At 35.6% G+C, this 56,030-nt stretch carries 66 protein-coding genes, 4 tRNA genes and 3 pseudogenes (1 of these 73 running past the window's edge); 47 read left to right on the plus strand and 26 right to left on the minus strand.

The features are described from left to right. Positions 1–205: 205 nt before the first annotated feature. The 4 genes from CG11_RS01985 to CG11_RS02005 all read right to left on the minus strand — a co-directional run bounded on the left by CG11_RS01985 (position 206) and on the right by CG11_RS02005 (position 5,980). Positions 206–922: a head GIN domain-containing protein gene (locus CG11_RS01985; RefSeq protein ID WP_052592593.1), complete on the minus strand. Its 717-nt coding sequence runs from the start codon at positions 920–922 to the stop codon at positions 206–208. Between the two features lie 1,613 nt (positions 923–2,535). Continuing rightward, positions 2,536–3,201, minus strand: coding sequence for an ABC transporter ATP-binding protein (locus tag CG11_RS01995; protein WP_052592596.1), 666 nt, complete (start codon positions 3,199–3,201; stop codon positions 2,536–2,538). 363 nt (positions 3,202–3,564) lie between these two features. After that, entirely contained in the window at positions 3,565–4,500 is a 936-nt protein-coding gene (locus tag CG11_RS02000) for a hydrogen peroxide-inducible genes activator (protein ID WP_052592598.1), read from the minus strand. Positions 4,501–5,470: 970 nt separating this feature from the next. Then, complete coding sequence (locus CG11_RS02005; protein WP_052592601.1) at positions 5,471–5,980, minus strand: TlpA disulfide reductase family protein; 510 nt, start codon at positions 5,978–5,980, stop codon at positions 5,471–5,473. A gap of 594 nt (positions 5,981–6,574) precedes the next feature. Here CG11_RS02005 and CG11_RS02015 point away from each other — a divergent pair. Together CG11_RS02015 and CG11_RS02020 are read left to right on the plus strand one after the other, a co-directional pair. Beyond that, entirely contained in the window at positions 6,575–8,242 is a 1,668-nt protein-coding gene (locus CG11_RS02015; RefSeq protein ID WP_063832995.1) for a DUF6029 family protein, read from the plus strand. A gap of 279 nt (positions 8,243–8,521) precedes the next feature. Then, positions 8,522–9,802: a cellulase family glycosylhydrolase gene (locus CG11_RS02020; protein ID WP_063832994.1), complete on the plus strand. Its 1,281-nt coding sequence runs from the start codon at positions 8,522–8,524 to the stop codon at positions 9,800–9,802. Positions 9,803–9,922: 120 nt separating this feature from the next. Here the strand turns inward: CG11_RS02020 and CG11_RS02025 are convergent, their stop codons facing one another. Next, the gene (locus CG11_RS02025; RefSeq protein ID WP_052592609.1) at positions 9,923–11,098 is read right to left on the minus strand and encodes a M20 family metallopeptidase; all 1,176 of its coding nucleotides are present in this window, start codon (positions 11,096–11,098) and stop codon (positions 9,923–9,925) included. A gap of 140 nt (positions 11,099–11,238) precedes the next feature. On the opposite strand from CG11_RS02025, the gene CG11_RS02030 reads away from it, so the two are divergent. The 5 genes from CG11_RS02030 (at position 11,239) to CG11_RS02050 (ending at position 15,256) form a co-directional block, all read left to right on the plus strand. After that, positions 11,239–11,330: transfer RNA gene (locus CG11_RS02030), tRNA-Ser, on the plus strand. Positions 11,331–11,371: 41 nt separating this feature from the next. Next, positions 11,372–11,446: transfer RNA gene (locus CG11_RS02035), tRNA-Pro, on the plus strand. A gap of 106 nt (positions 11,447–11,552) precedes the next feature. Further along, positions 11,553–11,627: transfer RNA gene (locus CG11_RS02040), tRNA-Pro, on the plus strand. 371 nt (positions 11,628–11,998) lie between these two features. Continuing rightward, the gene (locus CG11_RS02045; protein ID WP_052592612.1) at positions 11,999–13,366 is read left to right on the plus strand and encodes a lysophospholipid acyltransferase family protein; all 1,368 of its coding nucleotides are present in this window, start codon (positions 11,999–12,001) and stop codon (positions 13,364–13,366) included. Positions 13,367–13,522: 156 nt separating this feature from the next. Then, positions 13,523–15,256 carry an SWIM zinc finger domain-containing protein gene (locus CG11_RS02050; protein ID WP_197043763.1) on the plus strand — a complete coding sequence of 578 codons (1,734 nt, stop codon included), beginning with the start codon at positions 13,523–13,525 and terminating at the stop codon, positions 15,254–15,256. A 73-nt stretch (positions 15,257–15,329) separates the two neighbouring features. Here CG11_RS02050 and CG11_RS02055 read toward each other — a convergent pair whose 3' ends face one another. Then, positions 15,330–15,563, minus strand: a complete 234-nt coding sequence (locus tag CG11_RS02055) for a hypothetical protein (protein WP_052592616.1) — start codon at positions 15,561–15,563, stop codon at positions 15,330–15,332. A gap of 299 nt (positions 15,564–15,862) precedes the next feature. On the opposite strand from CG11_RS02055, the gene CG11_RS02060 reads away from it, so the two are divergent. Further along, positions 15,863–16,930: a leucine-rich repeat domain-containing protein gene (locus tag CG11_RS02060; RefSeq protein WP_052592618.1), complete on the plus strand. Its 1,068-nt coding sequence runs from the start codon at positions 15,863–15,865 to the stop codon at positions 16,928–16,930. A gap of 106 nt (positions 16,931–17,036) precedes the next feature. Then, positions 17,037–17,255, plus strand: a pseudogene (locus CG11_RS02065) (type I restriction-modification system subunit M N-terminal domain-containing protein); the annotation flags it as partial. A gap of 52 nt (positions 17,256–17,307) precedes the next feature. Here the strand turns inward: CG11_RS02065 and CG11_RS30795 are convergent. Continuing rightward, a pseudogene (locus CG11_RS30795) lies at positions 17,308–18,360 on the minus strand (IS256 family transposase); the annotation flags it as partial. On the opposite strand from CG11_RS30795, the pseudogene CG11_RS02080 reads away from it, so the two are divergent. Both CG11_RS02080 and CG11_RS02085 read left to right on the plus strand, forming a co-directional pair. Then, positions 18,360–18,644, plus strand: a pseudogene (locus tag CG11_RS02080) (integrase core domain-containing protein); the annotation flags it as partial. The pseudogenes CG11_RS30795 and CG11_RS02080 overlap by 1 nt on opposite strands. Before the next feature lie 148 nt (positions 18,645–18,792). Further along, on the plus strand, positions 18,793–19,239 hold the full coding sequence (locus CG11_RS02085; protein WP_052592627.1) for a hypothetical protein: 447 nt from the start codon (positions 18,793–18,795) through the stop codon (positions 19,237–19,239). 132 nt (positions 19,240–19,371) lie between these two features. Here the strand turns inward: CG11_RS02085 and CG11_RS30035 are convergent, their stop codons facing one another. The 5 genes from CG11_RS30035 to CG11_RS02105 form a co-directional block, all read right to left on the minus strand. Further along, positions 19,372–19,542 (minus strand): hypothetical protein, encoded by a 171-nt coding sequence (locus tag CG11_RS30035; protein WP_156039623.1) that lies wholly within the window; start codon positions 19,540–19,542, stop codon positions 19,372–19,374. 100 nt (positions 19,543–19,642) lie between these two features. Then, positions 19,643–20,425: a hypothetical protein gene (locus tag CG11_RS02090; RefSeq protein ID WP_052592629.1), complete on the minus strand. Its 783-nt coding sequence runs from the start codon at positions 20,423–20,425 to the stop codon at positions 19,643–19,645. A 193-nt stretch (positions 20,426–20,618) separates the two neighbouring features. Continuing rightward, positions 20,619–21,530, minus strand: coding sequence for a site-specific integrase (locus tag CG11_RS02095; protein ID WP_306385109.1), 912 nt, complete (start codon positions 21,528–21,530; stop codon positions 20,619–20,621). Positions 21,531–22,397: 867 nt separating this feature from the next. Beyond that, positions 22,398–22,661: a hypothetical protein gene (locus tag CG11_RS02100; RefSeq protein ID WP_052592632.1), complete on the minus strand. Its 264-nt coding sequence runs from the start codon at positions 22,659–22,661 to the stop codon at positions 22,398–22,400. Positions 22,662–22,722: 61 nt separating this feature from the next. Then, positions 22,723–23,097, minus strand: a complete 375-nt coding sequence (locus CG11_RS02105) for a hypothetical protein (protein WP_052592634.1) — start codon at positions 23,095–23,097, stop codon at positions 22,723–22,725. Positions 23,098–23,497: 400 nt separating this feature from the next. On the opposite strand from CG11_RS02105, the gene CG11_RS30345 reads away from it, so the two are divergent. From CG11_RS30345 to CG11_RS30040, 8 genes are all read left to right on the plus strand, one after another. Continuing rightward, the gene (locus tag CG11_RS30345; RefSeq protein ID WP_197043764.1) at positions 23,498–23,863 is read left to right on the plus strand and encodes a hypothetical protein; all 366 of its coding nucleotides are present in this window, start codon (positions 23,498–23,500) and stop codon (positions 23,861–23,863) included. A 92-nt stretch (positions 23,864–23,955) separates the two neighbouring features. Continuing rightward, a complete protein-coding gene (locus CG11_RS02115) occupies positions 23,956–24,291 on the plus strand; it encodes a hypothetical protein (protein ID WP_052592636.1) in 336 nt (111 codons plus the stop codon). Positions 24,292–24,409: 118 nt separating this feature from the next. After that, positions 24,410–25,372 (plus strand): hypothetical protein, encoded by a 963-nt coding sequence (locus tag CG11_RS02120; RefSeq protein WP_052592638.1) that lies wholly within the window; start codon positions 24,410–24,412, stop codon positions 25,370–25,372. A 112-nt stretch (positions 25,373–25,484) separates the two neighbouring features. Then, positions 25,485–25,805 carry a hypothetical protein gene (locus CG11_RS02125; RefSeq protein ID WP_052592640.1) on the plus strand — a complete coding sequence of 107 codons (321 nt, stop codon included), beginning with the start codon at positions 25,485–25,487 and terminating at the stop codon, positions 25,803–25,805. A 20-nt stretch (positions 25,806–25,825) separates the two neighbouring features. Beyond that, a complete protein-coding gene (locus tag CG11_RS02130) occupies positions 25,826–26,518 on the plus strand; it encodes a hypothetical protein (protein ID WP_052592642.1) in 693 nt (230 codons plus the stop codon). Positions 26,519–26,603: 85 nt separating this feature from the next. Next, complete coding sequence (locus tag CG11_RS02135; protein ID WP_052592644.1) at positions 26,604–27,365, plus strand: hypothetical protein; 762 nt, start codon at positions 26,604–26,606, stop codon at positions 27,363–27,365. A gap of 11 nt (positions 27,366–27,376) precedes the next feature. Continuing rightward, the gene (locus tag CG11_RS02140) at positions 27,377–29,995 is read left to right on the plus strand and encodes a primase-helicase family protein (protein ID WP_052592645.1); all 2,619 of its coding nucleotides are present in this window, start codon (positions 27,377–27,379) and stop codon (positions 29,993–29,995) included. Beyond that, positions 29,985–30,122, plus strand: a complete 138-nt coding sequence (locus CG11_RS30040; protein WP_156039624.1) for a hypothetical protein — start codon at positions 29,985–29,987, stop codon at positions 30,120–30,122. The genes CG11_RS02140 and CG11_RS30040 overlap by 11 nt, the downstream gene beginning before the upstream one ends. Positions 30,123–30,176: 54 nt before the next feature. Here the strand turns inward: CG11_RS30040 and CG11_RS02145 are convergent, their stop codons facing one another. The 4 genes from CG11_RS02145 to CG11_RS02160 are packed head-to-tail and all read right to left on the minus strand — an operon-like array spanning position 30,177 to position 31,973. Continuing rightward, complete coding sequence (locus tag CG11_RS02145) at positions 30,177–30,581, minus strand: hypothetical protein (RefSeq protein WP_052592646.1); 405 nt, start codon at positions 30,579–30,581, stop codon at positions 30,177–30,179. Between the two features lie 55 nt (positions 30,582–30,636). After that, entirely contained in the window at positions 30,637–31,074 is a 438-nt protein-coding gene (locus CG11_RS02150; protein ID WP_052592647.1) for a hypothetical protein, read from the minus strand. Positions 31,075–31,087: 13 nt separating this feature from the next. After that, a complete protein-coding gene (locus tag CG11_RS02155) occupies positions 31,088–31,687 on the minus strand; it encodes a hypothetical protein (protein WP_052592654.1) in 600 nt (199 codons plus the stop codon). Continuing rightward, positions 31,677–31,973, minus strand: coding sequence for a hypothetical protein (locus tag CG11_RS02160; RefSeq protein WP_052592657.1), 297 nt, complete (start codon positions 31,971–31,973; stop codon positions 31,677–31,679). Before CG11_RS02160 ends, CG11_RS02155 begins: the two co-directional genes overlap by 11 nt. Positions 31,974–32,104: 131 nt before the next feature. On the opposite strand from CG11_RS02160, the gene CG11_RS02165 reads away from it, so the two are divergent. The 26 genes from CG11_RS02165 to CG11_RS30065 all read left to right on the plus strand — a co-directional run bounded on the left by CG11_RS02165 (position 32,105) and on the right by CG11_RS30065 (position 43,133). Further along, the gene (locus tag CG11_RS02165; protein ID WP_156039625.1) at positions 32,105–32,383 is read left to right on the plus strand and encodes a hypothetical protein; all 279 of its coding nucleotides are present in this window, start codon (positions 32,105–32,107) and stop codon (positions 32,381–32,383) included. Continuing rightward, positions 32,380–32,757 (plus strand): hypothetical protein, encoded by a 378-nt coding sequence (locus CG11_RS02170; protein WP_052592661.1) that lies wholly within the window; start codon positions 32,380–32,382, stop codon positions 32,755–32,757. Before CG11_RS02165 ends, CG11_RS02170 begins: the two co-directional genes overlap by 4 nt. A gap of 2 nt (positions 32,758–32,759) precedes the next feature. Continuing rightward, positions 32,760–33,350: a hypothetical protein gene (locus tag CG11_RS02175; RefSeq protein ID WP_052592662.1), complete on the plus strand. Its 591-nt coding sequence runs from the start codon at positions 32,760–32,762 to the stop codon at positions 33,348–33,350. Between the two features lies 1 nt (position 33,351). Continuing rightward, positions 33,352–34,005: a zonular occludens toxin domain-containing protein gene (locus CG11_RS02180; RefSeq protein WP_052592664.1), complete on the plus strand. Its 654-nt coding sequence runs from the start codon at positions 33,352–33,354 to the stop codon at positions 34,003–34,005. Positions 34,006–34,008: 3 nt separating this feature from the next. Beyond that, positions 34,009–34,491 (plus strand): GIY-YIG nuclease family protein, encoded by a 483-nt coding sequence (locus CG11_RS02185; protein WP_052592666.1) that lies wholly within the window; start codon positions 34,009–34,011, stop codon positions 34,489–34,491. Positions 34,492–34,633: 142 nt separating this feature from the next. Further along, complete coding sequence (locus CG11_RS30350; protein WP_052592668.1) at positions 34,634–35,269, plus strand: hypothetical protein; 636 nt, start codon at positions 34,634–34,636, stop codon at positions 35,267–35,269. Positions 35,270–35,481: 212 nt separating this feature from the next. Beyond that, positions 35,482–35,706 (plus strand): hypothetical protein, encoded by a 225-nt coding sequence (locus CG11_RS02195; RefSeq protein WP_052592670.1) that lies wholly within the window; start codon positions 35,482–35,484, stop codon positions 35,704–35,706. 185 nt (positions 35,707–35,891) lie between these two features. Continuing rightward, entirely contained in the window at positions 35,892–36,443 is a 552-nt protein-coding gene (locus CG11_RS02200) for a hypothetical protein (RefSeq protein ID WP_052592672.1), read from the plus strand. A gap of 64 nt (positions 36,444–36,507) precedes the next feature. Then, complete coding sequence (locus CG11_RS02205) at positions 36,508–36,843, plus strand: hypothetical protein (RefSeq protein WP_052592675.1); 336 nt, start codon at positions 36,508–36,510, stop codon at positions 36,841–36,843. Positions 36,844–36,943: 100 nt separating this feature from the next. Then, positions 36,944–37,171 carry a hypothetical protein gene (locus CG11_RS02210; RefSeq protein ID WP_156039626.1) on the plus strand — a complete coding sequence of 76 codons (228 nt, stop codon included), beginning with the start codon at positions 36,944–36,946 and terminating at the stop codon, positions 37,169–37,171. Positions 37,172–37,180: 9 nt separating this feature from the next. Next, the gene (locus CG11_RS02215) at positions 37,181–37,471 is read left to right on the plus strand and encodes a hypothetical protein (protein ID WP_052592679.1); all 291 of its coding nucleotides are present in this window, start codon (positions 37,181–37,183) and stop codon (positions 37,469–37,471) included. Between the two features lie 113 nt (positions 37,472–37,584). Then, entirely contained in the window at positions 37,585–38,061 is a 477-nt protein-coding gene (locus CG11_RS02220; RefSeq protein ID WP_052592681.1) for a hypothetical protein, read from the plus strand. Positions 38,062–38,076: 15 nt separating this feature from the next. Next, positions 38,077–38,250, plus strand: a complete 174-nt coding sequence (locus CG11_RS30045) for a hypothetical protein (protein ID WP_156039627.1) — start codon at positions 38,077–38,079, stop codon at positions 38,248–38,250. A gap of 12 nt (positions 38,251–38,262) precedes the next feature. Further along, positions 38,263–38,415 (plus strand): hypothetical protein, encoded by a 153-nt coding sequence (locus CG11_RS30050; protein ID WP_156039628.1) that lies wholly within the window; start codon positions 38,263–38,265, stop codon positions 38,413–38,415. A 43-nt stretch (positions 38,416–38,458) separates the two neighbouring features. Beyond that, the gene (locus CG11_RS02225) at positions 38,459–38,896 is read left to right on the plus strand and encodes a hypothetical protein (RefSeq protein ID WP_052592683.1); all 438 of its coding nucleotides are present in this window, start codon (positions 38,459–38,461) and stop codon (positions 38,894–38,896) included. A gap of 101 nt (positions 38,897–38,997) precedes the next feature. Continuing rightward, on the plus strand, positions 38,998–39,228 hold the full coding sequence (locus tag CG11_RS02230) for a hypothetical protein (RefSeq protein WP_052592685.1): 231 nt from the start codon (positions 38,998–39,000) through the stop codon (positions 39,226–39,228). An 11-nt stretch (positions 39,229–39,239) separates the two neighbouring features. Then, complete coding sequence (locus tag CG11_RS02235) at positions 39,240–39,629, plus strand: hypothetical protein (RefSeq protein ID WP_052592687.1); 390 nt, start codon at positions 39,240–39,242, stop codon at positions 39,627–39,629. Next, a complete protein-coding gene (locus CG11_RS02240; protein ID WP_052592689.1) occupies positions 39,629–39,901 on the plus strand; it encodes a hypothetical protein in 273 nt (90 codons plus the stop codon). The genes CG11_RS02235 and CG11_RS02240 overlap by 1 nt, the downstream gene beginning before the upstream one ends. 4 nt (positions 39,902–39,905) lie before the next feature. Continuing rightward, a complete protein-coding gene (locus CG11_RS02245) occupies positions 39,906–40,322 on the plus strand; it encodes a hypothetical protein (RefSeq protein ID WP_052592691.1) in 417 nt (138 codons plus the stop codon). A gap of 2 nt (positions 40,323–40,324) precedes the next feature. Further along, positions 40,325–40,486: a hypothetical protein gene (locus CG11_RS30055; protein ID WP_156039629.1), complete on the plus strand. Its 162-nt coding sequence runs from the start codon at positions 40,325–40,327 to the stop codon at positions 40,484–40,486. Further along, the gene (locus CG11_RS02250) at positions 40,487–40,732 is read left to right on the plus strand and encodes a hypothetical protein (protein ID WP_052592693.1); all 246 of its coding nucleotides are present in this window, start codon (positions 40,487–40,489) and stop codon (positions 40,730–40,732) included. 2 nt (positions 40,733–40,734) lie between these two features. After that, positions 40,735–41,310 (plus strand): peptidoglycan recognition family protein, encoded by a 576-nt coding sequence (locus CG11_RS02255; protein WP_052592695.1) that lies wholly within the window; start codon positions 40,735–40,737, stop codon positions 41,308–41,310. Between the two features lie 3 nt (positions 41,311–41,313). Then, positions 41,314–42,420, plus strand: coding sequence for a hypothetical protein (locus CG11_RS02260; protein ID WP_052592697.1), 1,107 nt, complete (start codon positions 41,314–41,316; stop codon positions 42,418–42,420). Next, positions 42,417–42,698, plus strand: coding sequence for a hypothetical protein (locus CG11_RS02265; RefSeq protein ID WP_052592698.1), 282 nt, complete (start codon positions 42,417–42,419; stop codon positions 42,696–42,698). The genes CG11_RS02260 and CG11_RS02265 overlap by 4 nt, the downstream gene beginning before the upstream one ends. After that, positions 42,682–42,819 (plus strand): hypothetical protein, encoded by a 138-nt coding sequence (locus CG11_RS30060; RefSeq protein WP_156039630.1) that lies wholly within the window; start codon positions 42,682–42,684, stop codon positions 42,817–42,819. The genes CG11_RS02265 and CG11_RS30060 overlap by 17 nt, the downstream gene beginning before the upstream one ends. A 170-nt stretch (positions 42,820–42,989) precedes the next feature. Continuing rightward, complete coding sequence (locus CG11_RS30065; protein WP_156039631.1) at positions 42,990–43,133, plus strand: hypothetical protein; 144 nt, start codon at positions 42,990–42,992, stop codon at positions 43,131–43,133. Positions 43,134–43,222: 89 nt separating this feature from the next. Here the strand turns inward: CG11_RS30065 and CG11_RS02270 are convergent, their stop codons facing one another. After that, positions 43,223–44,281 (minus strand): site-specific integrase, encoded by a 1,059-nt coding sequence (locus CG11_RS02270; protein WP_052592700.1) that lies wholly within the window; start codon positions 44,279–44,281, stop codon positions 43,223–43,225. Positions 44,282–44,464: 183 nt separating this feature from the next. After that, positions 44,465–44,538, minus strand: a tRNA-Ala gene (locus CG11_RS02275). Between the two features lie 173 nt (positions 44,539–44,711). Between CG11_RS02275 and rimO the strand changes: the two genes are divergently transcribed. Together rimO and accD are read left to right on the plus strand one after the other, a co-directional pair. Next, positions 44,712–46,028 carry a 30S ribosomal protein S12 methylthiotransferase RimO gene (gene rimO, locus CG11_RS02280; protein WP_052592701.1) on the plus strand — a complete coding sequence of 439 codons (1,317 nt, stop codon included), beginning with the start codon at positions 44,712–44,714 and terminating at the stop codon, positions 46,026–46,028. A gap of 178 nt (positions 46,029–46,206) precedes the next feature. Continuing rightward, a complete protein-coding gene (gene accD / locus CG11_RS02285) occupies positions 46,207–47,055 on the plus strand; it encodes an acetyl-CoA carboxylase, carboxyltransferase subunit beta (RefSeq protein WP_052592703.1) in 849 nt (282 codons plus the stop codon). A gap of 98 nt (positions 47,056–47,153) precedes the next feature. Here accD and CG11_RS02290 read toward each other — a convergent pair whose 3' ends face one another. The 8 genes from CG11_RS02290 to CG11_RS02325 all read right to left on the minus strand — a co-directional run. Beyond that, a complete protein-coding gene (locus CG11_RS02290) occupies positions 47,154–47,768 on the minus strand; it encodes a hypothetical protein (protein WP_052592705.1) in 615 nt (204 codons plus the stop codon). 436 nt (positions 47,769–48,204) lie between these two features. Continuing rightward, positions 48,205–50,628, minus strand: coding sequence for an aminotransferase class I/II-fold pyridoxal phosphate-dependent enzyme (locus CG11_RS02295; RefSeq protein WP_052592707.1), 2,424 nt, complete (start codon positions 50,626–50,628; stop codon positions 48,205–48,207). Between the two features lie 105 nt (positions 50,629–50,733). After that, positions 50,734–51,528 (minus strand): SDR family oxidoreductase, encoded by a 795-nt coding sequence (locus tag CG11_RS02300; protein ID WP_052592709.1) that lies wholly within the window; start codon positions 51,526–51,528, stop codon positions 50,734–50,736. A gap of 209 nt (positions 51,529–51,737) precedes the next feature. Then, on the minus strand, positions 51,738–53,300 hold the full coding sequence (locus CG11_RS02305) for a C1 family peptidase (RefSeq protein ID WP_052592710.1): 1,563 nt from the start codon (positions 53,298–53,300) through the stop codon (positions 51,738–51,740). Positions 53,301–53,548: 248 nt separating this feature from the next. Beyond that, positions 53,549–54,157 carry a TIGR04282 family arsenosugar biosynthesis glycosyltransferase gene (locus CG11_RS02310; protein ID WP_052592713.1) on the minus strand — a complete coding sequence of 203 codons (609 nt, stop codon included), beginning with the start codon at positions 54,155–54,157 and terminating at the stop codon, positions 53,549–53,551. 168 nt (positions 54,158–54,325) lie between these two features. Beyond that, positions 54,326–54,841 (minus strand): rhodanese-like domain-containing protein, encoded by a 516-nt coding sequence (locus CG11_RS02315; RefSeq protein ID WP_052592715.1) that lies wholly within the window; start codon positions 54,839–54,841, stop codon positions 54,326–54,328. 123 nt (positions 54,842–54,964) lie between these two features. Beyond that, the gene (locus CG11_RS02320) at positions 54,965–55,540 is read right to left on the minus strand and encodes a phosphatase PAP2 family protein (protein WP_052592716.1); all 576 of its coding nucleotides are present in this window, start codon (positions 55,538–55,540) and stop codon (positions 54,965–54,967) included. Further along, on the minus strand, positions 55,534–56,030 hold the 3' portion of the coding sequence (locus CG11_RS02325; protein WP_231512751.1) for a bifunctional 2-polyprenyl-6-hydroxyphenol methylase/3-demethylubiquinol 3-O-methyltransferase UbiG. Its footprint extends 235 nt past the window's final position; the window shows 497 of its 732 coding nt (coding positions 236–732); its start codon lies off the right edge, out of view; the stop codon is at positions 55,534–55,536. Before CG11_RS02325 ends, CG11_RS02320 begins: the two co-directional genes overlap by 7 nt.

Below are 56,030 nucleotides of genomic sequence, written 5' to 3' on the forward strand. Positions count from 1 at the left end.
CCTTTTGATAACCAGTATTATTTAAAATTTAATGTAAATTAATCACTTTTTTGTTTGCATATATACACAGTTCATCACGAATTAATTTGTACGGCTAAAAAATAGCATTTTCCAATTTCTCATAAAACCAATTCGTGATAATGTCTATTGTAAAAGCTATTTTTGCTGTTAGAACTTATCTAACAGCAAAAAATAGGCTGTTTGTCTAAGAATAAGACTTAAGTTTGCCAGATCCTGTAATACTTTGTTGAATAGAGGGGGCACCTTTATAGTACAAACTACCACTTCCAGATAAATGTACTTCGATTTTTTTTGTGGCATTAACTTTAGCACTTCCAGAACCCGTAATTTGTGTGCTGTTCGTGTTTGTTTTTAATTGAGAGAGTTGGCATTTGCCAGATCCTGTTAGATAAATATTAGAATGTGCAGCACTACCGATGACTTTGATGTCTCCACTACCTACAATTCTTGCTTCCAAATCATTTTTGATATAGACTTCTTGAGACGTTTTAATATCTCCTGAGCCACTGATTTGTAATTTTAAGTTCTCAAGGTTCGAAAAGCTAGAAATGGTTAAATCTCCAGAGCCAACTACTTCTCCAAACTTTAGTTGCGGAATGATAATTTTTGCTTTAAGGTTTAACTTAGGGTAATTACCTTTTTTCATTCCTAAAAATAGAACTCCTTTTTTGACGGTAACCTCTAGATTTTTAAAGAACTCTTCAGAACCAGTTATGGTCACCTTTTGTTGTTGACCATATTCAACAGAAACATCAAAAGAGCTTTTTAAAGAGATGCCATGGAAGGAGGCTAAATCGAAGTCTTTACTTATTTGAGGCCCCAACTCTTCATTAGAAGTATTGCCATTGCTCGTAAAGAATGATAATAAACAAATAGAAAACATAAAGAATCCCTTTTTCATAATAATTGGAAATTTAAAAACTCTATTTTAAAGTCTAACAGTCTTTTTGTCTTGATTGTTGCTAGACAGCTACTTAACTATTATAAACAGTTTCAAGTTTTAGTTGAGAATGATGATTTAAAGTAGAAAAATCGAGTTCTAAATGGTTAATATAATAATTGGATAAATGATTTAAAAGTTTTTGCTTAGTTGCAATATTAGAAAGTTGGCGAATGTGAGGAACAAACATTTCTAATATACAAAATTGTAATAAATTACTTTGACGATCTAAGTAGGGGAGTAATGCTTTTACTTCTTTAAAAAAGGAGGTAGTATCTTTTTCGACCCAATATTTTAAAGCTTGTATAGCTTGTTGATAGCCTAATAGGGGACAAGTAGACTAGTTAGTTGCCAAAGAGGAGAAAACATTAAGGTGATAACTTTTTCTATATATAGTTGTTCAGATCTCACAATAGTTAGCTGCGCTGCTACTACGTGGTCGTTGGAAAACTTTATTAGTTTAGCTGCGCTGCTACTTCGTGGTACTTCATGAGTGCTGCGCAGTTGATAATCAGCAAGTTGTGCCTTTGTTGCGTTTTGTGTTAAAATTTTGATTATCAAATTAATATAAATTTGCTTTTTTGTCTTTTTGGTAAAAAAGTAAAAAAGCAACGGACTACTAATCTCAATAAACGTAATGAAACGTCAGATGTTGCATAACTAACAAAGTCAATCTTTCCTTTAGGTAATATATCTGGAGAAATACTTTCTAATAAACCTTTACTTAGGTGTTCGATGAGCAACTGTTTCGATCTCTAGGATATAGAATTAAAGCAATTTCCTTTAGTTTGCCCCTTGTCCAATTATGTTTGAATATAGAATTAATTGAATAAGTTAACTGGTGAATGTACTTTTGCAGGTTTTCTCAAAAAATAAGCAAAAGTGCAACATAAAAGCCCTGAAAATTGTATATTATATCAAGTTGGATAAGTATATCAACCTATATAAAAGAGTTTTTCATGAGCCAATATAATGGTTATTTTCTTACTACCAACGAATTGAGAGCAAGTGCAATACTTATAGCAGTAAGTATTGTTACTTGCTTTTTTTATTTGTTTTCTGAAAACCAAGAGTTGTTTTTGGCGCCCTAAAGCTCCAATTGATACAGTTAGTCACGGAATTTAATAATTATAATTAAACAAGAATTAATAGAAGGAGAAGGATGTTATAAGGCATAAAAAAAGATACCTAACATCCCTGAGATGAATTATCGGTATCTCTATATTTTTTGAGTTTTGTGGTGTATTAACAAGAAAGCTAATAAATAATTTTTGTACTATTTTTATCATTCGTCAACTTATTGACTGCATCACATTCACAAAGTATGATTGTAGCTAATAAGTTAGGTTATTATGTTATTATACTTAATGTTAATTTTTAGAAAAGGTTACACTATTGATGAGAGCAATTTTTGATAGGTAACCCTTTCTTCTAATAAATATAGAAGATCTTTTAGAATAGAACAACAACAAAAAAATACATTTATCAGATAAAAAGCATAGTTTTGTTGTTTTTAAAGTGTTGTTTTGTAGGGTTTTAAGTATTTTTTTTCTCAAAAAAAAGAGACCTATTAATTATTGGCTAATAATTAAACCATCTTTGAGACGAATGGTGCGTTTGGTTTTTGCTGCAATATCTTCTTCATGGGTAACCAATAGTAAAGTTTTACCTTCATCATTGAAGGTTTTGAATAAATCCATGACGTCATAAGAGGTTGTTGTATCTAAGGCTCCTGTTGGTTCATCGGCTAAAATAATTTTGGGTTTAGAAATCAAAGCTCGCGCGATAGCAACACGTTGTTTTTGTCCTCCAGACATTTCATTAGGATGATGGTCTGCCCATTCTTTTAAACCAACTTTATCTAAAAATTCAATAGCTTTTTTATGGCGTTCTTTTCGAGGAACTTTTTGATAGTAAAGCGGCAAGGCAACGTTTTCGGCAGCTGTCTTAAACGGCAATAAATTAAATGATTGAAAGACAAAACCAATAAGTTGGTTTCTATACAAAGCTGCCTGTTTTTGAGAAAGATTTTTTATTAAAATACCATCTAAATGGTATTCTCCAATTGTATAATCATCTAAAATACCCATTATGTTTAACAACGTAGATTTGCCAGAACCCGAAGACCCCATGATAGAGACAAATTCACCTTGATCAATAAATAAATCAATTCCTTTGAGAACCTCAATAGAGTTTTGACCAATGGTATACGATTTACGGATATTTTTTAATGAAAGCATTCGATAAGATTACAGATAAAACTACTTCGTTTGTTTTAATAATAAAAAAGATCTTTTGGTTTGATTATTAGAGTTTTGTGTATTGTGAAATAAGGCTTGCCGCTCTATTGATAATCCAACAAATAGAATTATTTAACGAAGTAATGGAAATAAATGAGATAGTTTGAATTTGTTGCAGCAATTTCAATACCAATTTGAAGGACAAATATACTATACGAAATTTAGAATTCGCAATTCAAAGAATAGAATAAATTGTGAAACTTATTTTAAAATATGCTTAAGCGTACGATTCGACTTTTAAGAAATATTTGGAGTGTTTTTATTTCGTTGTTTAATTTGTGCTGAATAGATTGTGTATTAGCTTTATTTCCAGTCGATTATTTGACCTCTGTTTTTTGATAACATATGGGTTGGAATGGTTGCAATAATTTGTTGTTCCAAAAGTTCTAAGAGCTTTATCTTAGCATAATTACGAATGTAAACCAAGCTAACTTCTCTAAGAGGAACAGGGGCTTGAAGCGATCGCACATTTTGACCACTGTTAAGAGTGGCGAGTTCAGGCAAAAGTGTAAAGCCGCCTTCTTTATCAACCAAGCGTTGCAGAGCTTCTAAAGAACCACCTTCGTACTGAAAAGGTAAGTTGTTATTAAAACCTCCTTGTTGTTGCAACGCACACAAATTGACAACTTGATTCCTAAAACAATGCCCTTGGCTGAGCATCCACATATTTCCTTTGTTTAATAGGCTAGGAGCGATGCGTCCATTTTTAGAAAAATGATGTTCTGGATGAACATACAACTGAATTTCTTCATAAAATAGTGGTCGTTCTTTGATCGCATCTTCTTTGAGTGGCGTAATCATTAGACCAACATCCAATAAATCATTTTGCAAGTCTTCTATAATCTGTTTACTTGTTCGTTCTTTTATTAATAAGTTGATCTTGGGATATTTTCTAGTAAAATTTCCAACAAAAAAGGGGAGTAAATAAGGAGCAATCGTAGGCAATACACCAATACGTAATTGTCCCGAAATGTCATTTTGAAAATCAGCAATAATTTGCTCTAGTCGCTGATGTTCTCTTAGTACAACTCGTGCTTGTTGAATAATTTTTTCTCCAATATCGGTAGGAAGGATGGGTTGTTTACTACGGTCAAATATTAAAACCCCCAATAATTCTTCAGCCTTTTTTATTTGGGCACTTAAGGTAGGTTGTGTAACGAAACATTTTTTCGCAGCAAGCCCAAAGTGGCGCTCTCGGTCAACCGCAACAATATATTCTAGCTGTGTTATCGTAGGCATTGTATCGTTCTTATTTGCACTTGTTTAAATTAATATAAGTAAGTGGACAGAAAAAAGTATAGTTAAAAATGTAATTGTTTTTAGTGCTGTTCAAAGAAAAAAATTGAAGTTTTAGCGGGCTAAAACGAGATTTTTTGATGAAGAACAGTGCAAAAAGAATTCTATTTTGCCTATAAATTTTTATGAACGATTACTTAGTTTCAATAGTTTGTTAGTCATTTTATGAACACTTATTTTTTGTATTGCTCTAAAGGTGTATTGGAAATCCAAAAAGTTATCAATCAATCAGATTTAGTACACTTGCAATAGATGAAATTGCCCAAAGAATATCTTTAAAGCATGATAAGTGCCATCGACGGATAGTGAGCAAACTATTATTGTTTCACAGTCTTTAGATTTTCAAAAATCGCTGTTTCTAAACAAAAAATTTTAAGTAAAGAAGAACAAATAAGATATCGAAAATGGCAGTAAAATTTTTGAATTCCTTTTGGACTAAAGTCATGAAGCTAATCAACGAACAATAGCGACGCCCCTCCCCAAAAACTAGGCTAAGCAAGGAAAAAACAATTTGGCAAATTTTCTAAACAACTGTTAATATTATTTTAACCGTAGATCTAATTTCCTGTTCAATGATTATGGAAATAAATTGAAAAAAAGTACAAAAAGATGAGAATGAGGACCTATACTAGGTTCAAATAATCTTATTTTTTCAAAATGGTAAAGAAGGGATAGTAAGTGCTGAGAGGGAAAAAACAAAAAACCATTAAGAAATCATTTGTTTCTTAATGGTTTAAACTATCATTACTGCGTTGAAATCACGAAGTACCAGTGAACCGAGCTATGCGAGCTCACGACCGTAGGGAGTAACAAAGCTAACTAAAAGCACAGCGCTCACGAAGTACCACGCAGTAGCAGCGAAGCTAATCAACGGAGTATTAAACTATAAAATAACTGCTTAAAAAAGCAAGGGTTATTCTGCTATTTTGGCAATTTGCTCTTCTAACTCTTCTTCATCGCCAGGCTTGTATCCTGTGTGCATGTATACAATATGTCCATTTTCGTCCAATAATAACGTATAAGGACAAGAATTGAATCCTAGAGCTTGATAAGCGCTGTTATCAGGATTACAAAGAATATCATATTCCCAACCTTTAGTATCTACAACACCTTTTACTTTAGGCTTAGTACGTGAGTTGTCCATACTTACAGCAATAAATTCAATATCATAATCATCTTTCCAAGCTTCCAAATAGTCATTATTAATATTATCTAATTCTTCTTTACAAGGCTTGCACCATGTAGCCCAGAAATTAACGACTGTAATCTTTCCTTTTTTAGCAACATAATCTTTTAATTTAACTTTCTGACCACTCATAGTTTCCATCGTTAAAGATGCAGGCAAACTTTTTTGAGCAAAGGTAGAAGTTGAAGCAACTAATAACAATAGTAAGCTAGCTAGTAAGAATTTTGAAAATTTCATAATTTAAGATATTGTTTGTAGTAAGAGTATTTATGAATTAATAACAGTAGCTCTTAATTCAATTGCTGTGCCAAGTTAAGAAATAAAATTAAATTCTTTGTTCTTTAGTTATTGAAGAATGAAAATATCTTCATATTTTGAATTGCACAAGTTTTATTTTTAAGTATGTAATTTTTAGAAAAGCTTGATTCCTTATGCCTATTTTTGCAAAAGAGATAAGAAAATCACTTACCTTGTATCTCGCTAGATGGAAATCTATCATCCATATTATCTTTTTAAATTTTGGACTAAAAAAAATACCATGTTGTCTACATAACATATCGAGAAGCCAAGAACCACTCCACAATAATCCATCAAAAAAATATCAGATGCTTCGTTGTGTTTATCAAAATTGTCATTAGTACAATTAAAGGACTACTAAGTTTTGAGAAATAGTTTTAAAATCCAATTGACAAAGAAATAATGGATTTTGTAAAATGAAAAATAACCTAATAACAACCAATATTAACCGTATTATCCTTTACCAAACTAATCTCTTGGTGCCAACACTGGTATCTGAAGAGGTATAGTACCAAAATGCAAAAATTTCAAATTATGAGGCTTAGAATGATTCAAATGGGGCTATTAATGCTTTGTTTTTTTATAAACAAGGTTAATGCTCAAAATGATGGTAATCAAAATAAATTTGGAACACTAACAGGTGATTTTGAAACTCAGAACAGTTTTTTTATAAGAGATTCTATTATTGGTGCAGCCAATACACCACAATATGATCGACAAAAATTCGGAACCAATAACTGGCTTACATTAAATTATAATGTTATGGGGTTTGATATTGGAATTCGATTTGATGCTTACTATAATTCTAACCTAATCGATCCACTGGATTCGTATTCTGCGTTGGGTTTGGGGCGTTGGCATATTCGAAAAGAAATCTTTGGTTTGGACATTACAGCAGGGTATTTTTATGACCAAATTGGTAATGGAACCATCTTTAGAGCTTACAACGAGCGTTATTTGCCGATTGACAACGCCTTGGTAGGTGCCCGTTTGATCTATAAAATTAATGATAATTGGCAAGCCAAGGCATTTGTTGGGCAGCAAAAGAAAGTAGAAAAACAACTTAACTTATTTGAGAATTATCAACCTATTATAGCTGGAGCTGCTATAGATGGCTATATTCCAATCGGAAAAGAAGATAACCAAGTGATTTTAACACCTGGGGCAGGCGCAGTTCGTCGTACATTGGACGATGCTAGCATGAATCAAATTGCAACAGATATTAGCTCGTATGCATCAGAGGATGTTTTTGTACCTAAGTATACGACATATGCTTTTTCAGTGTACAATAATTTGACTTGGAAAGGTTTTAGTTGGTACATAGAAGGAGCTTACAAAACAGCAGAGGCCGTAAATGCATTGAACCCCAAGGGGATTTTAGAAAATAAGGACGGTACTAATATTTTTACTACCTTATCTTACTCCATGAAAGGATTCTCTATTTTAGGGCAATACAAACGTACGGATCATTTTATTTTCCGTACTTCGCCGCTACAAACTTTGAACCGTGGTTTAATTGCTTTCTTGCCTCCAATGGCTCGCCAAAATACTTACCGCCTTTCTTCTCGTTACAATGCTGCGACACAAGATGTGGGAGAACAAGCAGGGCAATTGGATGTTACTGTTGTTCCAATTCCTAAGAAATTGACCTTGAATCTAAATTTATCCAACATATATACTTTGGAACCGATTGAGGGCAAAACGGGAGATGAAGCTTACTTGTTGTATCGTGAGGTGAACTTAAATGGTTTGATTAAGCTAAATAAGAAAATGAAACTAATTACTGGCTTCCAGTTTCAACAGTATAACCAAGAGCGTTACGAACAAAAGCCAGGTGTCCCAATTGTTACTACTTATGTACCTTATGCAGAATTTAGAATGCGCATGAAAAAACGTAAATCTTTGCGTGTGGAATTGTCTTATATGCATACAGAAGAAGATTATGGTTCTTGGGCGTTCGCTTTGTTTGAATTTAATGTAAAAGATTTCTCATTTTGGGCATCTGCTATGATTAACACGGTACCGAAGAAATATGATAATATAGAAGTGTTTTATGAATTTGGAGCTAACTATACACACAAGAGCAACAAATTTGAGTTAGGCTACAAGCGTCAAGTAGAAGGGATTGTTTGTACAGGAGGTGTTTGCCGTTATCAACCTGCATTTAATGGTGTTCAACTTAATGTAGTATCTTCTTTCTAAAAGTAGTTCAACATTGATGCTTTTTATTTATAAACGCTTATTTATAGCGCATTAAAACTCAAGAATAGTAATGGAAGGGGTGAGTAGGTTAATTTAATCTATTCACTCTTTTTATTTAGACCAAGACAACAAGAATAAAAGAAAGCAAACAGTACTTTTATGTCAATTTTAATTATATTTAAAGTCCTCATTGTATAGTAATACTCAATAATATATTAAGTAGCCTCTATTTTACATAGGTTGTATTATTAATTGAAATCACATTAAAACTATTTTAAAATGAGAACGGCTTTACTTTTACTTATCGTATCACTTTTTGCATTTCACTCTTCGGCACAAACAGCCGTGCAATATCATGGAGCATTGTCTGTTGTTGGATCTCAAATTGTCAATCAGCATGGTCAAGCGGTTAGCTTTGCAGGAGCAAGTCTATTTTGGAGCAATAATAATTGGGGGGGAGAGGCATTTTATAATGCTTCAACAGTTAATTGGCTAAAGGATGATTGGAATATTGAAATTGTCCGAGCGGCAATGGGAGTAGAGGATAGTGGAGGTTATATTAGCGATTCTACTAGTAACAAAGCAAAGGTAAAAACGGTTGTGAATGCAGCTATTAATGAAGGGGTGTATGTAATCATTGATTGGCATTCACATCATGCTGAAAATTATCAAACAGAGGCAATTGAATTTTTTGAAGAAATGGCAACTTTGTATGGGCAATATGATAACGTTATTTATGAAATTTATAACGAACCACTACAAGTATCTTGGGATAATGTAATCAAACCTTACGCAAATGCAGTCATTGCAGCAATAAGAGCAATTGATAGTACAAATTTAATTATTGTAGGAACACCTACTTGGTCGCAAGATGTAGACGTGGCGGCTATGAATCCCATAACTGGTTATACAAACATCGCTTACACCTTACACTTTTATGCTGCGACACACGGACAATGGCTTCGAAATAAGGCAACAGCAGCATTGAATAATGGGATTGCTTTGATGGTAACAGAGTGGGGGACAGTTAGTGCCAATGGCAATGGAGCCGTAGATTCGGTCTCAACTGCAGATTGGATGAATTTTCTTTGTAACAATCATTTGAGTCATTGTAACTGGGCTGTGAATGACAAGGTAGAGGGGGCTTCTGCTTTGGTTAATGGAGCTAGTACATTAGGGAATTGGTCATCAAATGACTTAACCCCTTCGGGAACTTTGGTCAGAAAAATTGTTCAAGATTGGAATTTGAATTGCAACGATACAGTCATGCTTTCAACTTCTCCAATACCATCAACTGCTTCTGTACTATCGGTAGAACCTTTTCCTAATCCAGTTCGGGCGTCTAATTTGATGGAGTTGCGAATAAACAATTCAATGCCTCAAAGTATAGAAGTTCAATGGTGCACTAGTTGGGGAGCAATTCTCTCCAAGGAAGTACGACAGGTTTCTGAAGGAATTTCTAATCTGAAAATACATACTCCAACAGTTGCTGCAGGTATCTATTTTTTGATTATAGCAACAAAAGAGGGGAGGTCTGTCCAAAAAATATCTGTCCAATAACGAATAATCGCTAATACTTCGATTATAAAAATATAAAAAGCTTTTTTAGAATAGTAGTATCGTTAGCTACAATTCTAAAAGAGCTTTTCTTTTTGGGTAGATAGTTCTATTTGTTATAACTTAGGTTTTATGTTGTGTCGCTAACCAAGCCATAAGCCCAACACCAACTTCCAAAGAACGTTCATCAATATCAAAATTGGGTGTGTGCAAGCCTGTGCCATTAGGATTCTGAACACCTAAGCGATAAAAACAGGCTGGAATTTGCTGCGAGTAAAACGCAAAGTCTTCACCTCCCATTCTTGCGGGCAAGTCAATGACATTCTCAGCACCTAAATAAGCCTCCATTTGCTGACGAGTAAGCTGCGTTAAGTGTTCATTGTTTTTTAGGAAAGGGTAACCTTTTAAGATTTCAAAATTACAAGTTCCCCCCATACTTTCACAAATCAATTGAGCAGACTTTCTCAATCGCTCGTGAGCTGCTGCTCTCCAAGTTTCATCAAACGTTCGTAAGGTGCCTAAAATCTTTACTTCGTCAGGAATAATGTTGGTAGCACCACCTTCAGAGAAAATTTTGCCAAAAGTCAATACCGTAGGCATTAATGGGTCTGCATTTCGACTGACGAGTTGTTGTAGTTGGACAATTAATTGAGCTGCCATTAGAATGGTATCCACACATTGATGCGGTCGAGCTCCATGCCCGCCTTTGCCTCTGATAGTAACGTGGATTTCGTCGGCAGAAGCCATAAACAAACCTGCTTTGACCCCAATCTTTCCAACCTCTAAAAGTGGTTCTACGTGTTGTCCTAAGATAGCAGTAGGAGAAGGATTGTGCAGGACTCCTTCTTTAATCAAAACAGAAGCTCCTCCAGGTAATTGTTCCTCGCCAGGTTGAAAAATTAGCTTAATGGTGCCTTCCCATTCTTCTTTTAGTTCTTGCAAAATCTGAGCAGCTCCCAACAAACAGGTTGTATGAACATCATGCCCACAGGCATGCATGATGCCATCGTGCTGAGATTTGTAATTAACAGCATTTATTTCTTGAATCGGAAGGGCATCCATGTCGGCTCTTAACGCAAGTGTTTTGGAACTTGGGTTTTTGCCTTTGATGATACCAATGACCCCTGTTGTTGCCATAATTTGAGTTTCAATTCCCCAAGCTTCTAATTTTTCTTTTACAAATTGACAAGTTTGGTGTTCTTTGAACGACAATTCTGGATATTGGTGTAGGTGTCTACGGATAGAAATGTGTTGGTTTAAATATTTTTTTGCGAGTTGTTGAACTTTTTTTTTGAGCATCTGGTTATTACTATTGCTTGCTAATTAAAGGACTATGAAAAAATAGAATTACAAGGATAAATCTTTTTGAAGAAAAAGTGATTTTTTTTTCTTGAAAATTTTTGAATTCTAAATATTCGAACTATATTTGCATCGCACTTGGAGGGATGGGTGAGTGGCTGAAACCACCAGTTTGCTAAACTGACGTACTCTTAACGGGGTACCGCGGGTTCGAATCCCGCTCTCTCCGCCACTTTTGAACTGCTTTTTAGTTCAAAAAACTAAATTGATTATCGGGGTTTGGCGCAGTCCGGTTAGCGCACCTGCTTTGGGAGCAGGGGGCCGCAGGTTCGAATCCTGCAACCCCGACTTTATGCGTAGATTCTTAGGTCAAGAATTTACGCATTTTTTTTCAACAATTTAGTTTTATATACTGTTTGTCTTTTTTATTAATAAAGATGAAACATAATAATATCGGGGTTTGGCGCAGTCCGGTTAGCGCACCTGCTTTGGGAGCAGGGGGCCGCAGGTTCGAATCCTGCAACCCCGACACTTAATTTGTAAAAAAAAATATTAAAATGCAATTTACTGTTTATCAGTAAATTGCATTTTTTGTTTTTAGATGTTTTGTAGTCAAGCTGCAACTATAAAAAACGATTAAGTAATATTTTTTTATCGCAAAAATTACTGAGAGGAGTTTTGTTTTATTTATGGCGGTTTTTGCTCTTCCCATAACCCTAAATTATACTTTTTTATCTGCAACCTTGCTGGATTATTTGGATAACTAGAACTTCTTTAGAAAAGATTAAGACAAATTTTCATATAAAGTAATTTTTTCTATAAATTCATTACTGAGTAGTACTTCGTGGAACCGCTAGCACACCTCTAACTATTGTTATTTTTAACCTCCAAATTACTCCAATGATAACCTCTCTGTTTCGCTTTATTGTTCGAATCGCCATTCGCATTTTTTTTCGAAAGATAACGGTTACCAATTTAGACGTTCTACCTAAAGAGGGACCCATGATTGTTGCAGCCAATCACCCCAGTACTTTTATGGATGCTTCTGTTATTGGCAGCTTTTTGCATCAAAAACCTCGTTTTTTGGTCAAAGCTTCTTTGTTTAACACTGCTTTTAATAAATGGCTATTGACGAACATGCGGGCAATACCTGTACAGCGGGCACAAGATAGCCCAGATGGTCAAGTAGATACCAGTTTTTTATTTTCTAAATGTTTTGAACGGTTGGCAGCGGGCGATACCATTTTGATTTTTCCAGAAGGAGTAAGTAAACATGGGCGGCAATTGCACAAAATAAAAACAGGTGCAGCAAGAATTGCATTGGGGGCCGAAGCTGCAAAGGAGTTTAATTTAGGGGTAAAAATAGTAACCATTGGACTCAACTATTCTAATCCACGGCTTTTTCGAAGCGATTTGTATTTGACCATCAAGGAGCCTATTGATGTGCGTGCTTGGAAAGAACTTTATAACAAAGACGAACGAGCTGCTGCTGCTGCTTTAACTCAAAAAATTAAAAATCAATTGCACGAACAGATTATTACAACGCAAGATGCAGAGGAAGATAATTTGCTAGAACAGATTGAAGATGTCTACAAAGGGCGATTGTTAGAAAAGTTTGGTTGGGATAAGAAAAATGCTGAAGCTAATTTTCAAGCAACCAAAGGAATGGAGGAAGCACTGCGTTATTTCAAAGAAACAGATGCCAATCGTGTTGCCCAATTAAAAAATAAACTAGAAAGCTATTTTCACAATCTAAATCAGTTGTGTTTAAATGATGATTTATTTGAGCATAGTCATGAGCGGCGATCTTTTTTAGTTGCAGGTTTAAAGCATAGTATGTATCTAATATTGGGATTTCCAGTTTGGTTATATGGACTCATCAACAACTATTTACCCTATACCTTGCCCTCTAGGTGTGCTTATCTAATAACCAAAGATGAAGAATACATTGCGCCCATTATGATGTTTATAGGGATTCTTACATTTCCTCTTTTTTATACCCTACAAGTTTGGGGGATACAAAAATATATGGGCATAGAATGGCTTACTTTTGTATACGCTTTGTCGTTGCCTTTGACGGGCTTTTTTACCTTGGCATATTGGCAAGATGTACAAAATACTAACGATCAATGGACGTTATTTTCAAAGTTCTACAACAAAAGTGATTTGGTCGCAGGGATCATCCAGCAACGTAGTGATATTGTACAAGTCTTGGATCAAGCAAAGCAGGAATATTTGTTGATTTTGGAAATGGAGGAGGATGCGTGAGATAGGGTTCTTCAATGGCTTTAGCAGTGAAACAAACGAAGTTCATGAAATAAATAGTACAGAATAGCTTCTTGCATAATTTAAAAAATAATTAGAACGCTTGTTGCAGAGATGTTGTACGAGTGTGAAATTTTGTTTATTTCTTATTATGAAAAAATGAAAACACCACAAGAAATACAAGGATTTGAATCTCAAATTGATGCTGTTATTTTGCAGAGAGGAAGGAATTATTATGAGAATGGAAATATAATAGAAGTAACAGAATTAACGACAGACACCTTTGAGGCCGTTGTTGCAGGTTCTTATAATTATAAAGTAACCGTTGAATTGGTTGGAGACGAAATTATAGATTATACTTGTGATTGTCCTTATGATATGGGACCAATTTGCAAGCATATTGTAGCGACGTTGTCTTATCTGAAGGAAATGAAAGGACTGGAGGTAATCGAGGAGGAGATAGAGAAGCCAAGCCCCGAAATTTCAAAAGAGAAACCCAAAAAGCCCAAAAAAAAGAGAAAGACCGCCCAAGAAAAAATAGAGCATTTATTGAAAGAAGTGTCTGAGGATGATTTAAAGGCATTTGTCTTAAAACGAGCACTGGAGGACAGCCATTTTAGGCGTTTGTTAGAGCTGTCTTTTGTTCTCCAAAAGGATCAATTGTCTGCGTCTTTTTATAAAAAGCAAATCAAGGTAATTTTAACCGCCGCCAAAGATAGAGCAGGCTTTATTGATTGGAGAGCGGTTAGAAGTGTTCATAAGCCAATTGTGCAAATTTTGAACAAAGGACATGAGCAACTGGAACAACAGCATTTTTACAATGCTTTTTTGATAGGAAAAGCTGTTTTGGAAGAGATGATAGCGGCATTGAATTTTGCGGATGATAGCGATGGAGGTATTGGAAATCTTGTTTATATGGCATCCGATCTTTTGAGGGAGCTTAGCAAAGTAAGATTGCCCCAAAAAACACGGAAGGCATTTTTTGATTATAGCTTGAAAGCGTTTGATAAGGAAAAATTCTGGGGATGGGACTGGCATTGGGATGTGTTAGAGTTTGCTGCTGAATTATTTGAAAGTGCAAAAGAGGCAGAGCAATTGATGTTGGTCATTGATAAAAAGAATTATAAAGATTATCATTTGGAGATGATTCAAAAAATCAAATATGAGTTAATTGAAAAAATAGAGGGCGTTGAACAAGCCAATGCTTACTTGGAACAACATATACAAAATTCTAGATTAAGAACAATAGCTTTGGAAAAGGCTTTTGGGCAAGAAGATTATCAACGGGTGATTGAGTTGGCAAAAAATGGCATTGAGCAAGACGAACGTAGTAAACCAGGCTTAGCAAACGGATGGAGGAAATGGCTTTTGAAGACAGCGCAAGCTCAAGAGGATAGGGAGGCAATCATAACCTATGCTCGATATTTCTTCTTAGATCGTGCTAGCTCTCAAGAGGAATCTTATCAATTATTAAAACAAAACATTTCTGTGGATGATTGGTCGGTTTTTGTAGAAAACTTAATTACTGACGTAATGTCTTTGCGTAGTTGGTATAAAAGAGAATGCTTGGAATATATCTATATAGAAGAAAAACGCTGGGCAAGTTTGTTAGAACTATTAAAAACGGAGCGTAGCTTTGATTTATTAAAGCGGTATGAGCCTTACTTGAAAAAGGTATATCCCAAGGACCTAGTAGCTTTGTATGAACAAGAAATTGTGGATTATTCCCAATATAATGTAGGGAGAGGAAGCTATCAAGTTCTCTGTCAAAATATTCGTAGAATTCAAAAATTAGGAGCGGCAGCTAAGGCGGCGGAACTGATTGGTTATTTGCGCATGACTTATCCCCAACGCCCTGCTTTGTTGGATGAACTGAATAAGCTACCAAATTAAGTCGAAAAGATTTGTAACAACGAAAAAACTCGCTCTCAAATTGAGGCGAGTTTCTATTTTTAAAAAAAAAAGATTACTTTTTCTTAGCTTTCTTTTTCTTCTTATTTTTTCCTTTTTTAGTGCTTTTCTTTTTAGCGTTCACTTTAGCCGATTTTTGAGCTAATTTTTTCTTAGCTTTTTTCTTTTTGTCCTTCTTTTTAGCGGCTTGCTTTTTGCTAATTTTCTTGCTTCCTTTTTTTAACTCTTTCTTCTTTTCTTTCTTTTTAGCATCGCTTTTTGCAGTGCCTTTTTTATCTGTTTTTGCCATAATATAAGCTTAAATTTTTGAGTAAATAAGAGATTATTAAATAACCATTGAGAATATCAATTAAGATAGTAAAAAATTTACAATTGGTTAATGTTAGATGCGAATATATTGTTTTATTGTAAATTCAATGTAAATTTAATGTTAAGTAATTAATAAATGATTAAAAATAATTAAGGCTTATTTTTACATTACTTCGAGAGTACCACATCGTAGCAGCATCATGGCTAACTACTATTTTAATAACTAAATTCAGAAATAGTCTTGAGATATTCTCAAGACTATTTCTCAAATAGAGCATCATGAAATATACATTCGTTTTTTGTTTATTGATAAGTTTGGTCGCTTGTAATATTCCTATGATTTCTACTTACGAAGGCGGAGCGGTAGGCGAATTCAAATTATCAGAAAAAGACAAAGAGGATTTGAAGCATCATCGGACAATAAGTTTAAGAATTAAAGGGCAAGCAGAAGAATTGGAATTATTAAAACAGTTGTCCTCTAAAAAAATTAGCAGTTTGTCCTTAAGTTATTCGGAGTCGTTTAGCTTGGATACATCTGCCTTAGAATACCTTAATTTTACAACACCAGTAGCTGTTTATTGGGGAACTGGGGTATATGGAAAAACAGATTCCATATTTGATAAGGCTTTGATGAAACGCATTAGTCCCCATGATTTATCGGTGCATTATAATTTTGAAAGCAGGCATTTAACAGATTTACTGATTCAAATGTTGCCTTCGTATAAAAAATTGACGGCTTTGTGGTTGAGTAATTTTAACTCCTTCGCCTTTCCTGAGACACATCCTCAGCAAGGAGTATTGGAGACGGTACTAGATGCTTTGTTGGTGGAGAAAAAGCTAAAAAGCTGGCGCTTGGGAATAGAAGGGCTGGATTCGATTCCATATAGAATCGGAGCACTGAAGCAATTAGAATTGTTGGATCTTTCTCATGGTGCTTTTGAAAGCTTACCCAGTAGTTTGGGACAATTGACAAAATTGACAAGTTTGATTATTCAGAGAAACAGCAATTTAACACAACTACCTGAAAGCATTGGAAACCTAAGAAAACTAGATCAATTATACCTTAGTGAAAATCAATTAAAAAACCTACCATCGAGTATAGGGAAACTAAAAAAGTTGCACACATTGTATTTATATAACAATCAATTAGAAGAAATTGGAGCTTTTATTGGTGAGCTAACAAAATTAGAAGATTTGAGGCTAAGTCATAACCAATTGAAAACACTACCAGAAGAAATTAAAAATTTGAAAAACTTGATTGAATTACACTTGTCGGACAACCCCATCTCTAAAGCAGAACAGGAACGAATAAAGAGCTTGTTGCCAAATACTACGATTTATTTTTAAAGGAAGTTTGAAACTTTTTTGTATAAAGTTTCGTGTAATATGACTTTATTTAGTAGTTTTCTCAAGATAGCATTGAATTGAAGATTGTAAGGATTAAACACAAATAATGTCAGAAGAACACAAAAAACAGCTGGAGCAACAGCTTTGGAATATTGCCAATACCCTAAGAGGGAAAATGAATGCGGATGAATTTAGAGACTATATCTTAGGCTTTATTTTTTACAAATACCTATCTGAAAAAATGCACTTGTACGCCAATCGTTTGTTGGCAGGGGAGGACATCGAAGAATATACACAGATAGACGAAGCTTCCGCAGAAGGACAGTGCCCCTTTAAGTGTGTAAGTCCAAACAGGAGGCTTAACGCTTTGAATAAAGTTACAATTTAATTCTATCTTCAAAGAGAATAAAGAACTGATTAAGGATAATGCCCCAATCTCTGATGGGTATTGTCCATTTTTTTGTAATTTCCCTAATAGATAAATAGATGGATTTTTTTAAGGCATCTTCTGTAGGAAATGACATTTTATTCTTGGTGTATTTTCTGATTTTTCCATTCAAATTCTCCACAATATTTGTCGTATAGATAATTCTTCTAATTTCGGCAGGAAACTCAAAAAATGTTGTCAAATTCTCCCAGTTTGACCGCCAGGATTGAACGGCATAAGGATATTTATTGCCCCAATTTTTGTCCAAATCCTCTAATGCCAAAGCAGCTGCTTCAATATTTGGAGCCGTATAGATGAATTTCATATCCTTACAAAAGGCTTTACGTTCCTTTCAAACTACAAACTTTGCACAATTTCGGATTTGGTGCACCACACATATTTGCTTATTCGCTTGAGGAAAAACTTCTGCAATTGCTTGAGTAAAGCCTTTTAAGTTATCTGTAGAGGTAATTAAAATATCTTCTAAACCTCTAGTCTTCATATCTGTTAATATATTTAACCAATAGGCAGCACTTTCATTTTCTCCTAACCATAGACCTAAAACCTCTTTATGACCATCTAAGCGAAGCCCCAAGGCTATATACATCGTTTTCTTAACCACCTTAGAACTCTCTCTAACCTTGAAGACGATTCCATCCATCCACACAATTAAATAAGTAGATTTCAAGGGGCGATTTTGCCAGCTAACTCGATCCTTCGTTACTTTGTCTGTTATTTTAGATATAGTCGTACTCTATATGCTGAAATCATATAGTTCTTAGAGCAGGCTAGCAATGTCTGTATTACTCATTCCTTTCGCATATAAAGAAATCACGAGTTCTTCTATTCCTTTGCTATACTGTGAGCGTTTAGGCACTATAATAGGCTCAAAACTCCCTGCTCTATCTCTAGGAACTTCTATTTCTTGTGCCCCATAGCTGGTTTTTATTGTCTTTTTTGTCTTGCCATTTCGAGCATTAGGATTATCGCTTTTCTCGTGTTTTGAGCATGGATGGGAAAGGTCGTTGTATAGATAATGTATTTATTGAGCGGTTCTGGTGGTCGGTTAAATATGAAAATGCTTATATTTATGAGTACAAAGATGGAAAAGCACTTTATCTAGGTTTGGAGAAGTACTTCCAATACTATAATTTTGAACGTAGACATGCTGGCATAGACCATCATTTGCCAAGCAACCGATATTTTTCTTCCAAAAACACCCCTCTTTTTTATGAGGGCGATTTGCAAGAAAAATATCTACAGAATATTCATTACAAATCAGCTTAAACTGGTCCTAAGGATAGGGTGCACCGCAAACATACTTAACTGATAGACCTTTATTTAGGATTAATACAAGCTCGTTTATTTTTGGAGGTCAAACTAAAAATATCATGAGTGTAATACAAATTAGAGGACCATTATAAAACTAAACGATATGAAATATACAGTCCTAATTGTTGTCACTTTTTGTTTTTTTTCTTGTATGAGAACTATTAATAATCCAGTAAAGACAAAAAGGAATGAACCTCCAAAATGGCAAATACGTTTTTTGCAAGGGTTTAGTAATGATGAAATAACCTGTGAAGTTAATGGAAAAAAGATTTTTGATAAAGTGAAATTAAAAACGGAAGGTGGTGAGGATACATTTGCTTATATAAAATTTTTTAAATCAGATAAGAATATAGAAATTTCAAATTCATATCATTCTTATGTAAATTCTAATCTTGTTTTAAATGAAACTTTTGACATTTGTGTAAAAGTTAACCAATACGATACTTGTTTTTCATTAAACACAAGAGCAAATGTCTTTTTTGGAATTGGTTTAGATGACGAAAAGAAACCTTATTTAGAAGGAGCACCCTTTGTTCAAAGTTATGAATGAAGCATAAAGAGGTAAGGTGTTCCTCCGCAGAAGCCAACAGACTAGAACCACGCCAGTAGTTATAAAAAACTACCACTGCGCTAGTCGCTATGTTCTGTCATGGTTCTAGGTTTGGAATGTTAGGTGTTTATACTATTTTATATCAGGGAATTTAGAAGATTTAAATTCTGTTGTAGTTGACAATTTAATTAAATTAATATCGATACCTCCGTTTGCCATATAATGGACATCATATACTTTAAAAATATACCCAATACCATCTATATTTAAAATGATTTTATCATTTTGAGTTGGTATTGACATGAGTTCGATTTCTTTTTAAAATCGAAAATGTCTTTTTTCTAAATCAAACTCCATTAATCATACTTTCATAACAATTATTTCTATTAAGTTATACTATAATCTAAAAATCTCCACCACAGTTACATTCTACAATGTAGTCTTTTTTGTAAAAATTCATAAAGGAAGCAACAGATATTAATGCTTTGTCATATTTGAAATTTAATGACTTTTTTATTAGCCCCTCATACCTTAGCATATTATTATCCTCCTGTTTTGTATGAATTATATCATCTCTAAACTCTTTTAAATTCCAAATCATACTATTAGCTGATGTAGAGTTCTTAAAGAAATTTTTTCCTGTAATATCTTCGAGTACTTTTGAAATCTTTGTTTTAAAGTCTAATGAGACCTGAATTTGTTGTTTGTTATAAAGTTCTGTTCTTTTTTTCGATGAAACTTTATAAATATAATTATCAGGTAGCATCTGATTTATAAATGACTCTATTGAAGTAAAAAGAAATATTGTAAATCCACTTGTTTTGCCATAATAGTCATAAATTTCATTAATGGCAGTTTCATTTAAAAATGTGCTAAAATTGATTTTTTCAATAAGTTTTTTCCTTGCTTCTTTGATTCCCTTAATATATGATTGAGCACTATGAAAATAAATAAGTGTAGGATCAGGTATTGGAAGTATTAAATTTTTTCCTTGAAACCTATGTAAACAACCTGCAATTACAATGTCTTCAGTTGTTTTTAAAAAAGTAATAATCTCATCTCTTTTTCTACTTATCTCCTTTGGGAGATTTTCTCCTAAATTCAATACTTTAGTGTTAGCTTCATTTTCTTTGAAGAAAGCCTTAGAATCCATTTGTAATAAGAATCTTTTCTTTATATGTTTCATTTTTTTGAGTTTAATTAGTGACTTTTAATGCAACATCTATAAAAATTAAAGTGCTAACAATAAAAATGAATGAAGATAACCTACTATTCCATGTTCTTGATTTATCAAAAAAAGTTTCATACAGTTTTGTTACGAATTCAATCAAAGTTTTTTCTTTTGTTTATTAAGAAGGTAATATTAATATGAAATATAACTAAAATATCTTACTCTTAAGTTCTCGTATCCTATCGTTTTTAACTCCAAAACTCTCCAAGTATCGTTGCGTAGTCTCCAACGACGAATGCCTAAAATGTTTCATCAAAGCCGCAGCATTGACCCCTTCCTCGATCATATCACGGGCGGCAGTATCTTTCCAACTATAAAAGGATTTATTTTCTATATCCGTCAAAAGATTGTATGTCGCCAATTGTTTTAAGACTATTCTATGTTTGTTGCAAATGGTATTCACACCACATCGAGCGGGAGCAGGCAGTAAGTCTTTGCCAAAAACAAAATACTCTAAAGGATATTTAGTAATTCTTACTTCTTTCAAAAAATCAATCAAATGATTAGGCATTGTAATACGAGCGAGGTTCTTGTTTTTGGTGCTTTCTCCGCTTAGGGTAATCATACCCGTTTTGACGTCTATATCTTCGATTTTAAGCCGTCTTAATTCAGCAGGGCGCAAAGCACAATAATAACAAAGCGAAATAGCCAATAAAAGCCCGTTATCTTTGTCTTTTAGAAAATTGCAAATAATACCCGTTTCAGCAGAACTGAAAACCCGTCTTTTCTTTTGGGGAACTTTTAGCCTTTTGATGCCTACAAATGGGTTGTTGTTGATATACCCACGATCTACTAAAACATAAAAAAGAGACTTCATGTTAATTAGGTAATTGTTTCGGGTAATGGGGGCAACCTTCTTTTTTAGCAGGACATAGTCTAAATATTGCAAGGCATCCAATTTGGTAAAATCTTCTAAATGACTGTCTATATTCCCCAATTCTTCCCAGTATTTTGTAAAGCGCTCTAATAAGCTACTGTAGTCTAAGATTGTTTTTTTTCTTGCTTCATGTTTTTTTAGCTCTAAAGCTATCTTTAATCCTTCAATTAATTTTATATCAATATTTGATTTGGTTTTGTTGTGTCACAAAATGTATTTTAAAATCACGATTGGGAATGTGTAAATACTATTCTAAAGGGGAAGGTTCGACACAGTTTGCACAGGCGTCACACTTTTATTTTGCTAGAACTGTGCTTTGTAGGGTGTTGGTTATTAGTTTTTATGCGAAAAAATCACAGAAGTACACTTTTTATGTTTCTTTTCTTGTAAAGTTTTAAAAAAATAAAAATGAAATTTTTTGTTTGTCACTTTTTAGGCTGTTTTTAAAATTGTAATTCTAAATAAAATCAATGCTTGGAATTGAATCCAAAATTTTATTAGAGTTATGAGAGGTGTATAAATAGCAAAAGGCGTAAATAATTGTTTTTCAATTACTTACGCCTTAAAAGATATAGGTGGAGAGTATCGGATATATCACACCTTTTATAATGAAAAGATAATCATACTATAACATATTAGATTTGACACTATAAGTCTATGTAGATGTCATAAGGGAAACCAATGGTTTTGTATTAAAAAGCTATTTTAGTGACATTTTTTTAAAGTATATATATAGTGTGTTTTTCAAAACCTGTTTTGCTGTAACATTTGTCACATATTTTAAATTGTAATATTTAAACTACGATAAATAAAGGATTACAGACAAAAAAAACGATGTGACAGGAAGCGTTACAGGGTGTTACACAGTGTTACATTTTTGGAGCCTAAATGTTACAAATGTTACAGGGTGTAACAGGGGTGTAACGCCCCATGTCACATTTTTAAAGTATTGATTTACAGTATAAAAAAGTGTTAAATGTTACAATGTTACAAATGTGACACTAAAACGGGGAGGCTCGAAAAAATACAGCGCAAAACAGCTTTTTGTATTTATATTCCATCCAATAACTCTTTGTTTGTGACATCAATGTACATTCCTCCCTTTATTGCCTTGAGGGGTTTAATATTATTAGGCTCATTCCCCAAGAAGCTTTCTAAATAATCCAAACGGGCTTTTAATTGCTCGTTTAGCTCTTTGGAATGCTCCTGTTTGTTTCTGTACAGCTCGATGACATACTCCAAATCTTTTACTTTTTCTTTTAGCTGCTTGATCTCCTGTTCTAACAGGAATTTTTCTATTCTATTATTTTGCACAATAGTAGGGTTTTATAAATGATTTAATCTATCTGGTCCCCTTTCGTGCTTCTAGTACTTGCTAAGCGGTTAATTCTTTTAACTTCTTAATTTGTTTGTCCTTTTCAGCTAGGTTCTTTTTTTGAAGTTGAACGGTATCTCTTAAGTCTTTGACAGATGCTTCTAGTATTTGTATCATCTTATCTCTTTGTCGGATGCGTTCTTCTAAATCTCCCGTTTCATCCAGTAACATATCGCCTTGACCTATTAAGAGCCAATTCATATTTAAGTTTGGATAATTCTCTTTTAGTGGGACTAAAATTTTAGAACTTGGCAAAGTCTCTCCTTTTATAGCTTTTAATAAAGAGGTTTGGGAAACTCCAATTTTAGTTCCTATTGCTGTTGGATTAGAATTAATGTTTTTTACAAAAATCTTAAGTCGTTGGTTTATAGACATTTGGAGGTGTTTTAAAAATAAAATGCGTAAAATAATCAGTTTTTTACTTCAAAAAGTTTGTTTTTTACAATCAAAAGATTTAGTTTTGTATAACAAGGTTGCACTTTAAGGCTCTAAAGTCTTACTTTAGGTTTTGAAAGTGTGGTTTTAAGTCATAAAAGTACGCTTTTTAAGTGTAAAAGTTTAAAGGGTAATCCCTTAGTTTGTCATTTTTTGGCTAAAAACACCATGATCTATAATTAGGCTTTAAGTTTTCTATATATACGGCAATGGCTTGGGAAGGAGCTTTTTGCCGTAACTGGGGGAAAAGGTAGGATGGTCTTTATGTAGTTTTCTACTGTCCTTTGTGGGGTTCGATTCCCCGCTCCCCTACTATTTTTTTACTAACAAATTTTTAATTATGTCTGATAAAAAAGTGAGTCTGTCAGCTACTGTATCTGCTAAGATAGACCCGTCATTGAAAGTGAATCTACTAAAGAGAGCTAGTGATTTAGGGGTAACTGTTTCTGAACTAGTATCAAATTGTATAGTTAGGGGGCTTTCAGGAGATTTACATAAATCGATTCAAAAAGAAAACGATTTACCCTTGAGACAGTTTTTTTCTTATCAACATCTCCCAAAAGATAAGCAAGAAGTATCAAAGAGATTTACAGAATTAGCTGATTATATTAGTGATGAGCTGCCAAGAAATCCCGAAACATTTGCTTGTATTCGGAAATTATTGGAGGCTAAAGATTGCGCAGTTCGTTCCTCTTTTATGAAATAATTTTTCTCCCTTATTTGCACGTAGGGCAAGTCCCTCGCTCTAAAAGCATTGTCCTACGTTTTTTTATTTTATTAATAATAATCAATAGACCTATGCAAAAGTTAAATACAGAAGATGAAGTCAAAGAATTAGAATTGAGACTACAAGAAAGCCTCATCGCAGATTTAAAAACATTCTTCGTCCATTCTAAACTAGAAAGGGGTAATTTGCATGAGTTGTTAGGTATATCAAAAACTAAACTGACGCATCTAAAAAAGAATCCTAGAAAAATAGGCACGTTGATACTAGCCAAAGAGATTGCAGAACGGACAGGCATACGTGCAAGCGTTCTTATTAATACGATAGGATTTGGAAAGGAAAATATTACGCTCCTAGAAATGGAGAATTTAATTTTTGAAGAGACTTTTATGGAGTCTAAAAGCGAATAACACACCGCCCGAATAGGGCACTACTTCACATATATTTTATTCAAAAAAGATAAAAGCCCCGTAAATACCATTTTACGACGTGGCACGGGACTTTTATTTCTAAAACCAACGTAAAGTTATGGAAAAAGTACCAAAAAAGCAAGACAAGGTCTTCCAGTTGCCCGACGAAAGGAAGGTGGTTTTTGTACCAACAGAGCCGAATGCTTCTGAGTGGGTACAACGGGATTATATAGAGCCTATTGAGCTGACCGAACAAGAACAGCTCAAAGCAGCGTCTTTAAAATATGATGCTGCCAAAGTACTAAAAGTAAAAATTGCTTTGGTAGAAGGGAAAACCCCTACCGAAATAGAAAAGCAAGATAAGGTCAGCCGATCATCTGTGCATAAGTACAAAAAAATCCTTTCCGAAAAACACATCGAAAAACTCAAAAAAGACAGGCAAAACACAAAAAAAGTCAAAAGTGTGTTTCCTATTTGGTTGATTCCCTGTTTTTTAAGTGCAGAAAACACAAATCCTCATTCTTGGGGCTTGTTGTTCCTTTTTTTCTTAATGATTTGGGTTTGGTTACAACAGGAATGGAAGAAACAAAAACAAGCACGAATCAAGCATCGAGAGAATACGGCAAAATTAAGAAGATTATTTCATCATGTTTTTGACTTGAGCTATCGGCAATACCCTATCGTTGTCGATTCAAAAAAGGAAGCCGACCACTGGCGCAAATTGCTAAAAGAGTATAACAATTCTGGACGAATGGTGCACCACCTAGAACGATTGTCAGGGCAAACCAATACTCAACATTGGGCACAAAAAGAAAAATTTGCATCCGATTACAAAAAGGCAAATGCTCACAGAATTAGAGAAGGAGAAGAACGAGCAGCCAAAGAGATGGAAAAATTAGAAAGTTTGGGCTTGTTGGATTATTTCTATTGGTCCCGAAAAGATTCAGATTTGTTCGAAACGTCTAGGGACTACTTATTCAAAACAGTAGCATTTTATGCTAAACATGAAACTGTACCAACAGAAGATAAAGCAAGAAGCAAAAGAATGTTTGATTTAATTCCTGAAGAACTAAAAAACTAAACGAAATGAACAACGAGACAAAAAACTTCGAATATAAAACGATTCTTTGGCTGCTTCTTTTGGCGGTTGGAGCAATTGTTCAAATGATTGCAAACTCTTAAAAATAGAACTCATGGCAACAAAACATCTTTTTATACAAGGTCCCAAATGTTCGGGAAAAACAAAACTAGCACAAAGTATTCTCGATCTAACGCCCTCCAAGTTTACAACTATAATGGGCGTTAATATCAACAGTATTTTTCTAGGCAAATACAAAGAGTTGCCCTATCTCAAAAAAGTTCTTTTTGATGAGGTAGACAGCGAAGAACAAATATTGGAGATCGTCCGATTAATGGAAATGTTTGCGCCTGATTGCGCTTTGATATTTACTTCCAATGTCCTTGATATTGATATGAGTAAGGATGAGCGATTTAATGTTTTTAATACTTTTTAAATAATGCTAAAAAAACTTTTATGTTCAGTTATTATGGATCGAAGGGTAAGGTCGTACAACTTTACCCCAAGCCTAAATTTGATACGATTATAGAACCTTTTGCAGGAAGCGCAAGATACTCATTAAGATTCTTTGAAAATAATATAATCCTTGTGGATGCTTATAAAGTAATTGTTGATTTGTGGAATTATCTTATAGCGGCACCTGCAAAAGATATAAGAAAACTCCCTAATCTTCCTGCAGGTAGCAGATTTAAAATAGAGGATTTTGACTGCCCAGGTCAATATTATCTGTTTGGTTATTTGTGTAATCAAGGTGCAGCTTATGCGCGCAGCCAAGTATCCACAAGAGGATCAGAACGGTTTGAATATAATAAAAAAAATGTAATTAATAATTTACATAAAATTCGGCATTGGAAAGTATTTCATTCTGATTACAAAGATATTTCAAATTTAGAAGCTACTTGGTTTATTGATGCCCCTTATCAAGAAGGAGGTCACAAATATAAGCACAACAAAATAAATTACTCTGAGCTTAAAAAGTTCATATTATCTAGAAAGGGGCAGGTCATTGCATGCGAAAACATGAATGCTAAATGGATGAATTTCACCCCTATGATCTCCATGCAAGGAATGAAAAAAAAGACAGTTGAAGCTCTTTATAGCAATTACCCAACAGCTTTTGATAATAAGCAAGCTAAATTTAAGTTCTAATGAAAATAGTTACAAGCGTTAGCGGGGGCAAACCTCCGCATATATAGCAGCCAATTACTACAGTGATGCACTAGTATTCGCTTTGGTGCGAACGTCTGACAAAGAATGCTTATTCAAAGATAGAGTATTAGCCCAAAGAGTAGAAGATAGAATCCAAAAGCCCTTTATAGGAACATTGGAAGACGATACAATTATACATACCATGTTCGATTTAGAACAGTATTTAGGCAAGCGTATTGACTGGGTTAGTGGGATTACTTTTGAAGATGTAGTCGATACAAAAGGCGGTTGGTTGCCTTCTTTACACCGCCGTTATTGTACCACTTGGTTAAAGATAGACCCAATTGCTCATTGGTGGTTCGAAAAGTTCAAAGCAAAGCCTATAAAAATGAATATAGGTTATAGGATCAACGAGGCTTCAAGAGCGAAAACAATGCTTAATAGCACTAATAAAAACGGCTTGAGTGTTTATGAAATGACATTTGAAAAACATAAAAAGGGGAGACATAAAGGACTGAATAAATGGGTTAGTGTAGCATGGAGAAAGCCTTTATTCCCTTTGATAGAAGATGGAGTGGATAAAGTTGATATACAAAACTTTTGGAAGGATAAGCCCGTAAGATTTGCCCCTCTTAATAATTGCGTTGGTTGTTTTCATCGGTCTGCAGCTCTACTCAAACAACAAAGCATCGAACACCCTAATAAATTTCAATGGTTTGCCGATCAAGAAGGAAAAGGGAAAGGAACTTGGAAAAAGGATATTTCCTATACCAAAATTAAAAAATTGAATTTCACACTAAATGTTTTTGAATCAGAAGGCTGTAATAGTGGATTTTGTGGAATGTAAATAAAAGCACCATGACTAAAGAATTATTAATAGAATACGCCAATAATAATAATATCTACCAATACAACAAAAAAGACCAATTAGGGCAATTTTATGCCCTAATTCGCTCTTTGATTATTGAGTGGGAAAAGGCGCACAACAGGGGCATATTACACGCTGTACCTAGAGAAATAGAAGCCAAGTATCTCGATTTAGCAACAAGCTTTATCAAGCTGCACGGCTTTAAAATAGATAAGGCTCAAAAAGAGGAGTATTTGCAAAAAATCTCGGCTTGGTCGTTGAGTGTGGCCATGGAGTTTTTTAACGATACGATGACCGAAATGGGAGCGGATGAAGAAAGGATATTGACAACTGTACTAGAAGGAGAGGAAGAACAACAAGTCCCTGTTTTTAGTTGTGATACGCAGACAGGGAATATACATATACTAGTAACGGCGTTGGATGGGAACTACATAAAATACGAAAAGAAAGACATAAACGGAGACGAGGAAAAAACGAAGCTATTAAATTACGAATTGATAAGATATGCCCGTCCTGGTGCAAAGGGAAAATATAAAATTCCCTATGATTCGGGGACTTATCCTTTCTTTCCCGAAAATATAAAGCGGGCTTACAGAGAGAAAAAGGCAATTGATACCCTTTTTATTACAGAGGGGGCAAAAAAAGCTTTTAAAGGATATACTAGTGGCGGTCTGTATGTGGTGGGGCTTTCCTCTATTTCTCATTTTAGAGATAAGAACAGCCCGAAAGGAAACCCGAAATTGCACAAAGATATTATTGATTTGATCAAAACTTGTAAGGTCAAAAATATAGTGGTGCTTTGGGATGGTGACTGTGTAGAAATCAGTACCAAGGCGTTAGAACTTCAGCAGAATATCGACCAACGACCTAAAAACTTTTTCAATTATGCAAAAAAAATTGCAGAATTGATACAAAAGGAAGTCAAAAGCCATAAGAAAATCTATTTTTCAACCATCAAAACAAAAAGCCTAAAAGGTAATCCTAAAGGCTTAGATGATTTGTTGTTGTGGGCTGAACAGCAGAACTCCAAGCAATTAAAAAGAGTAGTGGGGGAACTGCTTAACTTAGAGGACCAAAACAGGGTTTTTACGAAATTGATAGATATAACCACGAACACGGCTAGAATGCACGAATATTTTGCATTGCATGACGTTGAAAGGTTTTACTACAAGCATGTAGAAAGCATAGAACAAAAAGAATTTATGTTTTCGGGGAATCGATACATTTATGTAACGGCAACCGATACAATAAAGCTACTACAACCCGAATACTTAGAGCGTGTACGATGGATAGGGGACGACTTCTTCGAATTGATAGAAATGCCTATCCCTTCTAAAGATGGGAAGGAACAATCTATCAAGAAGCTAAACAGAGTCAAAAAAAGCACCTTACAGGATTTGTACCAACGTAATTTTGTTGACTTTATGAAAGACAAGCATTACAAGGGGTTTTGTAATATTCCTGATCATTTTAATTATGAATTTGAAGTCAAAAGGGGGAGCGGTGTTTATTACAACAAGTACTTTCCTTTTGAGTGGACACCCAAGGAGGGGAGCTTTGATGTAATAAATGGATTTGTAAAACATATTTTTGGGGATCAGTACGAAATGGGCTTGGATTATATCCAGCTTCTTTTGACAAAGCCCATGCAGAAACTGCCTGTTATCTGTTTGTACTCGCCCGAAAATGCGACGGGTAAATCTAAGTTTGGGGAGCTCCTAAGTCAAATATTTAAAAACAATGTTGTTTTTATCAATAATGATGACTTAAAAAGTGAATTTGGTTTGGATCGTTTTGCGGATAAGTTGTTGGCGGTTTGTGATGAAACCTTGTTGGAGCGAAAGAAAGATGCTGAAAGGGTGAAGGCGATATCAACTGCAGAGGCTCCAATCCTTTGCAATCCCAAGGGAATGTCCGCTTATGAATTACACACCTATGTAAAGCTAATTTTCAATTCCAATAACTTACGCATGATTCATGCGACTGAGAATGACGAACGCTTCTGGATCATTCGTGTTCCAAATCCTAAAGAGAAAGACCCCGAATTAATGGAAAAAATGTTGGAAGAAATTCCCGCCTTTGTCCACTTTCTGAAACACCGCAAACTATCGACCCCAAAAAAGGGACGTATGTGGTTTGATCCTGAATTGATCAAAACAGATACCTTAAAAGACGTGGTTCGTGTCAATGAACATTCAGACGTGCAAGAACTAAGAAACAAACTAGAAGATTACTTCATCGACTTTCCTAATGAAGCCAATTTGATGCTTTCTACCAAAGACATTATCGAAGAATTGATGCCTGGGAAAACTAGAAACTGGATGGATGAAATATGCGGTACTAGATTATCTCTAGTGAGGTATACCAATTCTAAAGGGAAAACGGCTGTAAAACGGTCGTACATCTTAAAGAAAATACCCACCAATCAAAATTTTGATGGGGTTTCAGATGGAGCCTATAAGATTATTAAAATATCTAAATCAGCGCAACGGGTTTGGATTTTTAACAGAGAGGACTTTATGAGTGAAGATGTAGAATATGATTCAGAAGAGGACGGCGAGTTGACACAAGATTTTATCGACCAATTAAATGATGATAATGAAAAATAAAATTTTAGAGTTGCTGATGTCTGGCATTCAGTCAAATATTGATATAGGTGTTTTACAATGGCATGCACAGGGCTATGATAGTAATCCCCTTGTTTGGGTTTATGAATTTGTATTAGTTGATGTATAAAAAAAAGCCACTATCAAACGATAGTGGCTTTTAAATTTATACGAACTCAACTTATTAAAAAATAAAGTTTTCTTCTTGAAGCAAAGCAAACATTTCGTTTCTTGCTTTTGATCTGTTGTGCCCTTCTGTTTTGAATAGAATTTCGTTGCCGTTGGCTTCATTTCTGTAGCAGACAATGTCCAAAGCTCGCCCAGGAGCTGGCAACTCATTTAGACGGTAAATTTTCCCATTATCTTTGATTCGAGACGGCAAGCGGTTGAGCAGATCATCAAAGAAATTTTTGATTTGAAAAAAAACATCGCTTGCCTTCTCGATCAGATCGCCAATATCGTCCAAATTGGCTTCAATTTTTTCAATCATTGTTAAGCCGTCCTCTATGGTGGCTACAATGATATGCTTTTCATCTTTGGTCAATCGACCGCCCAAGGCTTTATCTTCTTTTTTTACTACTAAGAACATTTGTTGTTTGTTTTGTTTGATTATTGAAATATTTTTAAGGAAGAAAGGGGAGGGATTATTGTTGTTTTAAAAACTCTTTTAAACAACCGCCCAAGTTTGAAATATAGCCAAATAGCTTATCCACTTGTTCCAATTGCTCTGTTTGTCTTTGTTTTTTTGCTTTTACCCCTGTTAAGTCATTAGGAGCATACCCCAAAAAAGCAGCGTTTAGATAAAGTCTTATAGCTTGGAAACTTTCAAAACCTTTTTCTAAAACGATGGTATACTTCCAAGAACCTCGACCGCCTCCTATACCATTTTCGTTAAATAGTTCCTTTATGGTATGGCTTAATTCTAATAGAGAGATTGAAATTTGCTGATCTATCAGGAAAGCGTATAAGTATTCTATTTCAATCTCTGCCGTTTGGTTTACTTCCTCGAACTTTTTATTAGGATTGATAATTTTAATTCCAGCTTCCTCTAGGGCTTTTTTAACTTGTTCTGTGGTTGTCATGATGTACATTTATTTAGACATTAGGAGAAATAGTTTGTAAACTACCGTTTGCAAACTCTTCTTTAAATTGTTTGATTACTGATTTGGTTTTGGGGCTGTTTAAGTCCCATTCTTTCCACGATATTCTGTTATTCTTTTCAAACCCTTTGTGGACTGTATGGTATTCCCCTGTTTGGGTTACACGGTAATAGTTTGGTTCATCTTCGTTTTTGAATTGTTTTTGGACGTAGCCTACAATGTCCCCGACATCTTCTTGGATTTCTCCTGATGCTTGAGAAATTGCGATAGTAAACAGCTCGTTTATAATGGGCGGTGTTTCACTCAAAGTGAGTTCACGAATAGGGATAGTTTGAACGCCATTGCAAAGGACTGTTATTTCCAAATCCACTTTGGTGGCAAAAGCTTTGATAAGGTTAGGAACCTTTGTTTGTAAACCTACAAGAGTAGGAGGGAGATAAAAGCCCACTCTGCCTTTTCCAAATTTACTTTCTTTCTCTTTCCATATCATGATTGAGACTTGAGCGGTATCTTGCTTTTGGTCATCCTTCCAAAACAAAAAATTATATAAGTTTTTAAGTTCGTCAGCCGTTGGAGGGGGAGTGTTACTGTTCATCTTTTTGAATTTCTTTGATTAAGATAATTAGACCAGGATATTCTTTTAAGTTGGTTCGGTGGGTGTACCCTTCTTTATTCCCGTCTATTTTGTTCCAATCCTTGTTCAAAACAAGTTTGCTTATTCGCTTCAAATCTGCTTCCTCTTGGGGTACTTCTTGTCGGGGGGTGGTGGTGTATACCTTTACATTATAGTGCTTCGTGTTGCTAAAAAAGCCCCCTTGCTTTTTGACGGCTATTTTGATACATTTTTTGCTATCGTAAGCTTTGATAATTTCCTCAAACATTGGCTTTGATGTTTTATTGTTTAAAACTTTGTTTTATCAAAATTAAACCTTTTGCACTATTAAAACAAGTAAAAGCTTGTGTTTTTAAAACTTTTGAGTTATTTTTGAAACAAATAAACTCAATAAATGCGATGAGTGTATACGGTTTGAAATTTAAAATTCAAGTATTCCAAAGTTTGAAACTTTTGAGTTCTGACGAACAAAAAGAAGTGACATTGTCTCAAATTTTGGATTGCTTTATCCTTCAAATGGAGTCCAAACCCAATAAGGAGTATAAAAAAACGCTTCGAAATAGGGTTCGGGCTTGTTTGTGGGAGTGGGAAGCCATTGGCTTCTGTTCGATAGACAGAAGGCAGCATCCCAATAAAAAATACATTGTTCTTTATTACAAAATCAAAACAGCAGCATGAGCCAAGAACTCGAAAGTAAAATGAATCAAATGCGACCAATTATGAGAATGCTTATTCCTGCGGTCGGAGGAAAAGAGGGGCTAAAAAAAATTCTTTCCTCGAACATGCCAAGTATTAAAGAAGGCATGAAAGACTTTTTAAATGCTCAAAAAGAAAAGCATAAAGAAGTTTTTGAGGAAGGAGGTTATCAAGCCATTTCCTTGTCCTTAGTTTGCTTTTCTAATAATTTGGGTATTATGGTTTTTGCGCTAAAATTCAAAAAAGGAACGGATGTTCCAGAAATCACGAAGCCTTTAGAAATTATTGAAATAGACGACTATTTCAAAAGATTAGTTGACAACATCCCATTGGATGAAATGGCAAAAGACCTTTAAACATGGAAAAAGATACAAACATCGCAACACTTGAGGAAGAAAAAGAAATCATTGTAGAGGAAGTAGTAGAAGATACCGACTACGAACCTTCGTTTTTTGCCAACGCCGACCAACCAAGAGAAGGTTTCGAAGTAGAGGAGGAGGAAGAAGAAATGGACAAAGAAGGGGAGGAACCGCCCAAAATAAGTGAGACATCGGAAGAGGACGAGCAATATTTTAAAATCGCTATGTCTTTCCTAGATCAGACTAGAGCCATGGGCTTATCCATGTTTGCGGGCTATGGGATCGAGAACACCGACAAGTATATTTTTTACAAAGATTGGTCAGACCCTAAGCACAAAGCGACTTTGGAAGCTGGACGGGTAGTTGCCAAAAAGTATAAATTATCTGCCTTTCAACACTTACCCGAATTAATGCTACTAGTGGGGATTATTGCAAGTACAGGCGCATTATTTACGATGGCCAAAGAAGATAAAAAGAAAAAAGCGCAAGAAGATGCGCTCAAAAATCAGCCAACACCCCACCCACAAGCAGCAAACAATACACCTACTAAGGAAGTACAATTGAAGCCATTTAGCAAAAAAGCAAAGTAACATGACATTACCTAAAAAGAAGCCAAAACAACCCGTAAAAGGACGAGATACAAAAGTATGTACGTTCACGGGGACGACTGGAACGGGCAAAAGTTGGAAAGCCAACCAAGTCGCCCAAAAGTTGGCTAAAATGGGTAATAATAAGGTTCTGGTCATTACACATTCAGGAAGTGGAAGCAGTTGGGATCATTGCAAAGAAATTGCACCAACCGCTAAGGACCTGAATTTTAAAACAGGATGGAGAAAAATTGTCTATGTGAAGCACTACAGTAGTAAAGACAAATGCTTTCCATTACTTGAGATTTTTAACCACTTAAAAAACTGTATCGTCATTTTTGACGATTGCAAAATGTACATGCGTTCCGATTGGGAACAAACGCCTGGGCTTAAGTTGATTTGCAACGATCATAGACACAATGGGCTAGATCTATTTTTTATCAGCCATTCTCCCAAGCACATTCCCAAACAAGTTTGGGCGTATGTGGGGTATGCTTGGATATTCAAATGTGGCATGAAGCTACAAGAAAATGACTTGGATAATGAAAACGCCATCAAGTTCATTGAAGCTCAAAACAAAGTCAATGCTTTGTATCAAAAGAACAAGGCGCAATTGAAACGAAAGCCTAGAGGAATTTGTCAATATATAACTTTATAAATAATGGAAAAACGCAAGCCTGTATATAAAAAAATACCTAGAAATGGTAAGAATGGAATAACAAATCTAACTGAATATAGATATAAAAAAGGGGTGTACTTTATTTATGAAAATGGAAAACTGGTTTATATTGGTTCGAGTGCTTCTGATTTGTACAAGACTATTTCAAGACATTTTCAAAACTGGAAAGATACAAGGCAATTGAGACGCATTTCTTACAGACAAAAATTAGGTAAGAAATCCTATACCTTTTCAGTCAAACTAATGCCAAGACATAGCAAAAAAGGAATTGAAAAAGAGGAATACAAATTGGTAAATAAGTATACACCAAGAGATAACAAATTAGATTTGTACTGCAATATTACTGGGAGCGATTGCGAAAGCAAAGTTTCAAAGGCTAAAGAATTAGTCCAAAAGAAGAAAAAAAAGAAAGTTTCAAAAGTGAAAATAAAAAAGGACGATTTAATTGATGATGTACCTTTTTAAAAAATTCTTTATCTGTATTTAGCTGAAGAATAGCCATGATTTGAGGGTTTTAATAGGAGTATGCAGGTGTGTGCATGCTCCTTTTTTTTATATCGTTGTTTTTTCTATCTTTAAGACATTATAAACCTCAAACATATTTAAAATGAAAAAAGCATTTATCCTTATTACTGTGCTACTACTATCATTTAGCACGCCAAGCAATAGTTTTTTTAAGGTTGAGCATACAAATATTATAGCAACAACAAAATCTCAAAATCCAATACAGAAAAGAGCTAAAAAACAAAAAAGGAAGGGCAAAAAGAAACAGCAAATTAAATTCAAAACCACTTTTAAGAAGCCTAAAATAACTCAAGATCGTAAATCATGGGCTAGTTTGCCTCTGATGATTGTTGCTTTTGTCTTTTTTCTTGCTGCTCTTGGATTATTTCTTTTTGCGCCTCTAGCCATATTTTTTGTAGTTCTATTGGGGGTTGCTGTATTATGTTTCCTAGTATTTTTGATTGTTTCTTTAGCGATTAATTCTTGGGGACAAGAAAGAGGGGGCAAAAATAGTCCTAAGGAAACAACGGAAAAAAAGCCTTTGCCGCAACGGATAAGAGAAAAGAACAACGATCAAACTCCTAAAATGCCCGACGTTGTCTACTTAAAAAATGGTTCTATCATTAAGTGTACCATTATAGAACAAATAATAGGAGAGACTATAAAAATAGAAACTAGCGATGGTTCTATCTTTGTCTATAAAATGGAGGAAGTATCTAAGATTACCAAAGCAAAATAATATAGTTTAAAACTTGCATATATCAGTTTAAAACTATATTATTGTAATGCAGTACCATTGCATTTTACTTGTTTTTTTTATGGATACATCCTTCCAATGAAAAAAAATTATAATAATATAAAGGCTCTCTTTGTCGCCTTCCTCTGGTTATCCATAGGTAGGTGCACTGGTACTGCGTGGCAAAGAGTTGCCTTTTCTTTAAACGCAGTACCATGGAAAATTTAAAGCAAACAAAGTCGGTAAAAGCCGCAAAAAAAGACGAATTAAAGCTAAATCTAGGCTTAATCAAAGCAAGACGGGTCGAAATGCTCAATTTGTTGAGTGAAATGTCCATCCTTTATTTTGTGGATAATAATGATGTGAGTTTTAGCGATCAGAAGCTTTCCAACATCCGATACCAATTGGATATTATGAGGGGCATTATAGTCAATGCCTAAACCAAAAAAATAGAAAAACCTTCAAACTATAGTTTGGAGGTTTTTTTTATGTTTAAAAACCCACTTACAAAAACATAACCCTTCAAAAATCGTAAGTCTATTGATTTTGTGTTGTTTATCGTTGCATCTTTACAGTCATACAATTATCGCATAATCGCATTTATTGACGACAAAAAAGAAAAAGCATGATTTACAATGCAAATACGCCTATCACAAAAAAAACGACTGCTGTCCTTCCTTGTGCTCAATCGAATACAACAGGAACGGCGGGGCGTGATTTGTGGCTAATTTTGGCGATCCAAAATACAACAGACGAGCGCAAAGAAGCCGTTTTGTTTGATGCCTCTCAAACGTTTGAGCTAAAAGAAGGCATCCAAAACCAAGATGGGGTTTTAATTTCTGCACAAAATACCTCTTATGATGCCCTGTTGAACGACTTGGCAAGTGGGGAACAATACTGTGTTGATCATACGCAAGTAGAGGTCATCCAAGGTTCTAATTTGCAATTAGACAATCCTTGGCAATTCTTCACAGATTTGCGTTTCAGCTTGAACACGCAAGCCGTGAACCAAATTAACCCATCTATTGCCAAAGACCCGTACCAACAACAAGCCAACCGAATTTTGGTCAAAGCACCGTTTGGCATTACTCGCAAAATGTTGATGAAATTCCAAATGGAAGCTCAGACAACAATGGTGCTGCGTATGCACTTGAGCAATGCTGTAATGAACGGCTAAAAGATAATATAATGCAAGGACATTTTTTGTCCTTGTATTTTTTTGAAAAAGAAATTTTGTAAATATGGCTTGTTTAGAATATGGGGGGAGTGCGCCTTGTACTAGTGGCGTGAATTGCTATGACGACCAAACAGGGCAACCATGTGGGGGAACGACCCAAACCAATACAGGGGGAAATATCCCATGGTCTGATCCAAATTATTGGAGCGGTTGGAACAACACAGTAGGTTCTTTGGGTTCTGCCCTTGGTTCGTGGTCGAACTTGTTTACAGGCAATGTACAACCAACCTACTATCCAGCCCCACACACACAACGCAACAATACTCTTTTGTATGTAGGCATGGGCTTGATGTTCGTTGTGTTAATGGTGATCCTTTACATAACCTTAAAGAAGAAATAAGATGACATTCTTAAAAAAATATTGGTGGGTGTTTGCCTTAATCATCGGCGCATTTCTGTTGTACTGGTTTGTTTTCCGTAAGGATTCAAAACCGAAATTTGTGTGCAACAACACAAAACAACAATGGGAACAAAAAATGGCGGCTAAAATGGCGGCTATTCAGTCCGATGCTGACTGGGTGGCAAAAATTAACCAACAAGTTGCAGAGGGTAAATATACTGACCTCAATCATGGTTTGGCTGTTCATGCTGAATACCAACTTAGAATTGTAGACAATGAGTGTAATCCAGCTTTGCCCCTTAATTCTAAGGATCAGTTTAATAAATAATCCAACGACATGGAGTTCTTAAAAAAATATTGGTGGCTTATCGCTATTGTGTTGGTGGTGTTGTACTTGTTGATGACTTCCAAGCCTTCAGCTAATTCAGGAACGAACAACAATACTTCAAACAATACTGGCGATAGTGGCGGTGGTGGTCGAATTGACGGTCAACCAGGAGGATGTACCCCAATTACCGATATTATTTGGCGAGAGAAGAAAACATGGTGGTGGCAACGCAACGGTAATAACTGGGAGTTAGCACATCAACAGATGTTAGATGAGGGTTATTGCGAATGGATTACATAATATTATTGGCTAATTATGAAAGTAAATACAACAACACTACTCGTCTACTTAATGATCTTTCTTTTGATTTTCTTTTTGATCAAGGGGTTTTCATTTAGTGAAATTTTCAACTAATGAGCAATAAAGCACTAACATATATAGCGATTGGTTTGGGAATCCTTGTACTGGGAATTATCCTGTTAGGCATTCGTTTGGGGTGGTTTCAGCGTGGTAAGCTCAAGCTAGTAGAAGGCGATGGGAAAGTCGACCGTTTGCCTAGTGGGGCAATCGACGAAAGTCGATACTATTCTATTGCTAAGGGTATCAATGTCAGTTTGAAGGGCGTAAATTACCAACATAGCTATTTTATGAGTACAGCTGACCAATTATTGGCATTGAATAAAAATGAGTTGAGAGTAGTCAACAATATTTATACAAGGGATTTTGGAGATAAAGAAGACCCCACCCTTCGGGCAATTGTTGCGGGGGAATTTTTAGGCTCGACATTGGGCGTGCCTCATCCTTGTACTGATGCTGAGTCAAATACTATCAATTCAGCATGTTACAAACAAAAAAAGGTGCTCGAAGCACTTAATTCTATAAACGCTTAAAAAAAATCTACTAGAATGAGCATAGATTTTAAAACAGGCTTTTTCCTTTTGTTTATCATCACAGTAGCCGTCTACTTAGGCAATATGTGGGGACACAAAATGATTGAAGCCGACCGCAAGCAAAAGGAGTATGATGATTGGGTGAAAGCCCAAAACAATGCGCCTACAGCACCAGCCACCACGGCATAAAAAAGAGGAACTATGAATCCAAGTACCAACCAAATCGAAATACCGACCATCCCGATCCGTGTGGATGTAAACATCGAACCGTACCAAAGCGCAATGCTTGCCTTTTCTTTGTTTATAGCGATGGTGTTGGCGTTGCTAATTTTTGGTTTTGTATTCAAGAATTAGTTAGAAGAAACAATATTGTAAATTTTTTAAATATCTATTCCTTATGGGAGCTTATACCGATAAAAACGCAGCTCGTACGGCTGACGTAATCAGTCTATACAAAATGGGGTCTCCTGCTATTGATTCCGTTACATCTAAAGAGGTCAAAGCCTTGAAAGTACAAACTTATGCTGTTCAAAAAAACAGTTTTAAAGCTGTTTTGGGCTTGCAATTGCTTGCCTTCAAAGGCGATCAAGCGGCAACGGATCAAAAACTGGTTGTTGAAGTGTACGTCAATGGCGTATTCAAAGACAAAAAAGAGTATGACACGTTGGACTATTACGAAAACTTGGTGACTTATGTAAAAGCAGAGGACAAAATCCGCTATGATTTTACCTACAGTAACAGCAACACAGGTACAGGGCAGGTCATCAAAGATAATGTGGACGTAGACGCTAGAGTTTTGCTGATCGTAGCAGACCCGCCAAAAACTTGTAACTAGACACAAGCATTCAACGGCTTTAAATAAATAATCAAAAGGCATAAGGATAGAACATTTATACCTTATGCCTTTTTTTTTCAAACACTTTTAATACAAAAAAAATGGACGGTAAAACATTAGCCATTTTGTCTTTGGTTATTTCTGGAATTTTGGTGGTTCTTGCTGGTCTCAATTATATGGAGAACAAAAGAGCTAGAGAAGCAGCAAGCACAAAAAAATGTAGTTGTTCGGGTTGTAGCGGTCATACTGACTCGCCTACTAATTCAGATAATGCCGATTCTAGCAATACCCTCACGAACTACAGCGGTTCGACCATGCAGCCAATGTCTTAAAATAGATTGATATGTTAAGCGAGTTATTTAATAGTACCCACGCCTTTGACAAATTACGTCAAGGCTATTACGACGAAGAGAGCCAATGCGGTTGGGTAACGGAATGCCAAGATACAAAGAACTGTATCGCTAGGGTGTGCGCTCCGCACCGAGATGCCTATGGAGGTACTTTTTATAACAGTTGTGTATTGGCTTGCAATGAAAATACAGGCATGCAAAAGCTAGAGGACTTTGTCTGCAAGAATCCCGCAACGGCTTACAAATTATATGGAATCACTTGTCCAGGATATGTACCAGGGGGCGTTATCTCTCTTTTTGGTCGAGATATTAAAGTCTCACAGATTCTCATATCTATTTTGCTAGTTATTATTATTTATATCATCATCAAAAGATACCAATAATGTCCAATTTAGGTTCAGCGGGGGCATCTTCCCCACCCGATACAGGAACAGGCGGCACCGTTGGCGGTGGTGGTGGCGATACGGGGGGAATTTTAGGATTCTTTAGCAATTTCTTTACCTATGGTAAAGAACAAGATATCATCCGAACAGGGGGCGACCTCCAAAAGTTCTTCCAACCAGGAAAGTACCGTCCAGAAGGTAACACCGATATTATTATCATTGGGGTTCTTGTTGTCATTCTGTTGGTGCTTTTATTCATTTTTAGAAAATAGTCTTATGAGCAAAAATACAACCATAGCACTAATAATCTTTTTTGTCCTTGTCTTGATTGGATTGTCTGTTTATGGTGTTTTGATACTATTTAATTCGACCGCTCAAGGCTCTACTAGTAAAGGAGGGAACACCAATACTAATAATAGTAATACCAATGGGAATCCTCCTGTAACAAGTCAAAGCGACATGGATAATTTTGTCAAGCGGTTTAGAGATGGTTTCGAGGCTTATCATGATTTATACCGTTGCGATTTAATTAGTGAAGCCCTAACATTTGATAATACGCAATTGCAAAACTTTGCGGACACATACCGAAATACTTATGGTATTACTGTCGTGCAGCAAATGGATAAAGTTTGGATTTGGTGTTTTTCAAGAACAACGGGACAAACTCTGTATGATAAATTAAAAGCATTATAAATATGAGCAATAATGTACTAATAGTTTTTATCATCGTCCTTTTTGGTGCGGTGGTTTATTTGGTGTTGAGAGGTAGAGAGAAAGACGAAGTCTACAGCAAATACCAAAGAATTGTAGAAGACCCCAAAGGGGCAAAAATGGACGGTCTCTTAAATAATAGTTAGATGAGCAACGAACTTAGATGGATAGACAAGCATGGGAACTTGTTGGAAGGTTCTCAATACATTGGTTTTTATGATAGTATTACTCAAACTTGTGAGTTGTACGATGGTACAAGCGTGGTTTGTCCTTCTTTTGATAGTTCGGAGCTGCAGCAAAAAGTAGTACGAGACAAACCAACTTATTATTGGGTTTTATTGGTCCTGTTTTGTTTGTTGGTGCTTTTTATTGCTTGGTATATTAATCGTTGAAAATGAATATTTACACAAAAATATTAATTGGTTTGGTTGCACTAACAGCGTTGATCCTTGCTTTTTTGTTTTTTAGAAAAAGAAAAAAGGAAGAGGAACAAAAGGAGATCCTAAAAGAGCCTATCAAGATTTATGACAAAATAAATACCTTGATGCGTTCTTCTACCCAACAATACAGTACGAGAGATTTGTCAAAGATTAATAAAATCATTTTGCACCATAGTGCTGCCACGGGGCAGACCGCAGAAGATTACGCCCGTTATCATGTTCAGTCTAATGGATGGCCTGGAATTGGATATCACTTTGTGATCGAGAAAAACGGCGATATTATACAGGGCAATTCTTTGGAAACTGTAAGCTATCACGCAGCGGGAAAAAATACAGAAAGTATCGGTATTTCGTTGAGTGGCAACTTTATGAACGAACAACCAACGGCAGCACAAATCAAAAGCTTAAAGCAATTGGTCGCCCACTTAAGAGCGCAATTAAATAAAAATCTTCCCGTTTCTGGTCATCGTGACCATGGGCAGACTTCTTGCCCAGGTACAAACCTTTATCCAATCATCAGTCAGTTATAAATTATGTACGTAAGAAAAATAGAATACCTTTCATCAGGAAATACCCTATTATTAGGAGTAAACGCAGACGGACAAGAGGTTGTTATCAAGGCGTTTTTTCATGATTCGGGGGCTTCCATCGTAGACAATGACCGTATAACAATAGCTAGACAAAACGGTTCGGATGCTTATACATTCCCTTGGAACAAAGTAGATCGTTTAATCGGGAAAAGTGGCGCACTTCCCAAACCGACAAGCGTACAGGAATTGTACAAAATTTTGTTTGAGGAATTTTTTATCAATCCTCAAGCAGAATCACTCAATAATCAATTGGTTGCTTTGGATGCACCTTTGGCTCAAGATGCAAAGGCATTGCCTACCCGTACCGATGATTATTTCGATGAAATCATCGACGGCAAAAGAACGGGGATTACTGCTTTTTCAAAGTTTGGACAAAACGCCAACATTACTACAACACCCCAAGTCATTGCGAGCTTTGGCGGTGCTTATTTTCCTATGCTAACGGCAGATACTTTGCGAGTAAAATCTTCAAGCCCTTTAGATACTTTGAACGGCGATGGTTGTCAAAAGGTCAAAATAGTAGGGCTTAGCCCTTTGGGATTGTTACAAGAAGAGATCATCGACTTAAATGGTGAAGATTTTGTCCCCACGACCAAACAATGGTTGGGAGGGGTCAACCGTGTTACCGTGCACCAAGCTGGAACCCAACGAACCAATGTAGGGACTATTGATGTTTTGCCGAGTGGTGAAACGGACTTGACCAAACTACAAGCGCAAATCCCTGCAAGAATTGGCACCACAAAACAACTAATTTTCCATGTTCCTGCCGATTCTGTTTTAAAAATATATGCTTATATCTTCAATGGTGCTAAAAGTGGCGGTGGTTCCGACCTTTTGGATATCAATGGCTATATTTTTAAAGATGGGATTGTCACTAATTTTTTTGATTCTCCAATCACGGCAACCGCTAATCCTTTGCTTTCCGAAAAGTTGGTCATTCCTTTGAGATTCGAGGGATTGGCTTCTATATGGTTTGATTCGGTTGTAGCAGCGGGCACGGGTCGGATAAGTGGACGATTGCAACAAACCTTAACACAACTAAGCTCATGAGCATTTACATAGACATAGCGTTTGAAGTTTTGCACTTCGTGTTTTTGTTGACGGCTTTAGTTGCTGGATGGTGGGTGATGATCCACTATTACCAAGAAAAAAAAGCCTTTGATAAAAGTATGCAAGCTTTGAAAGACGAAGAATATACTTTGGAAGCTAGAAAACAAATACAAACAGCTCTGGACGATTTCAGAGAAGAACTAGCACCTATAAAAGCACACATCACACAAATTAATACACTACTCAAGCAAAAACAAAGCGATGAAAAAGAAAATTAACACCGCTGTGCTGTTGTATTCTATAGGTTTAATTCTATCCATTGGCTCTTTGACAAAGAACTACTTTGGTGCTAAAAATACAACCGCTCAGACAGTGCAAATCACACAAAAAACACCTTAATATGTTGGCATTTTTTATAACTACAACAGTCGTGCTCCTTATTCCTTACTTAATTTTGATTGCATTTTTGATACGTCAAAAACAAAAGTTTAAGCGTATAGAGGTCTCGCCCATGGGCGAAGGTGTCAACGACCAAAATTTTGAGGACTTTTTTAAACATCAAATTCAATATGAAACGAATCACAGTAGCCAAGAAAGGCAAGGGTAAATATGTAGTCAATGTTGGAGGAAAACAACAGGGAACCGCATCAAAAACAAGAGCTAAGGCAAACGCCAAAGCCAACAAACTACGCAAAAAGAAGGGCAGAAAATAAACTGCAGCCACTCAATCGCACTAGAAAGCCTATTCCTTTGGATAGGCTTTTTTTATGCTTATTTTACTATAACTAAGAATTTAGTTTATTTATAATTCAGGAACCAAAGCAGCACTATTGTCGTCGTCTCTCCACCCCACAGCACGCATATAACTATCGGTTTGGTCAATAGAAGCATGTCCAGCTTGTTCCTTCAGATACTTCATACTTGCTCCGTTTTTTTTAGCTTGGAGCATCCCAGTCGGTTTCCATCCGTACAGCTTATATCTAGTAGTAGGCAAACCCACCCTTTCCAAAAACTTACGGTGCATATTTGCATAGTAATTGACCCCCGCTTGTTTCTTATTCCCAAATACAGAAGGACAAAGGTATTCTCCCAAGTGTTTGCCCTGTATTGCTATTTCTAATTCTTGTACAAAAGCGGGAGGAATTACGGGATATCTAGTTTTATTGTTCTTACTGATCGAGGCATGCACAATTATTTTGCATTCGTCCAGATCTACATCCCCCACTTTCAAAAATCGTATTTCATTGGGTCGAATAAAACAATAGTATTGCAATTGGCAAACCAACCACAAAACGGGGTGTTCCTCCCGAATGGCATTTTTTAAGCGTTTTATATTGCTCAAGGAATAAACATTGGGCGGGGTTGGATTGGTTTTGAGTGAGGGAATACCATCAAACAAATCATCCATTTCCAATTTGGACAAACGCAAAGCTTCTCCCAGTATTTGTTTGATAACTTGTTTATAGTTCTTGTAAGTAGTACGGCTCTTTTCCTCCATAATATGAAGAAAGAAACGACGTACATTTTCATTATTCAGCTCATCAAAGCCCAACCAAAAGAAAAAGCTTTTTATTATGCTTTTGTGCCCCATGTATGTTTTGGGTCTCCATGTATTTTTCTTTTGTTCCAGGTACGCATCCACGATCCTACGAGTTTTACTTCTGTAGGTTAGCTTTTCCCTTGTTAGTATTTCATTGATGAGCAGCTTTGCAGCTTGTTTCCTTTTTAGAGTAGTGGCATGTTTGTTTATGCCTTTAGAACTCCTAATACGCCTACCATTTTTATAATAATAGACAAACCATTGCTTGGTCAAATCCCCATCCGCATCATACAAACGAGGTTTAACAAATTTTTCATCCATTGGAATCTGTTTTTTGAATTAATAAAACAAACCCATTGATTGTCCTTTTTTAGTGATGATAGTGGAAGAGGTTATCACCAAACTAAAAACAGCATGATTATAATTAGGCTTTTTATAAATATGACAGGAAGGTTGTCATATTGTTTTCATAAGTCATTGACTTTGAGAATATTATAAAAGTAGTGGAGAGTATCGGAATCGAACCGACGACCTTTTGACTGCCAGTCAAACGCTCTAGCCAACTGAGCTAACCCCCCTTGTTGGGCACGAATATAGAATATAAAAATAAAATTTACCAAATAATTGGTATAAAATCTACTCTAATAATTGAATTTTGGGCTAAAAAGTTCAGCAGATAGAATTTTTTAGAAAAAAAATGTATTTCTAAGACTTCCTATAGTATCTTTGTGCTGCTTAAAAACAAAAGAAAATGAAAACAAGAAGTCATAAAGAAGATAAGGTAAATGTTATTACTTTGGGATGTTCCAAAAATATGGTGGATTCTGAGGTTATGATGAGTCAATTGCAAGCCAATGAATTTGAGGTAGTGCATGATAGCAACGATGCGGATGCGAATATTGTTATTGTGAATACTTGCGGATTTATTGATTTGGCTAAAGAAGAATCTGTCAATACCATCCTTCAATATGCGGATGTGCGTGCGCGAGGCGAGATTGATAAGTTGTATGTGACAGGCTGTTTATCTCAACGTTATAAAGATAATTTGGAAGAAGAAATTCCAGAGGTAGATGCTTATTTTGGAACCTTAGAATTACCTGCTTTATTAGAAAAATTAGAAGCAGATTATAAGCACGATTTAGTAGGAGAACGCCTATTAATGACACCCCCGCATTATGCCTATTTAAAAATATCCGAAGGGTGCAATCGTACTTGTTCCTTTTGTGCTATTCCTTTGATGAGAGGAAAGCATATTTCTAAATCTATCGAAGACTTGGTGACAGAAGCCAAGAACTTAGCAAAACAAGGCGTCAAAGAGTTGATGTTAATCGCACAAGAATTGACTTATTATGGGTTGGATATTTATAAAGAACGAAAACTTGCGGATTTATTGCGTGCTTTGAATGATGTAGAAGGCATTGAATGGATTCGGTTGCACTATGCTTATCCTAGTAAATTCCCATTAGATGTTTTTGATGCCATCAAGGAGTTGCCAAAGGTGTGTAATTATATAGATATGCCTTTGCAACACGCTAATAATGCCGTATTAAAACGGATGCGTCGTCAAATAACGAAAGAAGAGACCATGAAGCTTATTGAAGAAGCCCGCAAACGTGTGCCAGGCATTGCTTTTAGAACGACACTTTTGGTAGGTTATCCAGGAGAGACGGAGGAGGAATTTGAAGATATGGTAGATTTTGTACGAGAGATGAAATTTGAACGAGTTGGCGTATTTCAATATTCTCATGAAGAAAATACATTGGCGTATGATGTAGAGGATGATATACCAGCAGAGGTCAAAGCTGCTCGTGCTTCTAAAATTATGGAAGTACAAGCAGATATTTCTTGGGAGAATAATTTGGCAAAGATTGGAAAAACTTTCAACGTTTTGTTTGATCGAGTAGAGGGAGAGTTTTTTGTTGGTCGTACAGAATATGACTCTCCAGAAGTAGACAATGAGGTACTGGTTAAAACTGAAGGAAACTATGTTCGTATTGGGGATTTTGCAACGATTGAAATCATTGATGCAACCGAATATGATTTGTATGGAAAAGTAGTCAAAGCTTAAAAATTAGGCAAAGTTGCTACTAAAGGAATTGTTTTAATTTTTTTATTTCTTGAAAATGAATCGTTTAAAATTGATTCTGAAAATCAAGTTTCAAAAACAAAGCAATATATTAGTGCAATAGCTACAATTTTGTAATTTTGTTACGGAATTTCTTAACACACATAAAAGACACCAAAATATGGGATGGTATAAACGTGATAAAGATAGTATAACGACTTCCACTTCTCAAAAGAAGGAAACTCCCGATGGGATTTGGCACCAATGTAATGCCTGTAAGACCACTTCAACCGTTAAGGATTTAGTAGAGAACTTGTACGTATGCCCATCTTGTAATCAGCATGAGCGCATCGGTTCTCAAGAATATTTTGAGATTATTTTTGATAAGAGCAAATATACAGAAATGTACAGCGACATTATCGCGTATGATTTCTTAGAGTTTACAGATTTAAAACCTTATCAAGAGCGCTTAGATTCTGCTCGCAAGAAAACGGACTTAGATTCTGCAATGCGTGTGGCAAAAGGAAAGGTTCAAAAAATGGACTTGGTCATAGCAGCAATGGACTTTGGTTTTATTGGAGGTTCGATGGGGTCTGTAATGGGGGAAAAAGTATCTAAAGCAATAGATTACTGTATTGAACACAAAACACCATTTATGATCATTTCTAAATCTGGTGGTGCTCGTATGATGGAATCTGCTTTTTCTTTGATGCAAATGGCTAAAATTTCAGCTAAGTTGACGCAACTAGCAGAAGCACAAGTGCCTTATTTATCTTTCTTGACGGATCCGACAACAGGAGGAGTTTCTGCCTCTTTTGCTATGTTGGGCGATTTTAACTTCTCGGAGCCTGGTGCTTTGATTGCCTTTGCAGGACCTCGTATTGTTAAAGAAACATTGAAGTTAAAAGAATTACCAAAAGGATTTCAGCGTGCTGAGTTCTTGATGGAAAGAGGATTCTTAGATTTTATTGTTGAACGAAAAAATTTAAAAGATAAAATAGAGGATATCTTGTATATTCTAAAAAAATAATCAACCTATTATAAGTAGTACTTCTATTCGGATAATAGATTTGCTACCCAATAATTTGATATAAAAATGCCTGCTAATTTTTAGCAGGCATTTTTAGTTTACTCTAACATACGTTTTAAGGCTAATAAAACATCGTATGGTCCTTCTACAATAGTGGAATTAACCAACCAGTCGGGAACAGAACCACCTAAGTCAGCAACAGATTGTTGAACTACTTTAATAATGCCGTTGCCTTGATCTATAAATAACCAATAGCCTTTGGAACGAGGGACGCGTACAATACCATCTTTTTTAGGGATATAATCAGGCAATGATTTCATGGTTACTTTTACCTGATTGCCCGTTTTGGTAAAAACAGAATGTGTGATATTATCTCGATCTGCAACGGGCCAAGGAGCATTACCCAAGTTATAGGTAATAATGTCTGTTTTTGAATTTTCCTTTAGGTTGGATACTTCTATACTTCTTGCCATAAACGCCTTTCGTTGTACGGGGTCTCTATAGGCTTCTACCGCTTTTTCTAAGGTTGTCTTAATATAAACGGTTGCTCGGTATTCTTTAATGCTCCAACCATCAATAAAACGAGTTTCTATTTTAACGCCATTTTTTTCTTTGGCAACTTTCCAAGTACTTTGAGCATGAGATATTTGAAAGCTAAAAGAAAGCCCTAATGTTAGTAGTAGAGCACAGAAGGAGTGATGAAGTGTCTGCATTTGATGATAGTTTTTTGTTTGTTGTTTTTGGGTTCAACAAACGATGTTTTTTGAGATTGTTACGATATGAATTGACGACAATAGATGCACTTTTATGTAGTCGTCACTTCAAACCTTATAATATAAGCTAAATTGATCAATAATGCAATTACAAAAGTTAATTAAACGTTTGATAAGACTCTATATTAGTCTTTTTGGATATTTAAATTCTTGATTATTAGTTGTTAAAACAATGTATTTTTATGAAAAACAAAAAAAGTGCCGCCTTTAAACTTGGGCAACACTTTTTTAATAAGCGGTCAAAACTAAACCGTGTAATAAACTATTCTAGTTTTATTGGCTATCAACGTAAAATAAAAATAGCGGACTATTGGATGTTTTTTAACAATGAAAGCGAATAAAAATAATTCTTTTGAGACAGAAAACTACTGGTCAATTATTGTAGCATCGCATCTAATATTTGATGGTTAAAATGTTCTGTCGATTGTACAAAAGCGCGTACCTGTTGCAACTTAGCTCCTAATTTCTTTTTTGTTAACTCTGCTGTATAGGCTAAGTCTAGGACTTCACATCCTACTTGTTGGGCTCTTTCTAATGATTGAAATAAAATTTGTTTGTAGGTATTATAAGTTTTGACATAATTGTAATCTAATCCTACTAGCATAGCATTGTAGGTACTTCCATTGATTTCGCTAAATAAAATTCCAACCAAAACAGGTGATGTTGCGCCTTCTACAAATTCTGGTTTTAGGTAGAGTTGAATAACATCGTAGTTGTTATTGGCGCACATAGCTTTAAAATAATGCTTGGGTAACTTGAATACATTCAGTTCTAAAGCTTTCTCAAATACAGCCGAATAAAGTTGATAACAAGCATCTATTTCTGATTCCGATTGAGGCTTATTGGTACGCACTATAAATCTATCTTCAAACTGCAAGATTTCTTTTCGGACATTATAGCGATACTTTTGACCTAGTAGAGCCAAATAAGTTGCTCGATCATTCCAAGCTAAAGACTCTACAATACAATTGTCTAGGAGGTTGTAGTTGATTAATCCCAATTCTAAAAATACTTGTTCTAGTTCTTTGTCTTCGTACCCTACAAAGTCTCGCAACATCAACTTAGTAGCGCCTACTTGTTCCATGGTCTCTTGCATTGCTTTTACCAATAAAGCTAGAGCTTCCTTCCAGTTATTGTGTTCTCGATTAATATAAACATGCTCTCCTTTTGTAATCATAGAACCTGTCATGACATTTTTAGAGCTAAGGACATAAGGATCTTCTTGGCGCATCAACTCAACTTTGGCAGAAACAGAAGCAGGAGAAAACATATCATCTTTGACTAGGGCAGTGGTAAAGAATGTTTTTAAAACAATAGTACCTTGTGAGTCTTTGATGGTTACATACTGGAATTTCCAGTTATTTTCAGGTGCTGAATTGCCTTGAAAACATTGTTCTACCAGTTTTAAATTATCATAGTTTAAATTGCCATTATTGATAAATAGTTGATCCCATTCTTTTTTATGAACCTTATTGATGGAATCTTTTATTTCAATTTGTAAACTAGTCCTGCTTTCTTTTTCAGAATCTTGGGAACCGTTAATACTGATATTAAAGCTTGGGATGTCAAATACTTTGCTAACATAGGCACAACTACTACCTGCATCTATTAGTGCATGCAGATAATTTACTTGCAATGCTTCCAACATATTATTGATGTCTTGCTTGCTTAAATTATTATTAATCATAAAACGGACGCCACTTTTTTTCATTGGTACTGCTGGAAAAGCTGCAGAATTTAAGTAAAAACCATCGTCTTTCATTTTGCTGACAATATCATAGGTAATAGCGGGTAAGCCAGCGGGAATAAAAAACAGAGGGCTATCTGTTTGCATGAATTGAGGTAAGGATAACTCATTAAGTCGAGTATTGGTATAATCAATTAATTCTCTTAATTCTGCCTGCCGTTCTTCTAAGGCTTGGGACATATGGAATTTGATCGAAGCACATGCGGCTCCCAACATTGGAGGTTGTATGGGACCGCAAAAAATATAGGTAGAGCCGCAGTTACGAACCTTCTCTTCCATTTCCGCATTGGGAAACACCATACATCCACCTGCTGCACCAAATGATTTGTTGAGAGATACCGCTAAAACCATTTTATCATGATGCTTCATATGGCTGCGGACAACGCCCACACCATTCTTGCCCGTCCAGCTCATTCCGTGGGCATCATCAATATACAAGTGAAACTTTTTGTATTGATCCATCAAGGCTTCTAAGGCTTGAAAAGGAGCAAAGTCTCCATACATTGAGTAGACCCCATCTGCGAAATACCATATTTTGTCGTGCTTGTTATTTAAGTGCTGAATCTTTTTTTCTAAAGATTCCATGCAGTTGTGGCGAATAATGTAAACGGGAACTTTTCGAGCTTTAAGTAGTTGTGTTGCCATTTGAATGCTCGAATGGACTTGCAAGTCTAAGATGATAGCATCGTTGTCACCAACAATAACAGGTAAAGTAGCTAGGTGTCCTAGAGTAGTGCTAGCTGTAACAATAGTTGGTTTTTCAAAAATAGTATTTAAAGAATGTTCTAACTCATGATATAATCCTAAAGAAAGATAAGTTCTGGAGGAAGAGAATTGAGTGCCATATTTGGTGACGGCATCAATAACGCCTTCTTTGAGCATGGGGTGAGTTTCTAAACCCAGATAGCTGCAAGAACCAAAATTGACTAAGGAATTGCCATTAATAGTGACTACTTGACCATCTAAATTTTCATCTTCTGTATGATGATGTATTAAGCCTCTGTTACTTCCATCTTTTACAATTTGATTTAATATATCTACTGCGCTTGCCATGATTTTGTGTTGTATTTAGATTTTTACATTAAAATATTGAAGCTTCCTACATCAACAAGTCGGCAAACGAACTTCTTCCCCCTAAAAGAAAATTAAAAAAGTAAATTATCGAACGGCTACACGTGCAATCATTTTGTAGTATAACCAAGGTATAAAACGCTTGATATAGACCATGATAACTTCTTTTTTGCCGATGTAAACTTCCTTCTTTTTTTTCGCTATTGCTTGCAGCATCTTTTGGGCAAAGACATCCACCTGTATGCCGTTACTTTGTCGATTATCCATGCTACCTTGAGCTTGACCATCTCCAACAAAAGCATTGATAGAGACATTGGTTTTGATAAAGCCAGGGCTGATTAAGGTTACATCTATGGAATTGTTTACCAGTTCAGCTCTTAAAGAATCAAAAAAACCGTGCAAGGCGTGTTTGGTGGCAGCATAAGCGGAACGGTAGGGGGTTCCAAAAACTCCAGTAAGACTAGTGACCGTTACAAAATGCCCTTTTTGTCGTTTTAAGAAATGGGGTAGGAGGGCTTTGGTTAAGGCAATGGTGCCAAGGTAATTAATGTCCATCAAGCGTTTGTCTACTTCAAAAATAGTATCTTGAGCTAGCGAACGCTGAGAAATTCCTCCATTATTGATTAAGATGTCAATGGGACCTCTCTCTTGGATTACTTTCTGTACGATACTAGGAATTTTGTCATGCTGTTCTAAGTCTAAGGTTTGTACATATACCTCTTGGCAAGTTTTTTGGCAAGTTTGTTGAACCTGCTTTAATACAGCTGTTTTTCTACTGGACAAAATTAGAACAGCACCTTGTTTTGCCAAGGCATAAGCCAATGCTTCTCCAATGCCAGAAGAAGCTCCCGTGATCCAAATTACTTTGTTTTTAAATGTCATAATGGTGATTTGTTGTATAAAAAAATGACTTGGCTAAGTACTCAAAAGATAATAAAAAACCACAAATTAGTACTTGAAAATAAGCTGAAAACCAGCTTGGGTACTAATTTGTGGTTCGATTTAAGATACTTCTCTTTAGCTTTGTGGCAAATAAAACTCTACGAAGCTATATGCTTGAAGTCTTAGCCTAAGTGTGTTGAGTCGTTTTGCTAATTTTTGTCCAAAGCAATCACAACAACGGCAACGTCTTGTTTGGCTGTAGCACTTTGTTTAAAAGCAATTAATTTGCCCGATTTATTGGTGTAATTTAAATTCTGAAATGCCCGATTACCAACAGCAGCCATTACATTATCATAAAAATTATTGTTGCCTGCTTGGTCGATTCTTTGTTGAATTTGGTCAGGATTTAATTCATTTTTAGAATAGACAATTGCCATAAAGTCACGAGTACCCTCATCGTCTGCAAAAAACTTCCCATTTCGAGGGAAAAGGCGTGTCCCTACAATTCCCATATACGAAGAATATTGGTCGGAAGGAGGAAAGATTTTTAAGGCTTTGCCTTGACGATTGCCACTGTCCGCTTCCTTGCTAAAAACGTAGGTGAAACATTCTAAGGAGTTGGTGATTTCAATTTTTAGCTCTGTACCAATTTTGATAGGACTTGTTGTTTCAAAGAGATTATCTCGAACATTTTTTAAATCAAGAGTAGTGCCTCTAGCAACATCATACAAGCCGCATTCAATGGCAAAGTCTGTGGAAGAGGAAGTTGTTGCTTTTTGGTGAGGAAACACCCCATAAGCTTCTCTACAGAAGATTTTAAAATCATCATAATCTACAAAAACAAAACCTCTATCGCCCCATTCTGTTCCCCAACTATTCTGAATTTCAAATTGTTTTTTGTTATCATCATAACCAATTAGACACATGGCATGTCCTCCCAAATTGTTGACATTACGTTTTTCGGAGGCTCTAGGTTTCCATACTTTCTTGCCCATCATATCTTGAAAAGAATAGGGAACTTTAGCAGCAATAATCACAGGCGCTCCTTGTGCAATATTTTGTTTGACAGCTTCTAAGTCAACATCGTAGTTGCGCCCTGTTTTAGTCAAACGATTGTATCCTCGAATTCTATGTTGCAGAGCTTCTTGCAATTGTGCTTGTGAGGGCTGTTGGCTACAACTATTTTCATTATAAGGAAATTTAGAAAACTCCAACAAACCTTTTTGTTTCATATGTTCCAAGGCTTCACCAGTATAGGCGCCTTGACAGCCTCTAATGCCAATTTGGTTGTACAAAAAAGAAGGGCTATAAGCAATGGTATTGGGATTGGCACCCGTACTTGCTGCTTCTAAGATCGTTCTAGCAGCATAGGCACTAGCCCAACCCACACAAGAACCTTGGCTCCCTTGATTGAGTGGTCTAGGAGCATATTCTCGCAAGGAGACTTTGGCAGGGAGACTATATTTGCTAGAAGAAGAAGAAAGTGCTGCAAAAACTTTTGATTCGTTGTATTTCTCTTGACTAATTTCACAACCCATTCTGTAAATATCTTGCGAGTTGTTATCATTGGTAGGTGTAGAAATGCCAGGACCCATTATAAAAAAGGCAATGGCACCAATGATAATAATAGGAACTGCAAATTTAGGATATCGAAAAGCAAACATAATAATAGCCATGATAATTGCACTATTATTTCGGCCGCCACCTCCACCGCCTCGGTTACTGTTATTACCTCCATTATTGTCGTTGTCGGGTCTAAAACGTATTGCCATTTTGTATAGAATTGTAGTAATTAAAAGATGGTTTGAGTATAGTATTGATACTGTGTGGTTCTTGTGAACATTACTCCGTTGCTTTTTTACGGTTTTACTTCGTGAGCCTGCGGGTTCGTAGAAAAACTAAAAAAGCAACGGAGTATTATGTGAAGTAATGTCGTATTTAAGATACAAAATAAACTAAGAATTTATGTAACTGGGACTAAAAAAGGAGTTGGGTGTCTAAAACGAGAAAGGGAATGATTTTAAACCCCAAATTTGTGACGCACCTCTTGAGGTAAATCTTCTAAGTAGTCCACATCACTTAATAAGGGCAACTCTACGAAACTATAGTTTAAGGTATTAAAATCGTTTATGGTTGCTTGATACAAGCCTTCTGTACTCCATGCCTTGTTTTGAAAAATAGCAGGTTCTAAACGGCGCATACCCAATAAGTAATATCCTCCATCTTTGGCAGGTCCAATAACAAAATCGTGGTTTAAAAGTGCTTCAAAGGCTTGATTGATAATCTCTGTTGTCAATTCGTAGCAATCGCTACCAATAATAAGCACACGTTCGTAATTATCCGCAAAGGCAACTTCAAATCCTGCTTGCATCTTTTTTCCTAAATCTCCTTTTTCTTGAAGCGTTTTGGAAAATTGCTTATCAGAGAAAGCATCATCAGACGCGATGTGGTTAGAATAAAAGACACGTTTATCTCCATTTGCCGCAGCCGTTAAATGAGCGGTATGTTGCAATAAAAATTGATAAATTTCTAATGCTTTTTTATCGCCAACCGATGCTGCTAAGCGCGTTTTTGCAGTACCTAAAATAGGATTTTTAGCAAAAATCATTAACAAACCTTTTTTATTCATGTATATGATGTTTAGTAGTTAGCGCAGCTAACTGTTGTGATGTTTAAACTTATACGATTTAGAATGTGGGGGCTTTGCTTTTAGTTAACGACACTGTTACTACGTAGTTTACACAAAGTATGGGGAGCGTTTTATACTATAATAACTTTTGCACAATAGTCAATTGTTTTAATAAACTATTGTCATCTCCGACTGTATCCATTTGCCCCAAGAAGGAGCATATCCATGAATGCTATCTATCAATTGATTATTAGTATTAACAACAGGATGTCCTTGGTTGACCCATTCAAAAATTCCCCCATACAGATTGTATACATTAGTAAACCCCATTTCTAACAATTGTTCACCAATACGCTCACTACGATACCCGACAGAACAATATACCAAAATTGCTTGATTTTTGGATAAGGTGTCAATAACTTGTTTGTTCATAGTAGGGTAGCCGACCCAAATAGCATTGGGCAAACTGCTGATTGCAAACTCTTCGGCAGCGCGGGTATCTAAAACAACATAGGAACTGAGTTGTGCTGTTTGATTGGGATAAACAAAAGGAACCGTTTTGCTGTACAACGCTTCTAGCATCTGATTGTAATTGGATGCTGTTAAAACGCGAATCCATTTTATCCCGAAAAAAGCAATGAGGCCAATAGTAAGGAGTATTCCTGTTAGAAGAACATATTTCATTGATACATTTTATTTTTGATGGCAAAATGTAGGGTAAAAGAATAGACATGATCACGAATAGAGTTGTATTGTCGAGAAGGCAAGATTTTTTTGAAGGACAAGAAAAAACGCCAACTCATATAATTAACTCCAAATTTTTCGAATAATTCCGAGCCAAGCACTAATTTGGTAAACAAACCAAGCTAAAAAACAGCCTAAAAAACTACCTGTTATGACATCCAAAGGATAGTGCACCCCAACGTAGACTTGACCATAAGCTACTAATGCAGCCCAAAGAAACAAAGCTATAAAATAGCTCTTTTTCCATGTCATTCTAAAAATTAAAAAAAGTTGCATCGTCACTGCAAAATGATTGGTGGCATGCGAAGAAGTAAAACTAAACCCACTCCCACAAGCAACTAATGTTCGAACATCAGAGAGCTGAGTATTATTACAAGGGCGCACTCGTTCTACTGCTTTTTTGATCCATTCGCTGCTAATATGATCGGCTAAGGCAATGGTGAGCCCGAGGACGATTAAGACCCAAATTGTCTTCCAACCTCTGTCTTTACCAATGACCAAGAGTAATAGAATATAAAGTGGAATCCATGTCGTCTTGGTACGCCAATAAACAAGTACAGTATCTAAGCACGCATTGTACCATTGTGTATTAATCAGAAGAAAGAGTTTTTCATCCCATTGTAATAATAATTCTAGCATGACTTTACAACTAAAATTAAACGTTCTGAATGGACAGGATCGTAACCAGACAAATCGAAGCCCCCAAAAGTTGTTACCAATTCCAATCCTACTTGCTCAAAAAGGCGTTTAAAGTCCTCTAGGGTAAAGGCACGGACTTTTTCTTGGAAGTAGAACTTCTCGCCATTGTCTTCAAAGCGAATGTCTTTTAATATGTATCCATTTTCTACACTTCTATTAATTTTAAATGTAATACCAGAAAGCGTTTTTTCTTCTGTTAGAACAAGTTGCTGAATGACTTTATGCGCATTAAAAAAGTCAATAACAAGTCTACCATTTGGGACTTTTAGCCCCTTTTTCATCTCTTGTAGTGTTTGAAGGTGTTCCTCTTCTGTAGGAAAATACCCAAAACTTGTAAAAAGATTAAAAATATAATCAAAGGGACCAACAGTCAATGGCATCCGCATATCATGCGTTGCAAAATGCAAGTGTTTGTGTTCAAATTGTTGAG

This window comes from Aureispira sp. CCB-QB1 (assembly GCF_000724545.1).
GTDB lineage: Bacteria > Bacteroidota > Bacteroidia > Chitinophagales > Saprospiraceae > Aureispira.

Bases quoted from the DNA above. Each gene is read 5' to 3' on its own strand.
- CG11_RS02245 (WP_052592691.1), top strand. From the start codon at position 39,906: ATGAGCAAAAATACAACCATAGCACTAATAATCTTTTTTGTCCTTGTC.
- CG11_RS02015 (WP_063832995.1), top strand. From the start codon at position 6,575: ATGAGGCTTAGAATGATTCAAATGGGGCTATTAATGCTTTGTTTTTTT.
- CG11_RS02255 (WP_052592695.1), top strand. From the start codon at position 40,735: ATGAATATTTACACAAAAATATTAATTGGTTTGGTTGCACTAACAGCG.
- CG11_RS02005 (WP_052592601.1), bottom strand. From the start codon at position 5,980: ATGAAATTTTCAAAATTCTTACTAGCTAGCTTACTATTGTTATTAGTT.
- CG11_RS02265 (WP_052592698.1), top strand. From the start codon at position 42,417: ATGAGCATTTACATAGACATAGCGTTTGAAGTTTTGCACTTCGTGTTT.
- CG11_RS02320 (WP_052592716.1), bottom strand. From the start codon at position 55,540: ATGCTAGAATTATTATTACAATGGGATGAAAAACTCTTTCTTCTGATT.
- CG11_RS02240 (WP_052592689.1), top strand. From the start codon at position 39,629: ATGTCCAATTTAGGTTCAGCGGGGGCATCTTCCCCACCCGATACAGGA.
- CG11_RS02315 (WP_052592715.1), bottom strand. From the start codon at position 54,841: ATGAAATATGTTCTTCTAACAGGAATACTCCTTACTATTGGCCTCATT.
- CG11_RS02235 (WP_052592687.1), top strand. From the start codon at position 39,240: ATGTTAAGCGAGTTATTTAATAGTACCCACGCCTTTGACAAATTACGT.
- CG11_RS02220 (WP_052592681.1), top strand. From the start codon at position 37,585: ATGAGCAATAAAGCACTAACATATATAGCGATTGGTTTGGGAATCCTT.
- CG11_RS01985 (WP_052592593.1), bottom strand. From the start codon at position 922: ATGAAAAAGGGATTCTTTATGTTTTCTATTTGTTTATTATCATTCTTT.
- CG11_RS02120 (WP_052592638.1), top strand. From the start codon at position 24,410: ATGGAAAAAGTACCAAAAAAGCAAGACAAGGTCTTCCAGTTGCCCGAC.
- CG11_RS02170 (WP_052592661.1), top strand. From the start codon at position 32,380: ATGAGCCAAGAACTCGAAAGTAAAATGAATCAAATGCGACCAATTATG.
- CG11_RS02045 (WP_052592612.1), top strand. From the start codon at position 11,999: ATGATAACCTCTCTGTTTCGCTTTATTGTTCGAATCGCCATTCGCATT.
- CG11_RS02250 (WP_052592693.1), top strand. From the start codon at position 40,487: ATGAGCAACGAACTTAGATGGATAGACAAGCATGGGAACTTGTTGGAA.
- CG11_RS02270 (WP_052592700.1), bottom strand. From the start codon at position 44,281: ATGGATGAAAAATTTGTTAAACCTCGTTTGTATGATGCGGATGGGGAT.
- CG11_RS30060 (WP_156039630.1), top strand. From the start codon at position 42,682: ATGAAAAAGAAAATTAACACCGCTGTGCTGTTGTATTCTATAGGTTTA.
- CG11_RS30040 (WP_156039624.1), top strand. From the start codon at position 29,985: ATGAAAAATAAAATTTTAGAGTTGCTGATGTCTGGCATTCAGTCAAAT.
- CG11_RS02200 (WP_052592672.1), top strand. From the start codon at position 35,892: ATGATTTACAATGCAAATACGCCTATCACAAAAAAAACGACTGCTGTC.
- CG11_RS02230 (WP_052592685.1), top strand. From the start codon at position 38,998: ATGGACGGTAAAACATTAGCCATTTTGTCTTTGGTTATTTCTGGAATT.
- CG11_RS30345 (WP_197043764.1), top strand. From the start codon at position 23,498: ATGTCTGATAAAAAAGTGAGTCTGTCAGCTACTGTATCTGCTAAGATA.
- CG11_RS30045 (WP_156039627.1), top strand. From the start codon at position 38,077: ATGAGCATAGATTTTAAAACAGGCTTTTTCCTTTTGTTTATCATCACA.
- CG11_RS02150 (WP_052592647.1), bottom strand. From the start codon at position 31,074: ATGACAACCACAGAACAAGTTAAAAAAGCCCTAGAGGAAGCTGGAATT.
- CG11_RS02310 (WP_052592713.1), bottom strand. From the start codon at position 54,157: ATGAATAAAAAAGGTTTGTTAATGATTTTTGCTAAAAATCCTATTTTA.
- CG11_RS02295 (WP_052592707.1), bottom strand. From the start codon at position 50,628: ATGGCAAGCGCAGTAGATATATTAAATCAAATTGTAAAAGATGGAAGT.
- CG11_RS02300 (WP_052592709.1), bottom strand. From the start codon at position 51,528: ATGACATTTAAAAACAAAGTAATTTGGATCACGGGAGCTTCTTCTGGC.
- CG11_RS02125 (WP_052592640.1), top strand. From the start codon at position 25,485: ATGGCAACAAAACATCTTTTTATACAAGGTCCCAAATGTTCGGGAAAA.
- CG11_RS02305 (WP_052592710.1), bottom strand. From the start codon at position 53,300: ATGGCAATACGTTTTAGACCCGACAACGACAATAATGGAGGTAATAAC.
- CG11_RS02175 (WP_052592662.1), top strand. From the start codon at position 32,760: ATGGAAAAAGATACAAACATCGCAACACTTGAGGAAGAAAAAGAAATC.
- CG11_RS02140 (WP_052592645.1), top strand. From the start codon at position 27,377: ATGACTAAAGAATTATTAATAGAATACGCCAATAATAATAATATCTAC.
- CG11_RS02290 (WP_052592705.1), bottom strand. From the start codon at position 47,768: ATGCAGACACTTCATCACTCCTTCTGTGCTCTACTACTAACATTAGGG.
- CG11_RS30065 (WP_156039631.1), top strand. From the start codon at position 42,990: ATGAAACGAATCACAGTAGCCAAGAAAGGCAAGGGTAAATATGTAGTC.
- rimO (WP_052592701.1), top strand. From the start codon at position 44,712: ATGAAAACAAGAAGTCATAAAGAAGATAAGGTAAATGTTATTACTTTG.
- CG11_RS02185 (WP_052592666.1), top strand. From the start codon at position 34,009: ATGGAAAAACGCAAGCCTGTATATAAAAAAATACCTAGAAATGGTAAG.
- CG11_RS02055 (WP_052592616.1), bottom strand. From the start codon at position 15,563: ATGGCAAAAACAGATAAAAAAGGCACTGCAAAAAGCGATGCTAAAAAG.
- CG11_RS02105 (WP_052592634.1), bottom strand. From the start codon at position 23,097: ATGTCTATAAACCAACGACTTAAGATTTTTGTAAAAAACATTAATTCT.
- CG11_RS02050 (WP_197043763.1), top strand. From the start codon at position 13,523: ATGAAAACACCACAAGAAATACAAGGATTTGAATCTCAAATTGATGCT.
- CG11_RS02165 (WP_156039625.1), top strand. From the start codon at position 32,105: ATGAGTGTATACGGTTTGAAATTTAAAATTCAAGTATTCCAAAGTTTG.
- CG11_RS30050 (WP_156039628.1), top strand. From the start codon at position 38,263: ATGAATCCAAGTACCAACCAAATCGAAATACCGACCATCCCGATCCGT.
- CG11_RS02085 (WP_052592627.1), top strand. From the start codon at position 18,793: ATGAAATATACAGTCCTAATTGTTGTCACTTTTTGTTTTTTTTCTTGT.
- CG11_RS02025 (WP_052592609.1), bottom strand. From the start codon at position 11,098: ATGCTCAAAAAAAAAGTTCAACAACTCGCAAAAAAATATTTAAACCAA.
- CG11_RS30350 (WP_052592668.1), top strand. From the start codon at position 34,634: ATGAAAAAAGCATTTATCCTTATTACTGTGCTACTACTATCATTTAGC.
- CG11_RS02260 (WP_052592697.1), top strand. From the start codon at position 41,314: ATGTACGTAAGAAAAATAGAATACCTTTCATCAGGAAATACCCTATTA.
- CG11_RS02225 (WP_052592683.1), top strand. From the start codon at position 38,459: ATGGGAGCTTATACCGATAAAAACGCAGCTCGTACGGCTGACGTAATC.
- CG11_RS02000 (WP_052592598.1), bottom strand. From the start codon at position 4,500: ATGCCTACGATAACACAGCTAGAATATATTGTTGCGGTTGACCGAGAG.
- accD (WP_052592703.1), top strand. From the start codon at position 46,207: ATGGGATGGTATAAACGTGATAAAGATAGTATAACGACTTCCACTTCT.
- CG11_RS02090 (WP_052592629.1), bottom strand. From the start codon at position 20,425: ATGAAACATATAAAGAAAAGATTCTTATTACAAATGGATTCTAAGGCT.
- CG11_RS30055 (WP_156039629.1), top strand. From the start codon at position 40,325: ATGAGCAATAATGTACTAATAGTTTTTATCATCGTCCTTTTTGGTGCG.
- CG11_RS02195 (WP_052592670.1), top strand. From the start codon at position 35,482: ATGGAAAATTTAAAGCAAACAAAGTCGGTAAAAGCCGCAAAAAAAGAC.
- CG11_RS02115 (WP_052592636.1), top strand. From the start codon at position 23,956: ATGCAAAAGTTAAATACAGAAGATGAAGTCAAAGAATTAGAATTGAGA.
- CG11_RS02130 (WP_052592642.1), top strand. From the start codon at position 25,826: ATGTTCAGTTATTATGGATCGAAGGGTAAGGTCGTACAACTTTACCCC.
- CG11_RS02160 (WP_052592657.1), bottom strand. From the start codon at position 31,973: ATGTTTGAGGAAATTATCAAAGCTTACGATAGCAAAAAATGTATCAAA.
- CG11_RS02060 (WP_052592618.1), top strand. From the start codon at position 15,863: ATGAAATATACATTCGTTTTTTGTTTATTGATAAGTTTGGTCGCTTGT.
- CG11_RS02180 (WP_052592664.1), top strand. From the start codon at position 33,352: ATGACATTACCTAAAAAGAAGCCAAAACAACCCGTAAAAGGACGAGAT.
- CG11_RS02145 (WP_052592646.1), bottom strand. From the start codon at position 30,581: ATGTTCTTAGTAGTAAAAAAAGAAGATAAAGCCTTGGGCGGTCGATTG.
- CG11_RS02205 (WP_052592675.1), top strand. From the start codon at position 36,508: ATGGCTTGTTTAGAATATGGGGGGAGTGCGCCTTGTACTAGTGGCGTG.
- CG11_RS02155 (WP_052592654.1), bottom strand. From the start codon at position 31,687: ATGAACAGTAACACTCCCCCTCCAACGGCTGACGAACTTAAAAACTTA.
- CG11_RS02020 (WP_063832994.1), top strand. From the start codon at position 8,522: ATGAGAACGGCTTTACTTTTACTTATCGTATCACTTTTTGCATTTCAC.
- CG11_RS01995 (WP_052592596.1), bottom strand. From the start codon at position 3,201: ATGCTTTCATTAAAAAATATCCGTAAATCGTATACCATTGGTCAAAAC.
- CG11_RS30035 (WP_156039623.1), bottom strand. From the start codon at position 19,542: ATGTCAATACCAACTCAAAATGATAAAATCATTTTAAATATAGATGGT.
- CG11_RS02215 (WP_052592679.1), top strand. From the start codon at position 37,181: ATGGAGTTCTTAAAAAAATATTGGTGGCTTATCGCTATTGTGTTGGTG.